General features: G+C 62.8%; 52 protein-coding genes, 3 tRNA genes and 2 pseudogenes (2 of these 57 running past the window's edge). 36 read left to right on the top strand and 21 right to left on the bottom strand.

The features are described from left to right. The 3 genes from BMY03_RS01830 to BMY03_RS01820 all read left to right on the top strand — a co-directional run. Window positions 1–432: the 3' portion of a tRNA-uridine aminocarboxypropyltransferase gene (locus BMY03_RS01830; RefSeq protein WP_094010099.1), read on the top strand. 279 nt of this gene lie to the left of the window's left edge; only the last 432 of its 711 coding nucleotides appear in the window; the start codon falls outside the window, past its left edge; its stop codon occupies window positions 430–432. 257 nt (window positions 433–689) lie between these two features. After that, window positions 690–1,340: a response regulator transcription factor ErdR gene (gene erdR / locus BMY03_RS01825; RefSeq protein ID WP_023631045.1), complete on the top strand. Its 651-nt coding sequence runs from the start codon at window positions 690–692 to the stop codon at window positions 1,338–1,340. Between the two features lie 77 nt (window positions 1,341–1,417). After that, on the top strand, window positions 1,418–1,783 hold the full coding sequence (locus BMY03_RS01820) for a diacylglycerol kinase (RefSeq protein ID WP_023631044.1): 366 nt from the start codon (window positions 1,418–1,420) through the stop codon (window positions 1,781–1,783). 3 nt (window positions 1,784–1,786) lie between these two features. On the opposite strand, the gene finR is transcribed toward BMY03_RS01820, so the two are convergent. Further along, a complete protein-coding gene (finR, locus tag BMY03_RS01815; RefSeq protein WP_023631043.1) occupies window positions 1,787–2,713 on the bottom strand; it encodes a LysR family transcriptional regulator FinR in 927 nt (308 codons plus the stop codon). A 120-nt stretch (window positions 2,714–2,833) separates the two neighbouring features. Here finR and fpr point away from each other — a divergent pair, with 120 nt between their 5' ends. Next, window positions 2,834–3,613 (top strand): ferredoxin-NADP reductase, encoded by a 780-nt coding sequence (fpr, locus tag BMY03_RS01810; RefSeq protein WP_011535180.1) that lies wholly within the window; start codon window positions 2,834–2,836, stop codon window positions 3,611–3,613. A 78-nt stretch (window positions 3,614–3,691) separates the two neighbouring features. Here the strand turns inward: fpr and tsaA are convergent, their stop codons facing one another. From tsaA to rimO, 5 genes are all read right to left on the bottom strand, one after another. Continuing rightward, window positions 3,692–4,384 carry a tRNA (N6-threonylcarbamoyladenosine(37)-N6)-methyltransferase TrmO gene (gene tsaA / locus BMY03_RS01805; protein WP_094010098.1) on the bottom strand — a complete coding sequence of 231 codons (693 nt, stop codon included), beginning with the start codon at window positions 4,382–4,384 and terminating at the stop codon, window positions 3,692–3,694. Between the two features lie 6 nt (window positions 4,385–4,390). Further along, entirely contained in the window at window positions 4,391–4,852 is a 462-nt protein-coding gene (locus BMY03_RS01800) for a YehS family protein (protein WP_094010097.1), read from the bottom strand. Window positions 4,853–4,902: 50 nt separating this feature from the next. Further along, the gene (locus BMY03_RS01795; protein WP_023631040.1) at window positions 4,903–5,613 is read right to left on the bottom strand and encodes an rRNA pseudouridine synthase; all 711 of its coding nucleotides are present in this window, start codon (window positions 5,611–5,613) and stop codon (window positions 4,903–4,905) included. Between the two features lie 121 nt (window positions 5,614–5,734). Beyond that, on the bottom strand, window positions 5,735–6,193 hold the full coding sequence (locus BMY03_RS01790; RefSeq protein ID WP_094010096.1) for a GNAT family N-acetyltransferase: 459 nt from the start codon (window positions 6,191–6,193) through the stop codon (window positions 5,735–5,737). A gap of 85 nt (window positions 6,194–6,278) precedes the next feature. Further along, window positions 6,279–7,610, bottom strand: a complete 1,332-nt coding sequence (gene rimO, locus BMY03_RS01785; RefSeq protein ID WP_031315328.1) for a 30S ribosomal protein S12 methylthiotransferase RimO — start codon at window positions 7,608–7,610, stop codon at window positions 6,279–6,281. Window positions 7,611–7,845: 235 nt separating this feature from the next. Here rimO and BMY03_RS01780 point away from each other — a divergent pair, with 235 nt between their 5' ends. Further along, window positions 7,846–9,756, top strand: coding sequence for a potassium transporter Kup (locus tag BMY03_RS01780; RefSeq protein ID WP_023631037.1), 1,911 nt, complete (start codon window positions 7,846–7,848; stop codon window positions 9,754–9,756). A 102-nt stretch (window positions 9,757–9,858) separates the two neighbouring features. Here the strand turns inward: BMY03_RS01780 and BMY03_RS01775 are convergent, their stop codons facing one another. The 4 genes from BMY03_RS01775 to BMY03_RS01760 form a co-directional block, all read right to left on the bottom strand. Continuing rightward, window positions 9,859–11,151 (bottom strand): virulence factor family protein, encoded by a 1,293-nt coding sequence (locus BMY03_RS01775; RefSeq protein WP_094010095.1) that lies wholly within the window; start codon window positions 11,149–11,151, stop codon window positions 9,859–9,861. After that, window positions 11,151–13,793 carry a bifunctional lysylphosphatidylglycerol flippase/synthetase MprF gene (gene mprF / locus BMY03_RS01770; protein ID WP_094010094.1) on the bottom strand — a complete coding sequence of 881 codons (2,643 nt, stop codon included), beginning with the start codon at window positions 13,791–13,793 and terminating at the stop codon, window positions 11,151–11,153. The genes BMY03_RS01775 and mprF overlap by 1 nt, the downstream gene beginning before the upstream one ends. Before the next feature lie 248 nt (window positions 13,794–14,041). After that, window positions 14,042–14,118, bottom strand: a tRNA-Met gene (locus BMY03_RS01765). Between the two features lie 136 nt (window positions 14,119–14,254). Beyond that, a tRNA-Met gene (locus BMY03_RS01760) sits at window positions 14,255–14,331 on the bottom strand. 210 nt (window positions 14,332–14,541) lie between these two features. Between BMY03_RS01760 and dinB the strand changes: the two genes are divergently transcribed. Further along, a complete protein-coding gene (gene dinB, locus BMY03_RS01755; RefSeq protein ID WP_177182877.1) occupies window positions 14,542–15,600 on the top strand; it encodes a DNA polymerase IV in 1,059 nt (352 codons plus the stop codon). Between the two features lie 35 nt (window positions 15,601–15,635). On the opposite strand, the gene BMY03_RS01750 is transcribed toward dinB, so the two are convergent. From BMY03_RS01750 to BMY03_RS01740, 3 genes are all read right to left on the bottom strand, one after another. Further along, window positions 15,636–16,589: a hypothetical protein gene (locus tag BMY03_RS01750; RefSeq protein ID WP_031314425.1), complete on the bottom strand. Its 954-nt coding sequence runs from the start codon at window positions 16,587–16,589 to the stop codon at window positions 15,636–15,638. Window positions 16,590–16,610: 21 nt separating this feature from the next. After that, the gene (locus tag BMY03_RS01745) at window positions 16,611–18,326 is read right to left on the bottom strand and encodes a proline--tRNA ligase (protein ID WP_038705582.1); all 1,716 of its coding nucleotides are present in this window, start codon (window positions 18,324–18,326) and stop codon (window positions 16,611–16,613) included. A gap of 156 nt (window positions 18,327–18,482) precedes the next feature. Continuing rightward, entirely contained in the window at window positions 18,483–19,787 is a 1,305-nt protein-coding gene (locus tag BMY03_RS01740; RefSeq protein WP_094010092.1) for an OprD family porin, read from the bottom strand. Between the two features lie 762 nt (window positions 19,788–20,549). On the opposite strand from BMY03_RS01740, the gene BMY03_RS01735 reads away from it, so the two are divergent. After that, window positions 20,550–20,969, top strand: a complete 420-nt coding sequence (locus BMY03_RS01735) for an HIT family protein (protein ID WP_094010091.1) — start codon at window positions 20,550–20,552, stop codon at window positions 20,967–20,969. Between the two features lie 2 nt (window positions 20,970–20,971). Beyond that, entirely contained in the window at window positions 20,972–21,184 is a 213-nt protein-coding gene (locus tag BMY03_RS01730) for a SlyX family protein (protein WP_232888061.1), read from the top strand. 19 nt (window positions 21,185–21,203) lie between these two features. Here BMY03_RS01730 and BMY03_RS26735 read toward each other — a convergent pair whose 3' ends face one another. Then, entirely contained in the window at window positions 21,204–21,797 is a 594-nt protein-coding gene (locus BMY03_RS26735; protein WP_023628702.1) for a cold-shock protein, read from the bottom strand. Window positions 21,798–22,077: 280 nt separating this feature from the next. Between BMY03_RS26735 and BMY03_RS01720 the strand changes: the two genes are divergently transcribed. From BMY03_RS01720 to BMY03_RS01605, 24 genes are all read left to right on the top strand, one after another. Then, a complete protein-coding gene (locus BMY03_RS01720; protein ID WP_028690591.1) occupies window positions 22,078–22,551 on the top strand; it encodes a Dps family protein in 474 nt (157 codons plus the stop codon). Between the two features lie 196 nt (window positions 22,552–22,747). Further along, window positions 22,748–23,074, top strand: coding sequence for a ribbon-helix-helix domain-containing protein (locus BMY03_RS01715; RefSeq protein ID WP_052062246.1), 327 nt, complete (start codon window positions 22,748–22,750; stop codon window positions 23,072–23,074). Between the two features lie 88 nt (window positions 23,075–23,162). Continuing rightward, window positions 23,163–23,384 carry an FmdB family zinc ribbon protein gene (locus BMY03_RS01710; RefSeq protein WP_046856766.1) on the top strand — a complete coding sequence of 74 codons (222 nt, stop codon included), beginning with the start codon at window positions 23,163–23,165 and terminating at the stop codon, window positions 23,382–23,384. A gap of 94 nt (window positions 23,385–23,478) precedes the next feature. Further along, a complete protein-coding gene (gene aspS / locus BMY03_RS01705; protein WP_094010090.1) occupies window positions 23,479–25,254 on the top strand; it encodes an aspartate--tRNA ligase in 1,776 nt (591 codons plus the stop codon). 110 nt (window positions 25,255–25,364) lie between these two features. After that, window positions 25,365–26,117 carry a YebC/PmpR family DNA-binding transcriptional regulator gene (locus tag BMY03_RS01700; protein WP_023628700.1) on the top strand — a complete coding sequence of 251 codons (753 nt, stop codon included), beginning with the start codon at window positions 25,365–25,367 and terminating at the stop codon, window positions 26,115–26,117. Between the two features lie 133 nt (window positions 26,118–26,250). Continuing rightward, complete coding sequence (gene ruvC / locus BMY03_RS01695) at window positions 26,251–26,775, top strand: crossover junction endodeoxyribonuclease RuvC (RefSeq protein ID WP_023628699.1); 525 nt, start codon at window positions 26,251–26,253, stop codon at window positions 26,773–26,775. A 108-nt stretch (window positions 26,776–26,883) separates the two neighbouring features. Then, window positions 26,884–27,501: a Holliday junction branch migration protein RuvA gene (ruvA, locus tag BMY03_RS01690; RefSeq protein ID WP_023628698.1), complete on the top strand. Its 618-nt coding sequence runs from the start codon at window positions 26,884–26,886 to the stop codon at window positions 27,499–27,501. Continuing rightward, entirely contained in the window at window positions 27,498–28,544 is a 1,047-nt protein-coding gene (gene ruvB, locus BMY03_RS01685) for a Holliday junction branch migration DNA helicase RuvB (protein ID WP_023628697.1), read from the top strand. The genes ruvA and ruvB overlap by 4 nt, the downstream gene beginning before the upstream one ends. 125 nt (window positions 28,545–28,669) lie before the next feature. After that, on the top strand, window positions 28,670–29,122 hold the full coding sequence (ybgC, locus tag BMY03_RS01680; RefSeq protein WP_023628696.1) for a tol-pal system-associated acyl-CoA thioesterase: 453 nt from the start codon (window positions 28,670–28,672) through the stop codon (window positions 29,120–29,122). Window positions 29,123–29,124: 2 nt separating this feature from the next. Continuing rightward, window positions 29,125–29,820, top strand: a complete 696-nt coding sequence (gene tolQ / locus BMY03_RS01675) for a protein TolQ (protein ID WP_023628695.1) — start codon at window positions 29,125–29,127, stop codon at window positions 29,818–29,820. A gap of 14 nt (window positions 29,821–29,834) precedes the next feature. Then, window positions 29,835–30,287: a protein TolR gene (gene tolR / locus BMY03_RS01670; RefSeq protein ID WP_023628694.1), complete on the top strand. Its 453-nt coding sequence runs from the start codon at window positions 29,835–29,837 to the stop codon at window positions 30,285–30,287. Beyond that, window positions 30,287–31,363: a cell envelope integrity protein TolA gene (gene tolA, locus BMY03_RS01665; protein ID WP_094010089.1), complete on the top strand. Its 1,077-nt coding sequence runs from the start codon at window positions 30,287–30,289 to the stop codon at window positions 31,361–31,363. The genes tolR and tolA overlap by 1 nt, the downstream gene beginning before the upstream one ends. A 47-nt stretch (window positions 31,364–31,410) precedes the next feature. Then, entirely contained in the window at window positions 31,411–32,661 is a 1,251-nt protein-coding gene (gene tolB / locus BMY03_RS01660) for a Tol-Pal system beta propeller repeat protein TolB (RefSeq protein WP_201754910.1), read from the top strand. Window positions 32,662–32,715: 54 nt separating this feature from the next. Further along, window positions 32,716–33,213 carry a peptidoglycan-associated lipoprotein Pal gene (gene pal / locus BMY03_RS01655; protein ID WP_008090230.1) on the top strand — a complete coding sequence of 166 codons (498 nt, stop codon included), beginning with the start codon at window positions 32,716–32,718 and terminating at the stop codon, window positions 33,211–33,213. Between the two features lie 6 nt (window positions 33,214–33,219). Then, window positions 33,220–34,029 (top strand): tol-pal system protein YbgF, encoded by an 810-nt coding sequence (gene ybgF, locus BMY03_RS01650; RefSeq protein ID WP_023628691.1) that lies wholly within the window; start codon window positions 33,220–33,222, stop codon window positions 34,027–34,029. A gap of 160 nt (window positions 34,030–34,189) precedes the next feature. Then, complete coding sequence (gene queE / locus BMY03_RS01645) at window positions 34,190–34,837, top strand: 7-carboxy-7-deazaguanine synthase QueE (protein WP_094010354.1); 648 nt, start codon at window positions 34,190–34,192, stop codon at window positions 34,835–34,837. Between the two features lie 10 nt (window positions 34,838–34,847). Beyond that, window positions 34,848–35,522 carry a 7-cyano-7-deazaguanine synthase QueC gene (gene queC / locus BMY03_RS01640; RefSeq protein WP_050704481.1) on the top strand — a complete coding sequence of 225 codons (675 nt, stop codon included), beginning with the start codon at window positions 34,848–34,850 and terminating at the stop codon, window positions 35,520–35,522. 61 nt (window positions 35,523–35,583) lie between these two features. Beyond that, a tRNA-Lys gene (locus BMY03_RS01635) sits at window positions 35,584–35,659 on the top strand. Between the two features lie 301 nt (window positions 35,660–35,960). Continuing rightward, entirely contained in the window at window positions 35,961–36,812 is an 852-nt protein-coding gene (locus BMY03_RS01630; RefSeq protein ID WP_094010087.1) for an STAS domain-containing protein, read from the top strand. Between the two features lie 4 nt (window positions 36,813–36,816). Beyond that, on the top strand, window positions 36,817–37,179 hold the full coding sequence (locus BMY03_RS01625; RefSeq protein WP_023628760.1) for an STAS domain-containing protein: 363 nt from the start codon (window positions 36,817–36,819) through the stop codon (window positions 37,177–37,179). Further along, a complete protein-coding gene (locus BMY03_RS01620) occupies window positions 37,176–37,580 on the top strand; it encodes an anti-sigma regulatory factor (protein ID WP_023628759.1) in 405 nt (134 codons plus the stop codon). Before BMY03_RS01625 ends, BMY03_RS01620 begins: the two co-directional genes overlap by 4 nt. Continuing rightward, window positions 37,577–38,587 carry an ATP-binding protein gene (locus BMY03_RS01615; protein ID WP_094010086.1) on the top strand — a complete coding sequence of 337 codons (1,011 nt, stop codon included), beginning with the start codon at window positions 37,577–37,579 and terminating at the stop codon, window positions 38,585–38,587. Before BMY03_RS01620 ends, BMY03_RS01615 begins: the two co-directional genes overlap by 4 nt. Further along, complete coding sequence (locus BMY03_RS01610) at window positions 38,580–39,443, top strand: sensor histidine kinase (RefSeq protein WP_094010085.1); 864 nt, start codon at window positions 38,580–38,582, stop codon at window positions 39,441–39,443. The genes BMY03_RS01615 and BMY03_RS01610 overlap by 8 nt, the downstream gene beginning before the upstream one ends. Further along, window positions 39,433–41,379, top strand: coding sequence for a response regulator (locus tag BMY03_RS01605; protein WP_094010084.1), 1,947 nt, complete (start codon window positions 39,433–39,435; stop codon window positions 41,377–41,379). Before BMY03_RS01610 ends, BMY03_RS01605 begins: the two co-directional genes overlap by 11 nt. Before the next feature lie 47 nt (window positions 41,380–41,426). Here the strand turns inward: BMY03_RS01605 and BMY03_RS01600 are convergent, their stop codons facing one another. The 6 genes and pseudogenes from BMY03_RS01600 to BMY03_RS01580 all read right to left on the bottom strand — a co-directional run bounded on the left by BMY03_RS01600 (window position 41,427) and on the right by BMY03_RS01580 (window position 50,398). Further along, window positions 41,427–42,713 carry an NAD(P)/FAD-dependent oxidoreductase gene (locus BMY03_RS01600; RefSeq protein ID WP_094010083.1) on the bottom strand — a complete coding sequence of 429 codons (1,287 nt, stop codon included), beginning with the start codon at window positions 42,711–42,713 and terminating at the stop codon, window positions 41,427–41,429. 53 nt (window positions 42,714–42,766) lie between these two features. Beyond that, entirely contained in the window at window positions 42,767–44,320 is a 1,554-nt protein-coding gene (locus BMY03_RS01595; protein WP_094010082.1) for an amino acid permease, read from the bottom strand. Between the two features lie 481 nt (window positions 44,321–44,801). Then, window positions 44,802–46,571 carry a phosphoethanolamine transferase CptA gene (locus BMY03_RS01590; RefSeq protein WP_094010081.1) on the bottom strand — a complete coding sequence of 590 codons (1,770 nt, stop codon included), beginning with the start codon at window positions 46,569–46,571 and terminating at the stop codon, window positions 44,802–44,804. 291 nt (window positions 46,572–46,862) lie between these two features. Further along, a pseudogene (locus BMY03_RS26850) lies at window positions 46,863–47,372 on the bottom strand (methyl-accepting chemotaxis protein); the annotation flags it as partial. A gap of 348 nt (window positions 47,373–47,720) precedes the next feature. Beyond that, window positions 47,721–48,770: pseudogene (locus BMY03_RS26845) on the bottom strand (methyl-accepting chemotaxis protein); the annotation flags it as partial. A gap of 275 nt (window positions 48,771–49,045) precedes the next feature. After that, window positions 49,046–50,398, bottom strand: coding sequence for an APC family permease (locus BMY03_RS01580; protein WP_094010079.1), 1,353 nt, complete (start codon window positions 50,396–50,398; stop codon window positions 49,046–49,048). 425 nt (window positions 50,399–50,823) lie between these two features. Here BMY03_RS01580 and BMY03_RS01575 point away from each other — a divergent pair, with 425 nt between their 5' ends. Beyond that, complete coding sequence (locus BMY03_RS01575; protein ID WP_094010078.1) at window positions 50,824–52,335, top strand: YdgA family protein; 1,512 nt, start codon at window positions 50,824–50,826, stop codon at window positions 52,333–52,335. Window positions 52,336–52,579: 244 nt separating this feature from the next. Further along, window positions 52,580–53,638, top strand: a complete 1,059-nt coding sequence (gene nadA / locus BMY03_RS01570) for a quinolinate synthase NadA (protein ID WP_046856750.1) — start codon at window positions 52,580–52,582, stop codon at window positions 53,636–53,638. Between the two features lie 129 nt (window positions 53,639–53,767). On the opposite strand, the gene BMY03_RS01565 is transcribed toward nadA, so the two are convergent. Beyond that, complete coding sequence (locus BMY03_RS01565) at window positions 53,768–55,204, bottom strand: M48 family metalloprotease (protein ID WP_038705591.1); 1,437 nt, start codon at window positions 55,202–55,204, stop codon at window positions 53,768–53,770. Between the two features lie 106 nt (window positions 55,205–55,310). On the opposite strand from BMY03_RS01565, the gene BMY03_RS01560 reads away from it, so the two are divergent. Together BMY03_RS01560 and BMY03_RS01555 are read left to right on the top strand one after the other, a co-directional pair. Then, the gene (locus BMY03_RS01560; RefSeq protein ID WP_023630920.1) at window positions 55,311–55,550 is read left to right on the top strand and encodes a sulfurtransferase TusA family protein; all 240 of its coding nucleotides are present in this window, start codon (window positions 55,311–55,313) and stop codon (window positions 55,548–55,550) included. 177 nt (window positions 55,551–55,727) lie between these two features. Next, window positions 55,728–56,574, top strand: the 5' portion of a protein-coding gene (locus tag BMY03_RS01555; RefSeq protein WP_023630921.1) for an AI-2E family transporter. 224 nt of this gene lie beyond the right edge of the window; 847 of the gene's 1,071 nt are visible here — the first part of the coding sequence; its start codon is at window positions 55,728–55,730; its stop codon lies beyond the right edge, outside the window.

Below are 56,574 nucleotides of genomic sequence, written 5' to 3'. Positions count from 1 at the left end.
CTGCTGGCGTTGCTGGACGATCCGCGCTGGCAGCCTTACATCGTCTTCCCCGGCGAGTTCGTCAAAGAGGACCGTGTGGTCAGCGAGGTGGTGCGTGAACCGGGCAAGCGCCCGCTGTTCATCCTGCTCGACGCCACCTGGACCGAGGCGCGCAAGATGTTCCGCAAGAGCCCCTACCTCGACCGTTTCCCGGTGTTGAGCCTGCAGGCCGAGCAGATGTCGCGCTACCGCCTGCGCCGCTCCAAGCGTGACGATCACTTCTGTACCGCCGAAGTCGCCGCCATGTGTCTTGAGCTGGCCGGCGACAGCCAGGCCTCACAGGCCCTGGATGCCTACCTGGATGTGTTCAGCCTGCACTACCTCAGCGGCAAGCGGCGCCTGGCGCTGGATGAGCAGGACGAGGTTCACCAGCGTTTGCATACCTTCCTATAGTCCAAGGGGCAGGCGCGGCGGATTGGTACATACTGTCGGGGCTGGCAGCCAGGGTAGGCGGGGACGACCGGGCAATTGGCTTGACCACCCGGGGCGTGCTCGGCATCCTTGGCGCCGCTTCGGGCACGACGAAGCTGCTGTTACCCCGGACTTCGCCGTGCCATCCCGGCCGGCGGCCCTGCCGTTCGCGCCATGAGTTGCCCGCCAGGCGTCTCCCGTACCCCCTGCGCCTGGTACAGAACAGGATCCCTAGATCGATGGCCACATACGAAATCCTGATTGCCGATGACCACCCGCTGTTTCGCAGCGCACTGCGCCAGGCCGTTACCCTCGGCCTGGGCCCGGATGTGCGCTTGGTCGAGGTGGCGAGCATCGCCGAACTGGAAACCAGCCTGACTGAAAAAGCCGACTGGGACTTGGTCCTGCTGGACTTGAACATGCCCGGTGCCTATGGTTTCTCCGGGCTGGTGCTGCTGCGTGGCCAATACCCGCAGATCCCGGTGGTGATGGTTTCGGCGCAGGAAGAGGCGGCGGTCGTGGTAAAGTCCCGCGAATTCGGCGCCAGCGGTTTCATCCCCAAGTCCAGCGAGCTGAGCAAGATCCAGGAAGCCGTGCGCAATGTGCTCGACGGCGATGTCTGGTGGCCGCCGCAGGCGTTCGAGAAGGTCGATGTGTCTGCCGAGGCCAAAGCCGCCAGCGAAGGTCTGGCCAGCCTCACCCCGCAGCAGTTCCGCGTGCTGACCATGGTCTGTGAAGGCTTGCTGAACAAGCAGATTGCCTATGAGCTGAGTGTGTCGGAGGCGACCATCAAGGCCCACGTCACGGCGATCTTCCGCAAGCTCGGCGTGCGCACCCGGACCCAGGCCGCGCTGTTGTTGCAACAACTTGAATCGGTTTCGGCCAGCTAAATCCCTGCGCCTTCACGCTTTTTTGACTGCGGTTGAACTAGCCTGCTGGCCTTTTTTCGGTGAAGTGACTGACACACATGTCGCCATTCAAGGGCCAGACCGGCCTCAAACGTATCTTCAATGCCGCCGGCTACTCGCTGGACGGCCTGCGCGCCGCGTTCAAGGGTGAAGCCGCGTTCCGCCAGCTGGTTCTGGTCAACGTGTTGTTGATCCCCACAGCCTTTTGGCTGCCGGTGAGCCGTGCCGAACGGGCGATCCTGATCGCTGTATGCTTGCTGGGGCTGATCGTCGAGTTGCTCAATTCGGCGGTTGAGGCGGCCATTGACCGCATCTCTCTTGACCGTCATCCGCTGTCCAAGAACGCCAAGGACATGGGCAGCGCCGCTCAACTGGTGGCCATGAGCATGGTCGCGCTGGTCTGGGGCGTGATCCTGCTCGGCTGACGCTCAGGCGATCGGCGGCAGCACGATCTCGTCGCTGCGCTGCACGCCAGCGGTGAAACTGCGGCATAGCTCGAGGAACTCGCGCATGGCCGAGGTCTGGTACTTCTGCTTGTGCCAGATGAAATAAAACTGCCGCGACAGGTCCAGCGCCGGCGTCTCCACCGGCACCAGACTGCCGCGGCGGAAGGCGTCGCGCAGCGCCAGGCGCGAGATACAGCCGATACCGAGGCCCGACTCCACCGCCCGCTTGATTGCTTCGGTGTGTTCCAGTTCCAGGCGGATGTTCAGGTTGGCTCGATGATGGCGCATGGCCTGGTCGAAGGTCAGGCGCGTGCCTGAGCCCTGTTCGCGCAGGATCCAGGCTTCATGGGAGAGCTGCTCGATATCTGCATGACCGGCCTTGGCCAGCGGATGCTGCGGCGCGCAGAACACCACCAGCTCATCCTCTACCCAGGGCTGCACCTCCAGATCGGGGTGGTTGCAGTCGCCTTCGATTAGACCCAGGTCAATTTCGTAATGGGCAACCTGTTGCACGATATGCGCAGTGTTCTGTACGTGCAGCTTGACCTGGCTTTCCGGGTGCACCTGCATGAAGCTGCCGATCAGCAAGGTGGCCAGGTAGTTGCCAATGGTCAGGGTGGCGCCGACCGCCAGCGAGCCGAACCCCGACTTGCCGTTGAGCAGGTCTTCGATTTCCTTGGCCTGGTCGAGCAGGGCCACGGCCTGGGGCAACAGTTGATGGCCCAGGGCATTGAGGCTCAGGCGTTTACCGGCACGGTCGAACAACTGGCAGCTGGACTGGCGCTCCAGTTCGGTGATCGAGGTGCTCGCTGCCGATTGCGACAAGGCCAGTACGCCCGCAGCCCTGGACACACTCTGGTGCTGGGCGACGGCGACAAAGACCTGGAGCTGACGAAGTGTGAATCGCATATCTATATAACCGATAACACATATCTTGATAATTCAGTTAACAGATATTGTCGCTGCCCCTAAACTATCGCGCAACTGCGCGTCTTGCGCGCGCCGCGTTTTCCTTCAGGAGCCCCATCGATGAGCAACATGAACCACGAACGTGTCCTCAGTGTGCACCACTGGAACGACACCCTGTTCAGCTTCAAGTGCACCCGTGATCCGGGCCTGCGCTTCGAGAACGGTCAGTTCGTGATGATCGGCCTTCAGCAGGACAGCGGCCGTCCGCTCATGCGCGCCTACTCCATCGCCTCGCCGAACTGGGAAGAACACCTGGAGTTCTTCAGCATCAAGGTGCCGGATGGTCCGTTGACCTCCCAGCTGCAGCACCTGAAGGAAGGCGACGAGATCATCATCAGCAAGAAGCCCACTGGCACCCTGGTGCTGGATGATCTGAACCCGGGCAAGCACCTGTACCTGTTGAGTACAGGCACTGGCCTGGCGCCCTTCATGAGCGTTATCCAGGACCCGGAAACCTACGAGCGTTTCGAGAAGGTGATCTTGGTACACGGCGTTCGCTACGTGAACGAAGTGGCCTACCGCGAGTTCATCACCGAACACCTGCCGCAGAATGAGTTTTTCGGTGAGTCCGTGCGCGACAAGCTTATCTACTACCCGACCGTGACCCGTGAGCCGTTCGAGAATCAGGGCCGCCTGACCGATCTGATGCGCAGCGGCAAGCTGTTCAGCGATATCGGCCTGCCACCGATCAACCCGCAGGACGACCGCGCGATGATTTGCGGTAGCCCGAGCATGCTCGATGAAACCAGTGAAGTGCTGGATAGCTTTGGCCTGAAGATCTCCCCACGCATGCGCGAGCCGGGTGATTACCTGATCGAGCGAGCGTTCGTCGAGAAGTAAAGCCAGCGGCTTGAAAGAAAAACGCAGGCTTGGCCTGCGTTTTTTTATGCCTGGCATGTGCGCCTTATCGACGCTACATCACTCCGGGGCCACCTCCAGCACCCGGATCACATCCGGTTGCGCATAATGCCATCGCACCTGCACATCCCAGAACTTCACCCCATATACCCGCTCGGGCGGCGGCACCTGGTAGGCAGGTCGTGGGTCCTGGGCCAGGCACTGTTCGATCAGCTCGACCAGCGGTTCGCCCAGGCGCAGTGCGTGGGTGTGGGCCTGAGGCAGTGCGCCCTCGCTCCATTGCACGCTGATCGGCTCCGGTGCCTCACTGGCCATCAGGTTCGATGCCTCGGTGACGCTGTCCGCATACGGCACATAAGGCTTGATATCCAGCACCGGGGTGCCGTCCAGCAGATCGATCCCCGACAGCAGCAGGCGCCCCGGTTCGACTCCCTCCAGACGTACCACCGACTGGCCGATGCCGTTGGGCCGATGGGTAGCACGGGTGGCGAACACCCCCATGCTCTTGTTGCCGCCCAGGCGCGGTGGGCGCACCTTCAGGCGTGGCCTGTCTTCCAATGCCTGGTGGAACAGGAACAGCAACCACACATGGCTGACCTGTTCCAGGCCTTCGACGGCATCGCCCTGGTCAAAGGGCGGCAGCAGCTCCAGCACGCCACGGGCGGCCGGCGCCAGCTGGGGCTGGCGCGGGATGGCGAACTTCTCCTTGAAACAGGAGCGAACGATGCCGACCGGCGAGACGGTATGCTGCATCCTGGCTCAGCCGCGCACGCGAAGGGTCAGGCCCTTGAGGAAGTTGCGCAGCAACTGGTCGCCGCAGGGGCGATAGTTGTCATGGCCGACCTTGCGGAACAGCGCACTCAGCTCCGGTTTGGACACCGGGAAGTCGACGGACTTGAGCACCGCGTGCAGGTCGTCCTCCTTCAGCTCGAAGGCCACCCGCAGCTTCTTGAGCACGGTGTTGTTGGTCACCGGCACTTCGATCGGCTGCGGCGGGCGGCTGTCGTCGCGGCCTCGACGGTGAATCACCAGGCCGTCGAGGAAGTGCGCCATGACCTTTTCCGGGCAACGCACGAAGCCGGGTTCCTCTTCCTTTTTTACATAGGTGGCGATGGCCTCGACGGAAACCTCGAGGCCCGAGAGCTTAATGATCTCGGCCATTTTCTGGTCGTTGGCCTTGAGCATGTAGCGCAGGCTGCGCAGTACATCGTTGTGGTTCATTGCAGCGAATCCTGTTCTGTTGCCGCGTCAGTCATTGCGCGGCGGTAATGCTAGAAGCGTTCTGTAGCGGCCACGTAGCGCCATTGGCCCAGCGGCAGCTTGCCCATCGACACCCCGCCAAGGCGGATGCGGCGCATCGCCAGCACCTTGAGGCCGGCGGTTTCGCAAAGCTGTTCAATCAAGCCCGGTTGTGGGTTCTTCAGCACGATGCGCAAGTGTTGCTCGTTCTGCCAGCTGGCCTTGGCCTTCGGCAGTTCGACACCCTTGCGCTCCACGCCACGGGCCAGGCGCTCGAGGGCGCCGGGTTTGGCTTCACCACTGACCTGGACGATGTATTCCTGCTCCATGCGGCGCAGGTCGGCCTCGAGCTTGCGGGTTACCCGCCAGTCCTGGGTGAACAGCTGCAGGCCACTGGCGCCGGGCAGCAGCGGGACGATGCAGGCCTGTCGGGCGAAATGTCCATGCAACGGACGCACGCCCTCGCGGTGCGCTTCGCTGAGGCTGGCCATGCTGATGCTGGCCAGGGCGCTTGCGCTGTTTTGGCCGGCCTGCTGGTTGAGCAGCAGGGTGACCGGTTCGAGTGAATCGGCACGAGCGCCCGGCAGCAGCTCGACCTGCTGTTCGGTGATTTTGAACTGGGGTTGTTCGACCACCACGCCGTCGACCGTGACCCAGCCACCCTCGATGTACAGTTCGGCCTCGCGGCGGGAGCAGCCAAGCTGTTCGATGAGGCGTTTGGAGAGACGAATGGGTTCGGACATGGACACGGGCATCACGCGGTAGGGAAAGCCTTCATTGTACCTGCCTGGGCGAGGTAGCGGCTGCAAATCGATGTCATTTGCGCCATTTCGGAGCGGGGTAGTGGTTTCCTGAGCTTGCGTACTAGGACGTTGTACGAACAAGCCTCATATGTAGTAGGGGATAGGGCTGCCCTAGGCCGTCGGTTTCCGAGCGGCCATAGATCTCGAAGCCTTCATGCAGGTAGAAACCCAGGGCTTGCGGGCTCTGTTCGTTGACGTCCAGGCGCTCGGCGTTCAATTCGTTCACCGCGTGGCGCAGCAGGCGCCGTCCGATGCCCTGGCCACGGTAGTCAGGCGCGATAAAGAGCATGTCGACCCGGCCGTTGGCCACCCCGGTAAAACCGAGGATGCGCCGTTTGCTGTCCTTGCAGCACACCAGCATCACGGCATCAAGGTATTTGCGCAACACGTGCTCGCGCAACAGCACGATGTAGCCCTCGGGGAGAAAATCGTGGGTGGCCCGCACCGACGCCTCCCACACCCGGACCAGCTCGGGGTAATCGCTCAGATGAGGTGTTTGCAGCGTGACGGTGGGCGACATCCTGTGATCCTCGGAGCCATTGAGGAAAACATAGATGCAAAAAAATACCCCGCCAGCTGGCGGGGTATTTTCAGGCGGGTTTCGCTCAGATGGGCTCGGCCCACATGTCGTACTCGTCGGCGTCGACGATACGGCAGCGGACCTTGTCGCCCGGCTTGAAGCCGTGGTCGCCGTCGATGAACACGCTGCCGTCGATCTCCGGCGCGTCGAAGAAGCTGCGGCCCACCGAGCCCTGCTCCTCGACCTCGTCGATCAACACCTCGATTTCCTTGCCGATACGCAGTTGCAGGCGAGCAGTGCTGATGGCCTGCTGGTGGGCCATGAAGCGGTCCCAGCGATCCTGCTTGACGTCGTCCGGCACCTCTTCCAGGCCCAGGTCGTTGGCCGGGGCGCCTTCGACCGGCGAGTACTGGAAGCAGCCGACGCGGTCGAGCTGGGCTTCGGTCAGCCAGTCGAGCAGGTACTGGAAGTCTTCCTCGGTTTCGCCGGGGAAACCGACGATGAAGGTCGAGCGGATTACCAGCTCAGGGCACTGTTCGCGCCAGTTCTTGATGCGCGCCAGGGTGCGGTCTTCGAAGGCCGGGCGCTTCATCGACTTGAGCACCTTGGGGCTGGCGTGCTGGAACGGGATGTCCAGGTACGGCAGGATCTTGCCGGCGGCCATCAGCGGAATCACGTCGTCGACGTTCGGGTACGGGTAGACATAGTGCAGACGCACCCAGGCACCCAGGCTGCTCAGCGCCTCGCACAGCTCGAGCATGCGGGTCTTGACCGGGCGGCCGTTCCAGAAGTCGGTCTTGTACTTGACGTCCACGCCGTAGGCGCTGGTGTCCTGGGAGATCACCAGGATCTCCTTGACGCCGGCCTTGACCAGGCGCTCGGCCTCGCTCAGGACTTCGCCGACCGGGCGGCTGACCAGCTTGCCGCGCATCGACGGGATGATGCAGAAGCTGCAGCTGTGGTTGCAGCCTTCGGAAATCTTCAGGTAGGCGTAGTGACGCGGGGTCAGCTTGACGCCCTGGGGCGGCACGAGGTCGATCAGCGGGTTGTGGTCCTGGCGCGGTGGCACTACTTCGTGCACGGCATTGACCACCTGCTCGTACTGCTGCGGGCCGGTGACCGACAGCACGCTGGGGTGCACGTCACGGATGCTGCCTTCCTCGACACCCATGCAGCCGGTGACGATGACCTTGCCGTTTTCCTTGATGGCTTCGCCGATCACTTCCAGCGACTCGGCCTTGGCGCTGTCGATGAAGCCGCAGGTGTTGACCACCACCACGTCGGCATCCTCGTAGGTAGGCACGACTTCATAGCCTTCCATGCGCAGCTGGGTCAGGATGCGCTCGGAATCGACCAGGGCCTTGGGGCAACCCAGGGAGACGAAGCCGACCTTTGGGGTGGCGGGAGTGGTGGACATGGCTAACCTCGGTATTGAATACAGGTCGCCCGGTCGGTAACGGGGGCGATCCTGGCGGGCGCTTTCGGCGCCTCTGATCAAAAAGTGCGCAATTCTAGCGAGCACAAGGTCGCTTTACCAGCAGAAATACGACGAACGCTGCGCTATGCTTCGCGCCGTTGCGCCGGGGTATCCGGGAGGGTCCGGCGCGGGTAGGCATTCAACCGGTCTAACAGGCCGTCTGCGGGAGTGGTCGATGGTTCAGGCAAGCAGTCATGCCGAAGGCGGGCACGCGGGGAAGCAGGGAGCGGCACGACCGCTGGGCCTGCTCGTGGCGGCCGTTGGGGTGGTTTATGGCGATATCGGCACCAGCCCGCTGTACACCCTCAAAGAGGTCTTCACCGGCGGTTATGGCGTACAGGTCAACCATGACGGGGTGCTGGGCATCCTGTCGTTGATCCTCTGGTCGCTGCTGTGGGTGGTTTCGTTCAAGTACGTGATGTTCATCCTGCGTGCCGACAACCAGGGCGAGGGCGGCACCATGGCCCTGACCGCGCTGGCGCGGCGGGCCACGGCGCAGTATCCGCGGCTGCGCATGCTGATGGTGGGCTGCGGCCTAATCGGCGCCTCGCTGTTCTACGGCGACAGCATGATCACCCCGGCGGTGTCGGTGCTGTCGGCGGTGGAGGGCATGGGCCTGGCGTTCGAGGGTATCGATCACTGGGTGGTGCCGATTGCGCTGGTGGTGCTGGTGGCGCTGTTTCTGGTGCAGAAGCACGGCACGGAAAAGATCGGCAAGGCCTTCGGCCCGATTATGGTCGCCTGGTTCCTGGTGCTGGCAGCGCTGGGCGTGCATGGGATCTCGCAGAGCCCGGAGGTGCTGAAGGCGTTCAATCCGGGCTGGGCCTTGAATTTCTTCATCGTCCACCCCGGCATGGGCGTGGCCATTCTTGGTGCGGTGGTGCTGGCGCTGACCGGTGCCGAGGCGCTGTACGCCGATATGGGCCACTTCGGCCGCAAACCTATTGCCCGCGCCTGGTTCGCCCTGGTGCTGCCGGCGCTGGTGCTCAACTACTTCGGCCAGGGCGCCATGCTGTTGCAGAACCCCGAGGCGGCACGCAACCCGTTCTACCTGCTGGCGCCATCCTGGGCGTTGCTGCCGCTGGTGGGCCTGGCGACGATGGCCACGGTGATCGCCTCCCAGGCGGTGATTTCGGGGGCCTTCTCGCTGACTCGCCAGGCCATCCAGCTGGGCTATGTGCCACGCATGCAGATCCAGCACACCTCCAGCGACGAGCAGGGGCAGATCTATATCGGCGCGGTGAACTGGGCGTTGATGGTCGGCGTGGTGCTGCTGGTGATCGGCTTCGAGTCCTCCGGCGCCCTGGCGGCGGCCTACGGCGTGGCAGTGACCGGCACCATGCTGATGACCACCATCCTGGTCTCGGCGGTCATGCTGCTGCTGTGGAAGTGGCCGCCGGTATTGGCGGTACCGCTGCTGCTGGGCTTCCTGTTCGTCGACGGGCTGTTCTTCGCCGCCAACGTGCCGAAGATCGTGCAGGGCGGCGCTTTCCCGGTACTGGCGGGTATCGTGCTGTTCGTGTTGATGAGTACCTGGAAGCGTGGCAAGCAGATCCTGGTCGAGCGCATCGATGAAGGCGCGTTGCCGTTGCCGCTGTTCATCAGCAGCATCCGCGTGCAGCCGCCGCATCGGGTCGAGGGCACTGCTGTGTTCCTGACCGCGCGCTCCGATGCTGTTCCCCACGCGCTGCTGCACAACATGCTGCATAACCAGGTGCTGCACAGCCAGGTGGTGCTGCTGACGGTGGTCAGCGAGGACCGGCCGCGGGTGCCGGAGCATGAGCGTTTCGAGGTGGAGGCCTATGGTGACGGGTTCTTCCGGGTGCTGCTGCACTTTGGCTTCATGGACGAACCGGACGTACCGGCGGCGCTGAAGTTGTGTCATCTGGATGAGCTGGACTTCAGCCCGATGCGCACCACCTATTTCCTCAGCCGGGAGACGGTGATCGCCTCGCGCCTGGAGGGGATGTCGCGCTGGCGCGGGAACCTGTTCGCGTTCCTGCTGAAGAATGCCAACGGCAACCTGCGGTTCTTCAACCTGCCACTCAATCGGGTGATCGAGTTGGGGACGCAGGTCGAGATCTGATGGCACAAACAACGCGGGGCAAGCCCGCTCCCACAAGGCTTGTGTGATCCTTGTGGGAGCGGGCTTGCCCCGCGATGGGCCGTAAAGCGGCCCCTTTCCCTATCATTTCTCAGCGACGTTGGCCTTTCCCTGGCGGGTCTCGATCTCACCGATCAGACGCTTGGCCAGCGCCGGGTAGTTTTCGTCGAAGTGGTGGCCGCCAGGCAGTTTCATGCGCTCACCCACGGCGGTCTTGTCGGTGCAGCCGCTCTCGTCAGTCTCTTCCACGCCATAGATGCACACCACCTTCGCCGCCGGCAACCTGGCCATCTCCGGCCCGGTTGGGGCTTCCTGGCCTTCCTTGCCGAGCCAGCCTTCCACCTCGATCTCGAAACTGCCACTGCGGGCGAATGCCAGCAGGATCACCGCATCGATGCGCTTCTGGTCGTCTGCGGACAGGCGGTTATAGATAGCCGGCAGCACGTCGGCGCCGAACGAGTAGCCGGTCAGCACGAAACGCTTGGTACCCCATTTCTGGCGGTAGTGCTGCATCAGCTCGGAGAGATCGGCGGCGCTTTGCTCCGGGGTCTTGTGCTGCCAGTAATAGCGCAGGGTGTCGATGCCGACCACCGGGTAGCCAAGCTTGGCCATCTCGCCCGCTACATCGCGGTCCAGGTCGCGCCAGCCGCCGTCGCCGGAAAGGAACAGGGTGACGGTGTCGGTGGTCTGCCCGGCCGGGACTTCCACCACCGGGATGGCCAGGGCGTTGCCATCGTGACCGACCAGGGCCTGGGTCAACTGCGCCTTGAGTACCTGGGGCAGGTGGATGTCGTAGTCGGCGATGCTGGTCTCGGCGTTGGCCTGGTCGCGCACGAAGGCGGCGCTGGCGTCATCCGGGTTGTCGTTCCAGGCCACATTCCAGTGGCCATGGGCGGCGGACTTGGGCAAGGCGGCCTGGCAGCCGGGCTGCTCGACGGTGAAATCCACCGAGATGGCTCGTGCCTTGTCGTCGCCTTGCGCGGCCAGCCAGCGCCAGGCCTGGGCGGCGCCTGGGCCGATACCGGCAACCAGGGTCGGTTTGTCGGCCAGTCGAGCGAGGGCCTGGTCCATCGCGGCCTGCTGCTTGGCGCAGTCGGCCGGCGGCAGGACCACCTGCACCAGCTGGGCCTCGCCGGCCTGGCTGAGGTCGAGCAGTTGCTTGTCGGTCAGGGCCTGGTCCTGGGGCACGCCGATGGCCACCCAGGCCTTGGCATGCACGCCGGGAGTGGCGCGGGTCAGGGCGCTGCCGTCGTCGAGCGTGAGGTGCTCCAGACGTGCCTCGGGGGCCGGGCGGGTCCACAGCCAGAAGGCCGCGCCACCGGCCAGCACGGCCAGCAACAGAGGAATCAGTACGTACAGCCAATAGCGTCGGATCATCAACGTTTCACCAATCCAGTCAGGCCGCCAGCGATCAGGGCGGCGGTGTCAGCCAGTGCCACCAACGGGTCGAGCCCGGCTGGCACGGCCATGTAGCGGGGTTCCCAGTCCGGCTGGAACTTGTCCTTGAAGCGCCGCAGGCCCTGGAAGTTGTAGAGCTGTTCGCCGCGCTGGAACACCATCGAGCCCAGGCGCTGGGTCAAGGGGGCGCCACGCCGCGGCTGCAAGCCTGAAAGGGGGACCATGCCCAGGCTGAAGCGGCCGTAGTCGTGGCTTTTGTAGTGCAGGATCAGACCGACCATCATGAACTCCATGGTCAGCTTCGGAGCTTCCGGATGCGCGCGCATCAGGTCGAGGCTGGCCAGCTCGTTGCTGTGGGTCTCCAGCAGGTTGGCGAAGGCCACCGGGCGGCCCTGGAAGCGGATCAGCGCGATACGGAAATGCTGCAGGTACTCGGGGCTGAAGCGGCCGAGGGAGAAACCTTTTTCGCGCACGTTCTTGCCGCTCAGCCAAGCGTCGGAGATCTCCTTGAGTGCCTCCAGCGGGGCGTGACCAGGCTCATGGATCTCCAGGGCCAGGCCGTCGCGGCCGCCGCGGTTCCAGGTGTAGCGCAGGTCCTTCATCTCCTTGCCCTTGGCATCGATATCGAAGCGGCGCAGGTCGACCCGCGCTTCCTCGCCGAGCTTGATCGCGGTCAGGCCGATGTCCATGTAGAAAGGCAGGTTCTCCGCACGCACCTGGTAGAACACCGGGCGGGCATGGTGCAGGTCGCACAGGTCGCGGAACTGCCAGATCATTTCGGCGCGTTCCTGGGCCGGGCCGATCGGGTCGTACAGGGCTACCAGGCTGCGGCCGCGACGGGCATACATCAGGAAGGCGTTGTCGTTGGGGTGGAACAGCAGCGCCTTGTCACCGGTCAGGGCCAGCCCGCCATCGGGCTGGTCGGAGGCGAGCAGGATGCGATTGGCGCGCTGCAGCTCGTCTTCGCTGGGCAGATGGATCACGGGCCGGGCGGTGCGCAGCAGCCAGGTCAGGGCGACGATCACCAGCAGCACGGCGCTGCCCAGCGCGGCGCGCAAGCCCCGCGGCGCATCGGCATCAAGGGTGAACTGCCACCACAGCTTGTGGGTGTAGGGCACGTCCTGGTAGGCGAACAGCAGCAGCCATACCGAGGCGCCGACCACGCAGGCGCTGGCCACCAGGTACACCGGCGAGAACGGCAGCTCCAGCAGGCGGCTGGGACGGTAGAACGAGCGGCGGAACAGGGCGAGCAGAGCAGCGGTGAAGCACATCAGGCTGGCTTCTTCCCAGTCGAAGCCCTTGAGCAGCGACAGCACCGCGCCCACCAGCAGCAGCACGGTGGTCAGCAGCCAGGCAGCCGACAGGCGCCGGCGCAGGCCCTGGGCGAGCAGCAGGCAGAGCACGCCGATCAGGCTGGCGCCGAAGTGCGAGGCATCGATCAGGCGGTGTGGGATCAGGAAGCCCATGTGCTCCAGACGGCTGTCGATCTCCGGGGTAGCGCCGGAGAACAGCAGCACCACGCCGGAAAGGAACACCAGGATCGCCAGCACCGGCGCGGCCAGGCCCGAGGCTGCGCGGATCGCCTGCTGGGCGACCATCAGCCGGCGGGCTTCGTTGGCCAGCAGCAGTACGCAGGCCACGAGCAACGGCAGCACCACGTAGATCAGCCGGTACAACAGCAGGGCGGCCGCCAGTGGCGCCGCGCCCAGCTGGTTGGCGAACGCGGCCAGCAGGATCGCCTCGAACACCCCGACGCCACCCGGCACGTGGCTCAGCACCCCGGCGGCGAGGGCAAGCAGGTAGACCAACACGAACGCGCCAAAGGGTGGGGCTTCGGGCAGCAGCAAATAAAGCACGGTGGCCGCGGCGGCGACATCCAGGGCGGTGATCAGCAGTTGCAACGCAGTCAGGCGCGCGCCTGGCAGGCGCAGGGTGCGGCGCCCGAACTGCACCAGCAGGTTGTCGGCCAGCGGCTGCTCAGGCAGGCGACGGCGGTACAGGCCCATGACCAGGGCGACCGCCGCGACCAGCACGGCGATGGCAATCCCGCCCAGCAGCGGCGCAGGCAAGCGCAGCGCCGTTGCCGCTGCCGGCAGGTCGCTCAGGGTGGCCAGTGCCGCCAGCGGCGGCAGCGCGCAGCCCAGCGAAAGGCTGGCGAACACCGTCATGCGCGCGACCTCTGCGGCGCCCAAGCCTTGACGGGCATAGAGGCGATAACGCACCGAGCCACCCGACAGCATCGACAGGCCTATCGCGTTGCCAATGGCGAAGGCGCTGAAGCCACCGAGCACCAGAGTGCGGGGTGGTAGTTGCACGGCGGCATAGCGGCTGGCCGACCATTCGTAACCGAGCAGGATCACGAAGCCGACCAGCGTGGCCAGCAGCGCGCCGAGCAGCGACTGGGTCGGTACGCTGAGCATCGCATCATGCAGGGCGTAGATATCCAGTTCGCTCAACAGATGGCGGCAGGCAATCAGGCCCATGGCGAACAACAGCAATGTCAGCGCCAAACCCAGCGGCTGACGGTACTTGCTCAGGCGTTCCAGCCAGGGCAGGCGCTGCGCCGCCGCCGGCAAGGCCGTGGTCAACGGTGCCTGGGGCTCGGGAGTGGGGGGGGTCATGGAGTGCCTCGTGCGCAGCGCGCGAGGTGAAGGCAAGGTGCGGCCAAGTGAAAGTCCCTTTGGAAAAACGTATCCGAATATTACTCCGCGCCGGCGGCTTAATCTGTTTCAGGATAGTTAAAGATAGTTCATTCAGCCGTCTACAAGGGCTGGAACCAGGGCTTGGCGAGGAGGAATCGAAAGGGTAGGGGCTGAATGCAACAAACCCCGCACTGTCTTGCGACAGGCGGGGTTTGTTCTGACGAATATGGTTGCGGGAGCCGGATTTGAACCGACGACCTTCGGGTTATGAGCCCGACGAGCTACCAGGCTGCTCCATCCCGCGCCTGTGGAATCGAATTCTACGGATTTCCCAACCGCTGTCAAGCGTTACTACTTGATTTTTCGTGGGTTTTTCTTTCGGTGTGAATATAGAGGCAATAAAAAAGGCCACTGTATGAACAGTGGCCTTTTCTTGAATCTGGTTGCGGGAGCCGGATTTGAACCGACGACCTTCGGGTTATGAGCCCGACGAGCTACCAGGCTGCTCCATCCCGCGCCTGTGAGATCGAATTCTACGGATTTTCCCTTGCCTGTCAAGCATTTCCTCAAGAAAAACCTTTTTCGTTCAAACCCTTAGCGTGCCAGATCGCGCCGCAGCGCAGTGGCGACGGGGCTTGCAGGCCGATTGTCCGGTCCAGGCTGTCTCGTCCGTTGGCGGTACGGTAATATCTGTATGAATTTACAGTAGTGGCTGTCATCCATGTCCTTGCGCAAGATCATCCACATTGATTGTGACTGCTTCTACGCCGCCATCGAGATGCGCGATGACCCGCGCCTGGTCGGTCGCCCCATGGCGGTGGGTGGGCAGCCAGGTCAGCGTGGCGTGATCGCCACCTGCAACTACGAGGCGCGCGCCTATGGCGTGCGTTCGGCGATGGCATCGGGGCATGCCATGAAACTGTGCCCCGACCTGGAAATCGTCAAGCCGCGTTTCGAGGCTTACCGTGAGGCGTCCCGCGAGATTCACGCGATCTTCCGGGACTACACCGAGCTGATCGAACCGCTGTCGCTGGACGAGGCTTACCTGGATGTCAGTGACAGCCAATGGTTTGCCGGCAGCGCCACGCGGATTGCCGAGGACATTCGTCGTCGGGTCGCCCAACAACTGCATATCACGGTGTCCGCAGGCGTGGCGCCGAACAAGTTCCTGGCCAAGATCGCCAGCGATTGGCGCAAGCCCAATGGATTGTTCGTCATTACCCCTGACCAAGTGGAGGAATTTGTCGCGGCTTTGCCGGTTGCCCGCTTGCATGGCGTTGGCAAGGTGACGGCGGATAAGCTTTCGCGATTGGGGATCGATACTTGCCTGTCATTGCGCGACTGGTCGAGGCTGGCGCTGGTGTGCGAATTTGGCAGCTTCGGCGAGCGCTTGTGGGGGCTGGCGCGAGGGATCGACGAGCGTGCGGTGCACAACGACAGTCGGCGGCAGTCGGTCAGTGTCGAGAACACCTACGACCATGACTTGCCTGACCTGAGCAGTTGCCTGGAGAAGCTGCCTGACCTGCTCGCCAGTCTGAATGAGCGGATTGCGCGCATGGATAGCAGCTATCGGCCCGACAAGCCTTTCGTCAAGGTCAAGTTCCATGACTTCAGCCAGACCACGCTGGAGCAGGCGGGGGCGGGGCGAGACCTGGAGAGCTACCGGCAGTTGCTCAGCCAGGCGTTTGCCCGAGGTGGCAAGCCGGTGCGGTTGCTGGGAGTAGGGGTGAGGCTGCGGGACCTGCGTGGGGCGCTTGAGCAGTTGGAGTTGTTTCGGGACATATAAAGAAGAAGGGGCCGCACAAGCGGCCCCTTCTCGTTTTACTGCACGCCCGGATCGGCAACCAGTCGCCCGGTGGCCTTTGTCAGTGCCTGCAGAAACTCCTGCTGCAGCTCAGGATCGTTGCGCGTCAGTTCGATCAGGCTCTGTTCGAGTTCGCTGGCCTCTTCTTCCAGGCCCAGTTCCGACAGGCGCTTGACCCGATGTACCCACTGGCCGACATCGTCGTCCTCGAGGTCATCGAAAATCAGCTCGTGGGCCTCGAGCAACTTGCCACGCAAATTGCCGCTGACCAGCAAGCTGGCATCGCCTCGTACCTGGTTTTCCTCATCCACCACCTGCAGGTGCAGGGTGCCGATATGGTTGAGGTTCTGCTCGGAGAACGGGCTGTCGAGCAGGTTCAGGCGCAGTACGCCATGCTTGTCGGTGGTCAGCTCGTGGGTCATCTTGCCAGCCTTGACCTCGACCAGGCGCTCGTTCCACGGCAGGCTGATGGACTCTTCGCGCTTACCTTTCTCGACTTCGTCGATGCCCGCCAGGTTCTGCTGGGCACGGCCGTTGGACGGTACGTTCATGAACGGGTTGACGCCCGCCACGCCATAGCTGAGCCAGTCGTGGGTGATGCTGTCCGGCAGGTTGCCCAAAGCGAACACATTGGCCACGTTGGCGCTGATGCCCGCCACCACAGCCACCGCGCCCAGCGGGATCTCGTAGATCTCCCGCCAGGGTTGGTAAGGGGTGTAGCGGTCGTAGCGGCGGGTGACTTCGAACTCGGTGACTTCGAAACGCTTGAGCTCATGAATGCGCACGCGCCGCTGCGGAAGCTCCATCACCTTCGGCTCGCCGACATCGATCTGCAGACTGTGCTCGAGCAGTTTGCGCTCGACGCGCTCCTCATGATCGCTGCGCTGGGACATCTGGTTGGCGCAGCCGCCGAGGAGCAGGGCGCCGCACAGTGCGGCGCCCCCCAGGGTGTAGGTACTTCGCTTGGACATGATCACTCGCGTAACGGGTTATCAGCGGCGGATGCGGGCCTGCAGGAAGGTCAGCACTTCATTGAGCGGCAGTGCCTGGGCCTCCGACTCGGTGCGGTGCTTGTACTCCAGGTTGCCATCGGCCAGGCCGCGGTCGCTGACGACGATGCGGTGTGGGATGCCGATCAGTTCCATGTCGGCGAACTTGATGCCGGGGCTGGTCTTCTTGTCGCGGTCGTCCAGCAGGACTTCGAAACCTGCGGCGGTCAGTTCGGCGTAAAGCTTGTCGGTAGCCTCACGGACCACATCGGTTTCGTAGCGCAGCGGCACCAGGGCGATCTGGAACGGGGCCAGGGCGTCATTCCAGATGATGCCCTTGTCGTCGTGGTTTTGCTCGATGGCGGCGGCGACCACGCGGGACACGCCGATGCCGTAGCAACCCATCGACAGGACTACAGGCTTGCCGTTCTCACCCAGCACCTGGCACTTGAGTGCTTCGCTGTACTTGGTGCCGAGCTGGAAGATGTGGCCGACTTCGATGCCGCGCTTGATCACCAGGGTACCCTGGCCGTCCGGGCTCGGGTCGCCCTCGACCACGTTGCGCAGGTCAGCGACCTGTGGAACCGGCAGGTCGCGTTCCCAGTTCACGCCGAAGTAGTGCTTGTCGTCGATGTTGGCGCCGATGCCGAAGTCGCTCATCAGGGCGACCGAGCGGTCGATGATGCACTCCAGCGGCAGATTCAGCGGGCCGAGGGAGCCTGCGCCGGCACCGATGGCGGCACGCAGCTCGGCGTCGGTGGCCATCACCAGCGGGTCGGCGACCTGCTCCAGCTTGGTGGCCTTGATTTCGTTGAGCTCGTGGTCGCCACGGACGATCAGCGCGACCAGCTTGCCTTCCTCGGCACCGTGCACGATCAGGGTTTTTACGGTTTTCTCGATCGCCAGGCCGAAGTTTTCCACCAGTTGCGCGATGGTCTTGGCGTTCGGGGTGTCGACCAGGCGCAACTCTTCAGTCGGCGCCGGGCGCACGGTTTCGCGGGGAATGGCTTCGGCTTTCTCGATGTTGGCGGCGTAATCGGAGCTGTCGCTGAAGATCACGTCGTCTTCACCGGAGGAGGCGAGCACGTGGAATTCGTGGGAGTAGCTGCCACCGATCGAACCGGTGTCGGCCTGCACCGGACGGAAGTCCAGGCCCAGGCGGGTGAAGATGTTGGAGTACGCCAGGTGCATGCGGTCGTAGGTTTCCTGCAGGGAAGCCTGGTCGGCATGGAAGGAGTAGGCGTCCTTCATGATGAACTCGCGGCCGCGCATCAGGCCGAAGCGCGGACGGATCTCGTCGCGGAACTTGGTCTGGATCTGGAACATGTTCAGCGGCAGCTGCTTGTAGCTGGACAGCTCGTTGCGCGCAAGGTCGGTAATGACCTCTTCGTGGGTCGGGCCGACGCAGAATTCGCGCTGGTGGCGGTCTTTCAGGCGCAGCAGCTCGGGGCCGTACTGCTCCCAGCGGCCGGATTCCTGCCACAGTTCAGCCGGCTGGATGCTCGGCATCAGCACCTCGAGGGCGCCGGCGGCGGTCATTTCCTCGCGTACCACGGCTTCGACCTTGCGCATTACCCGCAGGCCCATTGGCAACCAGGTGTACAGGCCGGAGGCCAGCTTGCGGATCATGCCGGCACGCAGCATGAGCTGGTGGCTGATGACCACTGCATCGGCCGGGGTTTCTTTCTGGGTGGCGAGCAAATATTGACTGGTGCGCATGGTGAGCCGTGTCGATTGCCTGAATGTGAAATGACCCCGCATTGTACGGGGGCGAAACGAAAGCGTACAGAATGCAGCACTGGCGCGGTTCTGTCAGCCAAGAAAAAGCCCGGCGATCGCCGGGCTTCTTCATCTTGGGGCGTCGCAAACCTGGGTTTACAGGATGCTCAGTGGGTACTCGACGATCAGGCGCAGTTCGTCCAGCGAGTTGGAGTAGACCGCGTCGGAGGAACGATAGGTAGCCTGGCGGACACGGAAGCTCAGATCCTTGGCCGGGCCTTCCTGCAGGACGTACTTGATGTCCACGTCGCGTTCCCATTCCTTGCCGTCGTTGGTGTCGGCAGTGTGGGCGCCGGTGCCGCGGACGTAGCGGGTCATGAAGGTCAGGCCTGGTACGCCGAACTCGGCGAAGTTCAGGTCGTAGCGGACCTGCCAGGATTTTTCGCCTTCGGCGTTGAAGTCCGAACGGGCTACCGAGTTGGCCAGGAAGATACTGCCGCCACCGTCGATGCCATAGGCATATTCGCCATCACCGGTGACTTTCTGGTAAGCCAGGGTAAAGGTGTGGGCACCGATATTGTACGCACCGGAGAAGCTGTAGGCGCGGTTGTCGAGTTTGTCGCCGTCGGCGGTGGCGCGGTACAGGTTGTCGCCTTCGCCTTTGGTGTCATAGATGTTGAAGTCGAACACCAGGCCTTGCTTGTCCGAGATCGGCAATGCCCAGTTGACATTGGCGTAGTACTTGCGCCAGTAGTCTTCGACCTTGGAGTAATAGAGGCTGGTCGACAGGCTGTCGGTGAAGGCGTAGGAGCCACCGAAGACGTCTGCTTCCTTCAGGCCGCGGCGACCCAGACCGTCACTGATACTGTCGCGGTCGGTTTCCGCTTGGGCTCTCATGCTCTTGAAGCGGCCGGCATGCAGGGTCAGGCCTTTGATTTCATTGCTGGTGAGCAATGCGCCTTGCGCGGTTTCGGGCAGCAGGCGGCTGTCATCGGTGGCGAACACCGGCAGGGCGGTAAATTGGTCGCCGACCTTCAGGACGGTGTCGGAAATACGGAATTTAACGGCGGCGCCACCCTTGGAGTAGTCATCCTGGGAGCGCTGGTCGGATCCGGTAGGGAATAGGCCGGTGCCCGAGTAGCCGCGGCCGCTGTCAAGCTTGATGCCCAGCAGGCCGATGGCGTCGACGCCTACACCCACGGTGCCTTGGGTGAAGCCCGACTCGAAGGTGCCGATGAAGCCTTGACCCCATTCGCGCTGGTCGTGGCGCAGGCCGGCGAGTTTGTTGCCGGCCGACTCGGTGTTGCGATAGTCACGGCTGAAGTACAGGTTACGCATCTTGACGTTCAGCTTGCTGTCTTCGACGAAACCTTTCGACTCATCCTGCGAAGAGGCGACAGCCATCTGCGAAGTCCCTGCCGCTACGGCCAGGGCGATCATGCTCCACTTCATCACGCGCATCGTGATTTGCTCCTTTGGTTTTTAGGAAGAGTACCGCCGCACCCAAGTGTTTTAGTTATAGGGCCGGCTCTTTCTTGTTATGTCGGCGAAAATGTATATCACGCGGACTATTCTTGGCGATATGGGCAGAAACAACCTTTCGGTAACTTTATGGCCATGTCGCTGTCAGTTGTCTCCATGTCGCAAATCACGCCCGTTTTATAGAGGCGTACAACGCCAGCGCTGTCTCGAAACCGTCATGTTTGTATAAATACAAAGTACGGCTTGTGAAACTCCCTGGTTTATCCGATGCCGCTGTTGTTATTTGTCGCATTCACCCTGCAGTGCAGGTAGCGTGCCGACTTGGCGTGTAACGAATGCAACAAGCATGCTCAAAATCACGAACCTTTGATGAAATTTTCACAAAGACCCTGCCTGTAGCCGGAAAACCTCCGAAAACACGGGCTGCGACCGCTTCGGTGGCAGTTCACGGCGGTCTCTGGCGTATGTGTGTGAAGCTGCCTTCCAAGTCAAGGTGTTACCGACGATTGTTTATCCTGGCTGTTTTATGTGACGGATGTGTGGTGGAGGTCTGACGAGCGGCATCATTTTGGTGCGAAAAGTAGCGCTGTGTTACCGAAGCGGGGCGTTGATGTTGTCATTCGCGTGCTACAAATGGTTCGAATCGGCGTCGGCGGGTGTGGCAGATGCCGAAGCAGAGTATCCTTGCGCCCCTGTGCCCGGCCGGTTGGAAGGGCTGTATCGCTAGTAAGGAGGTTTGCCGTGTTCACTCTCGATTCGCGTCTGCAGGAGGATTCCCTGGTATTGGGCGACCTGCCGCTGTGCCGCCTGCTGCTGAGCAAGGATGCCAACTACCCGTGGTTCATCCTGGTGCCGCGTCGCGCCGATATCACTGAAGTGTTCGAGCTCGAGGAAGCGGATCAGCAGCAGTTGTGGGTCGAGACGAGCGCCCTGGCCGAGGCGTTGAAGGATGTCTTTGCCGCCGACAAGATGAACGTCGCAGCCCTGGGCAATGTGGTCAGCCAGCTGCATATGCATGTGATCGTGCGCCACCGTGGTGATGCCGCCTGGCCCGCCCCGGTCTGGGGCAAGGTGGCGGCCATCGGCTACACCCAGGAGCAGCTCGATGATATTCGCCAGCAAGTGCGTGCGCTGCTGGGTGAGAGCTTCAAGGAGGCTTGAGGATGTCGCAGGAACTGGAAATGCGCATGATCGAGCTGGAGACCCGCCAGGCGTTTCAGGATGACAGCTTGCAAGCGCTAAATGATGTGATTGTCGAGCAGAGTCGAGTGATCGAGCGCCTGCAATTGCAGGTGGCGGAGCTGATCAAACGCTACGAGGAGATGGCTGGCCAGCAGGGCGGCGGGGAAGAAGAAGCGCCGCCGCCTCACTATTGAGCACGGCGGCGGCACGGGTTCAGCGGCGCGCGACGGCGACCACGTCTTCGGCCTGCAGGCCTTTGTCGCGGTGCATCACCGAGAACTCCACGCGCTGGCCTTCGACCAGCACCCGGTGGCCCTCGCCGCGGATGGCGCGAAAGTGCACGAAGATATCGTCACCGGAGTCGCGGGAGATGAACCCGAAGCCCTTGGAGGTGTTGAACCACTTCACTGTGCCGGTATCGCGCTGGCCGGCCTCCGTGGGATTACCCTGGCTGGCGCGGGCCTTTCGCGTGCCGCGAACGAAGCCAGCCACCAGGTGCAGCACGCTGGCGAGGAAGGCACAGGCCAGTGCTGGCAGGTTGCCAAGCTCCGGCCGGGCCAGCAGGGTGAGGGTCTGCAGGACCACGGCCACGACCAGCAGGATGCTGGTGGCGTGTTGCAGCTGCTGGCGCATGCCTTTGTAGTACTGTGGCAGTACCGGGGCAATCACCAGGTTGAGCAGGCCGAGCAGCGCCAGGTAGACGGCCTCGGGTTGCTGCAGGAAGGGTGTCGCGTCAGTTTTCAAGGTGGGTATGAGCGATAGCAGCAAAGCCGCCACGCCCGTCACCAGATGGACGATCTTGAACATTGGGTTTGGCTCACGTTGATAAGGCCGATCACAGGATGAGCTGGTCGCACGGTGCGCGTGAACTGTAGGCGCGAAAACGTGACGGGCCAGCCTATGCACCCGGCACTGACAATCCGCACGGGTGGCACACTGCCTATTTAACAGCAAAGGCGGGGGCTTCTCAAACCGATTGGCGCCGACGGCTGTCAGTGCAGCCTTGTGCCGCATGCGCCGGTAACCAACTCTTGTTAGAGTGTTTGCTGCCCGCTTGATGATCAAGCCTTATGGAAAGGGGAGCTTCATGGCAATCGATATCGGTATCAGTGAAGAAGATCGCAAGTCCATCGTCGATGGCTTGTCCCGCCTGTTGTCGGATACCTATGTGCTGTATCTGAAAACCCACAACTTCCATTGGAACGTCACCGGTCCGTCGTTCCGCACCCTGCACCTGATGTTCGAGGAGCAATACAACGAGCTTGCCCTGGCGGTCGATTCGATCGCCGAGCGTATCCGTGCCCTGGGCTTCCCGGCGCCGGGTTCCTATGCCTTTTATGCTCGCCACTCTTCGATCAAGGAAGAGGAGGGCGTGCCGCCTGCCGAAGAGATGATCCGCCAGTTGGTGCAGGGGCAGGAGGCCGTGGTGCGTACCGCTCGCAGCATCTTCCCGGTGGTGGACAAGGTCAGCGACGAGCCGACCGCCGACCTGCTGACCCAGCGCATGCAGGTGCACGAAAAAACGGCATGGATGCTGCGCGTCCTGCTCGACGGGAACTGATTACCGCTTGACCGTCGTTTGGTCCAACTAAGCCAGGCCCGATGCCTTCATAGGTATCGGGCCTGCGCGTTTGCGGGGAAGGCTTTGCCGCTGCTATCGGCATGATCGGGTGGCGCTTCATGAAACACATGGATCCGTTCGCAAGGCGGGCGGGGGTGTGGTTTCGAGATGATGGAGCGGTGCGGTGGACAATCCGATGCGTGGTATCGACGGCAATGCGAGGCACAGGCAGGGTGCGGGCAGCCCCCGGGTCGATCCGTTCAGGCGGGACTTCGACATGGCGCAGGCGGGGCCTGTGTCACGCTCGGTGCGGCTCAACGGTTTCGCCACCTGCCTGCGTCTGGAGGTGGTGTACTGGCGCATCCTGGAGCGCATCGCCCAGGCCAACCGCTGTTCGGTGAGCGCGGTGCTGTCCTATGTGGACCGCGAGGTGCACCTGCGCCATGGCGGGGTAAGGAATTTCAGTGGGTTGGTCCGGGTGATCTGCGTCACCTGGTTGCAGGAGGGGCGGGACGTACACTGATCGCCGGGCTGCACAGCACTCCTTAACCATATATAATCCCGCTCTTTGCTGCCTTGGGCAGCGTGCGATGTGGTTGACGAGAGACGCCATGCCCCTTTACGACTATCAATGTGCATCCTGCGAACACCGCATGGAGGTGTTGCAGAAGATCAGTGCCGCGCCGCTGACCGATTGCCCGGCATGCCAGGCGCCGGCATTGAAGAAGCAGCTGTCGGTCCCCGGCTTCCGCCTGAGCGGCAACGGCTGGTACGAGACCGACTTCAAGACCGGGGCAAAAAAGAATCTGGCAGGCGGCGACAAGGCCGACTGAGTTGAATTGCACCGACCAGGTCTTGCAGTATTAGCCCCTTGGGCGGCCAAGACCTCCACCGAACATACGAATCACGAGAAGCGAAACCACGACCATGATGCGCAGCCATTATTGCGGCCAACTGAACGAGTCCCTGGACGGCCAGGAAGTCACCCTCTGCGGCTGGGTCCATCGTCGCCGCGACCACGGCGGGGTGATTTTCCTCGATATCCGTGACCGCGAAGGCATGGCCCAGGTCGTGTTCGACCCGGATCGCGCCGAAACCTTCGCCGCCGCCGACCGTGTGCGCAGCGAATACGTCGTGCAGATCACCGGCAAGGTACGCAAGCGCCCGGATGGCGCGGTGAACGCCAACATGGCCTCCGGCGCCATCGAGATCCTCGGTTACCAGCTGACCGTGCTCAACGAGGCGGAAACGCCGCCGTTCCCGCTGAACGAATACTCCGACGTGGGCGAAGAAACCCGCCTGCGCTACCGCTTCATCGACCTGCGTCGCCCGGAAATGGCCGACAAGCTGCGCCTGCGTTCGCGCATCACCAGCAGCATCCGTCGCTTCCTCGACGAGAACGGCTTCCTCGACGTCGAGACGCCGATCCTCACCCGCGCCACGCCGGAAGGCGCCCGTGACTACCTGGTGCCAAGCCGTACCCACGCCGGCAGCTTCTTTGCACTGCCGCAGTCGCCACAGCTGTTCAAGCAGCTGCTGATGGTCGCCGGCTTCGACCGCTACTACCAGATCGCCAAGTGCTTCCGCGACGAAGACCTGCGTGCCGACCGCCAGCCGGAATTCACCCAGATCGACATCGAGACCAGCTTCCTCGACGAGTCCGAGATCATGGGCCTCACCGAGAGCATGATCCGCAAGCTGTTCAAGGAAGTCCTGGACCTGGAGTTCGGTGACTTCCCGCACATGACCTACGAAGAGGCCATGCGCCGCTACGGCTCCGACAAGCCGGACCTGCGTATCCCGCTGGAACTGATCGATGTTGCCGACCAGCTCAAGGATGTCGACTTCAAGGTCTTCGCCGGCCCTGCCAACGATCCGAAGTGCCGCGTCACCGCGCTGCGCCTGCCGGGCGGCGCCAGCATGCCGCGCAGCAAGATCGACGAGTACACCAAGTTCGTCGGCATCTACGGTGCCAAGGGCCTGGCCTACATCAAGGTCAACGAGCGCGCCAAGGGTGTCGAGGGTCTGCAGTCGCCGATCGTCAAGAACATCCCCGAGGCCAACCTCAACACCATCCTCGACCGCGTTGGCGCCGTCGATGGCGACATCGTGTTCTTCGGCGCCGACAAGGCCAAGATCGTCAGCGAAGCCCTGGGCGCGCTGCGTATCCGCCTGGGTCATGACTTCGAGCTGCTGACCTGCCAGTGGGCACCGATGTGGGTCGTCGACTTCCCGATGTTCGAAGAGAACGAAGACGGCAGCTTCACCGCGCTGCACCACCCGTTCACCGCGCCGAAGTGCACCCCCGAGGAGCTGGAGGCCAATCCGGCCGCCGCGCTGTCGCGTGCCTACGACATGGTGCTCAACGGCACCGAGTTGGGCGGCGGTTCGATCCGTATCCACCGCAAGGAAATGCAACAGGCGGTGTTCCGCCTGCTGGGTATCGAGGCGGCGGAACAGGAAGAGAAGTTCGGCTTCCTCCTCGACGCCCTGAAGTTCGGCGCACCGCCTCACGGTGGCCTGGCCTTCGGCCTGGACCGCCTGGTCATGCTGATGACCGGCGCGCAGTCGATCCGTGAAGTGATCGCCTTCCCGAAAACCCAGAGCGCCGCGTGCGTCATGACCCAGGCCCCGGGCCTGGTCGACGCCAAGGCCCTGCGTGAGCTGCACATCCGTCTGCGCGAGCAGACCAAGGTCGAGTGATCGATCGGGGTGCCCCGGTAACGGGGTGCCCCCGCGCTTGAGGCGCAGGATTCTTCACGTTCCGCCCTTCGGGGCGGAACCTGTTTCTGTTTCAAGGATTTGGAGTCGTTATGGCCGGTCATTCCAAGTGGGCGAACATCAAGCACCGCAAAGAACGCCAGGATGCCAAGAGAGGCAAGATCTTCACCAAGTGGATCCGCGAACTGACCGTCGCTGCCAAGCAAGGTGGTGGTGATCCGGCGTCCAACCCGCGCCTGCGCCTGGCGCTGGACAAGGCCCTGGGTGCCAACATGAGCCGCGACATCATCGATCGCGCCGTGGCCCGCGGTGCCGGCACCAACGAAAGCGACAACGTCGAAGAGCTCAGCTACGAGGGTTACGGCCCGGGCGGCGTGGCGATCATGGTCGAAGCCATGACCGACAACCGCAACCGTACTGCCGCGGCCGTGCGGCATGCCTTCACCAAGTGCGGCGGCAACCTCGGTACCGACGGTTCGGTGGCCTACCTGTTCGAGCGCAAGGGGCAGATCAGCTTCGCTGCCGAGTTGAACGTGGACGAGGATGCGCTGATGGAAGCCGCGATGGAGGCCGATGCCGACGATGTGGTGGTCAACGACGACGGCTCCTTTGACGTGTTCACCTCGTTCAACAGCTTCTATGCCGTGCGCAACGCCCTGGAAGAGGCCGGCTTCAAGGCGTCCGACGCCGAGATCGTGATGCAGCCGACCACCAGCGCCGAGCTGGACCAGGACGGTGCGGAGAAGGTGCTCAAGCTGATCGACATGCTCGAGGACCTGGATGACGTGCAGAACGTCTACTCCAACGCACAGATCTCCGATGAGATCATGGAAACGCTGGGCTGATCGTTTCGGCTATCGGCTGTAGCGCGGGGCAAGCCCGCTCCCACAAGGCCTGCGCCAGATTGCGGTGTAGTCTTTGTGGGGGCGGGCTTTTCCCGCGATAAGGCCGGCAAATTCGCACACCTTTGTAGGCGCTATGACTCTCATTCTTGGTATCGATCCCGGCTCGCGCATCACCGGTTTTGGCGTGGTCCGCCAGACTGCCCGTGGCTGCGAGTACGTGGCGTCGGGCTGTATACGCACTGGCGGCGGTGAGCTGCACGAGCGTCTGCAGATCGTCTTTCGCGGTGTCAGCGAGATAATCCGCCAACATGAGCCGGTGACCATGGGCATCGAGCGGGTGTTCATGGCGCGCAACGCCGATTCGGCGCTCAAGCTTGGCCAGGCCCGGGGGGCGGCCATCGTCGCCGCCGCCGAGGCGGGCCTTGAGATCGCCGAATACACCGCCAGCCAGGTCAAGCAGGCCGTGGCCGGCACCGGCGGCGCCAACAAGGAGCAGGTGATGATGATGGTCATGCACCTGCTCAAGCTGACCCAGAAACCGCAGATCGACGCCTCCGACGCCCTGGCCATCGCCTTGTGCCATGCCCATACCCGCTCCAGCCTTATCCCCCACGGGTTGGCGACAGCCCGGCGCCGTGGCGGACGCTTGCGTCTGTAACCGCTTCATGCGGTGATACACATTTTGTCCGGGTGAAGCACTCTCCCGGCGCATTTGCTGATAGGGTGGACCGGTTTTCGACCGGCGCCCGAGAGGAAGGATCGGAACGTGATTGGACGTTTGCGTGGCACCCTGGCGGAAAAACAGCCGCCGCACCTGATTATCGACGTCAACGGCCTGGGCTATGAGCTCGAAGTGCCGATGACCACGCTGTACCGCCTGCCCAAGCTGGGCGAGACCGTCACCCTGCACACCCATCTGGTGGTGCGTGAAGACGCTCATCTGTTGTACGGCTTCTTCGAAAAGCGCGAGCGCGAGCTGTTCCGTGAGCTGATCCGCCTGAATGGCGTTGGCCCGAAACTGGCGCTGGCGCTGATGTCGGGGCTCGAGGCCGACGAACTGGTGCGCTGCGTCCAGGCCCAGGATGCCTCGGCTCTGGTGCGAGTGCCCGGTGTGGGCAAGAAAACTGCCGAGCGCCTGTTGGTCGAGCTCAAGGACCGCTTCAAGGCCTGGGAAACCTCGCCGGCCATGTTCGCCCTGGTGTCCGACGGCCCGGTGCCGGTGGCCAGTGTTTCCAACGCCGAGGCCGATGCGGTCAGCGCCCTGGTGTCACTCGGTTACAAGCCGCAGGAAGCCAGCAAGGCGATTGCCGCCATCGAGGGCAAGGCCAGCCTCAGCAGTGAGGAACTGATCCGTCGCAGCCTCAAAGGGATGATTACCAAGTGATCGAGACCGACCGCCTGATCGCCGCCTCCGGACGCGACCGCGAAGAGGTCCAGGATCGTGCGATCCGCCCGCTGAGCCTGGACGAGTACATCGGCCAGCCGGTGGTGCGCGAGCAGATGTCGCTGTTCATCCAGGCCGCGCGCGGGCGCAGCGAATCACTTGATCACACTCTGATCTTCGGTCCTCCGGGTCTGGGCAAGACCACGTTGGCCAACATTATCGCCCACGAGATGGGCGTGTCGGTCAAGAGCACCTCCGGCCCGATTCTCGAGCGGCCCGGTGACCTGGCAGCGATGCTGACCAATCTCGAGCCGCATGACGTGCTGTTCATCGACGAGATCCATCGCTTGTCGCCGGTGGTCGAGGAGGTGCTCTATCCGGCGATGGAAGACTTCCAGCTGGATATCATGATCGGCGAGGGCCCGGCTGCGCGCTCCATCAAGCTCGACCTACCTCCGTTTACCTTGGTCGGCGCCACCACGCGTGCCGGGATGCTGACCAACCCGCTGCGTGACCGCTTCGGTATCGTCCAGCGCCTGGAGTTCTACAGCGACAGGGACCTGGCGACCATCGTCAGCCGTTCGGCCGGCATCCTCGGCTTGCCCATGGACGACAAAGGCGCATTCGAGATCGCCCGCCGGGCGCGTGGCACCCCGCGGATCGCCAATCGCCTGCTACGGCGGGTGCGCGACTTTGCCGAAGTGCGTGGCAAGGGTGAGATCACCAAGGCGGTCGCGGACATGGCGTTGAACCTGCTGGATGTCGACGAGCGTGGCTTCGATCACTCTGACCGGCGTCTACTGCTTACCATGATCGAGAAGTTCGACGGTGGTCCGGTGGGGCTCGACAATATTGCCGCGGCGATCGGCGAGGAGCGCCACACCATCGAAGACGTGCTCGAACCTTACCTTATTCAGCAAGGCTATATCATGCGCACCCCTCGTGGGCGCGTGGTCACCCGGCATGCCTACCTGCACTTCGGCCTCAACATTCCCGGGCGTTTCTGCGAGGGTGGCGAATATGCCGCGCAAGACGACGAATGACAGATCGAATCGGCATTTTTGCGGTCCTACCGCTGGCATGCCCAGGGCTCGCTGGCAATACGACATTATCGATGCAAAAACAGTTGCCGCAGCGGATTGGCAAGCACAGGAGTAAGCACTAGAGTATGCGCGCGCAAAATGGGCTGGAACCGTTCGCACACCGCTGTCGCGTCTATTACGAGGATACCGACGCCGGTGGCGTGGTGTATTACGTCAACTACCTCAAATTCATGGAGCGCGCACGCACCGAGCGGCTGCGTCACCTGGGGTTCTCCCAGGCCCAGCTGGCGCAGGACAACTTGCTGTTCGTGGTCCATTCCAGCGAGGCGCGCTATCACGCGCCGGCCCGCCTGGACGACGAGCTGCGGGTAACCGCGCAAGTACTTGAATTGAATCGTGCCAGCCTGCGCTTCGTGCAGCAGGTGTGGCGAGCAAAGGATGAAGTGCTGCTCTGCGAGGGGCAGTTCCTGGTGGCCGCCGTGCGCGCCGACACTTTCAAACCCCGGGCCATTCCCCCAGAACTGCGCGACGCCTTCCTGGCGGACGGCACGGGTACTCAATCGAACGCAGGAGAATAAGCGTGGAAGCAAACGTCGTCGACCATACCTCCATGTGGAGCCTGGTCGCCAATGCCAGTGTCGTGGTTCAGCTGGTAATGCTGACCCTCGTGGCAGCCTCGGTGACCTCTTGGATCATGATCTTCCAGCGCAGCACCATGCTGCGCGCCGGTCGTCGTGCACTGGACGCTTTCGAAGAGCGCTTCTGGTCGGGCATCGACCTGTCCAAGCTGTACCGCCAGGCGGGCAGCAACCCTGACCCGGACTCGGGTGTCGAGCAGGTCTTCCGTGCCGGCTTCAAGGAATTCTCGCGCCTGCGCCAGCAACCAGGTGTCGACCCGGACGCGGTCATGGAAGGGGTAGGGCGTGCCATGCGCGTGGCCATCTCCCGCGAGGAAGAAAAGCTCGAGCAGAGCCTGCCGTTCCTGGCCACTGTCGGTTCCACCAGCCCGTACATCGGTCTGTTCGGTACCGTATGGGGCATCATGAACTCCTTCCGTGGCCTGGCCAGCGCCCAGCAAGCCACCCTGGCCACCGTGGCCCCGGGCATTGCCGAGGCGCTGATCGCCACTGCGATCGGCCTGTTCGCCGCGATCCCGGCTGTTATCGCCTACAACCGTTTTGCCGCGCGCAGTGAAGTGCTGATCGGGCGCTACTACACGTTCGCCGACGAGTTCCAGGCGATCCTGCACCGCAAAGTACACACCAGCGAAGAGTGATCAGGTAGAAACCCATGGCCCGAGTTCGCCACAAACGCAAGCCGGTCGCCGAGATGAACGTGGTGCCCTACATCGACGTGATGCTGGTGCTACTGGTTATCTTCATGGTGACCGCCCCGATGCTCAACCAGGGCGTGAAGGTGGACCTGCCCAAGGTTTCCAGCGAAGCCCTGCCGCAGGACAACAACGTCCAGGTCCTGACCATCTCGATCAAGGCCGACAAGACCTACTATTGGAACCTCGGCAGCGAAGTCGACACCGACAAGCAGATGGACAAGGCCATGACCTTGCCGGAAATGACCAGCGCGGTGACCAAGATCATCGCCGCCGGTCGTGACCAGGGCAAGCAGACCCAGGTCTTCATCCGTGGCGACAAGGCTGTCGACTACGGTGCGGTGATGGGCGCCATGGGCGGGTTGCAGAAGGCCGGTGTCGGTAACGTTGGCCTGATTACCGAGGCGCCCTGATGCAACAGCGAGAGCCATCCGCCTCGGAAAGCTACTTCTGGCCCAGTGTCTGGGCCATTGCGCTGCACGTGCTGGTGTTCGGCATGCTGTTCGTCAGCTTTGCCATGACGCCCGAGCTGCCGCCCTCCAAGCCTATCGTCCAGGCCACGCTGTACCAGCTCAAGTCCAAGAGTCAGGCGACCACCCAGACCAATCAGAAGATTGCCGGGGAGGCGAAGAAAACCGCCTCGCGCCAGACCGAGGTCGAACAGCTGGAGCAGAAGAAGGTCGAGCAGGAGGCCGTGAAGGCCGCGGAACAAAAGAAAGCCGACGCCGCTCAAAAGGCCGAGGAGGCTCGCGAAGCCGCCGAGGCGAAGAAAGCCGAAGACGCCGCGAAGGCCGCCGAGCAGAAGAAAGCCGCCGAGGCCAAGAAAGCCGAGGAAGCGAAAAAGGCCGCCGAGAAACAGCAGGCCGACATCGCCAAGAAGAAGGCTGAGGACGAAGCCAAGAAGAAGGCCGAGGAAGAAGCCAAGAAACAGGCCGCGGAAGAGGCGAAGAAGAAAGCCGCCGAAGACGCGAAGAAAAAAGCAGCCGAGGACGCCAAGAAGAAAGCGGCGGCCGAGGACGCGAAGAAGAAGGCAGCTGAAGAGGCCAAGAAAAAGGCCGCTGCAGACGCCCAGAAGAAAAAGGCACAGGAAGCGGCCCGCAAGGCGGCGGAAGACAAGAAGGCCCAGGCACTCGCCGAGCTGTTGTCCGACACCACCGAACGGCAGCAGGCGCTGGCCGACGAGCAGGGTGACCAGGTGGCCGGCGACTTCGACGATTTGATTCGCATGCGCGCGGCCGAAGGTTGGGCGCGTCCGCCATCCGCGCGCAAGGGCATGACGGTAGTTCTGCAGATCAACATGCTGCCGGACGGCACCATCACCAACGTGAGTGTGGCCAAGTCCAGTGGTGACGGTCCGTTCGATAGCTCGGCCGTGGCCGCAGTTAAGAACATTGGTCGGTTGACCGAGATGCAGGGCTTGAAGCCGAGCGATTTCAATCCGTATCGTTCATTCAAGATGACATTTACACCTGAGGATCTAGCGTTGTGATTAAACGTCTGAGAGGACTCCTGGTCTTGCTCTGCTGTGTGGCAGGCATGGCGATGGCAGAGGAAAAGAACATCCTGGTCACAAGCGGTAGCGACCGGGCAACGCCAATTGCGGTAGTGCCGTTCGGTGTCCAGGGCGGCAGCGTGCTGCCGGAAGACATGGCCGATATCATCGGCAACGACCTGCGCAACTCCGGCTACTACGCGCCGATCCCGCGGCAGAACATGATCAGCCAGCCAAGCCAGGCCAGCGAAGTGATCTTCCGTGATTGGAAAGCGCTGGGCGCCCAGTACGTCATGGTCGGCAGCATCGTGCCGGCTGGTGGTCGCCTGCAGGTGCAGTACGCCCTGTTCAATGTCGCCACCGAGCAGCAGGTCCTGACCGGCAGCGTGGCCGGTGGCGTCGACCAGCTACGCGACATGTCGCACTACATCGCCGACCAGTCGTTCGAGAAGCTCACCGGCATCAAGGGTGCGTTCTCCACCCGCATGCTGTACGTGACCGCCGAGCGCTTCTCGACCAATAACACCCGCTACACCCTGCAGCGTTCGGACTACGACGGTGCCCGTGCAGTAACCCTGCTGCAGTCGCGTGAACCGATCCTGTCGCCACGTTTCGCGCCGGATGGCAAGCGTATCGCCTATGTCTCGTTCGAGCAGAAGCGCCCGCGCATCTTCATCCAGCACATCGACACCGGTCGCCGCGAGCAGATCACCAACTTCGAAGGCCTGAACGGCGCTCCCGCCTGGTCGCCTGACGGCACCCGCCTGGCGTTCGTGCTGTCGAAAGACGGCAACCCGGACATCTATGTGATGAACGTGGCTTCGCGCCAGATCAGCCGTGTCACCGCCGGCCCAGGTATCAATACCGAGCCGTTCTGGGGCAAGGATGGCAACACCCTGTACTTCACCTCCGACCGTGGCGGCAAGCCGCAGATCTACAAACAGTCGGTCGGTGGTGGTGGTGCCGAGCGCGTGACATTCGTGGGTAACTACAACGCCAACCCGAAACTTTCGGCGGACGAAAAGACCCTGGTGATGATCCATCGCCAGCAGGGTTTCACCAACTTCAAGGTGGCCGCGCAGGACCTGCAACGTGGAAGTGTAAAGATTCTCTCCGAGACCAGTCTTGATGAGTCTCCCACTGTTGCGCCAAACGGCACCATGCTAATCTACGCCACCCGCCAGCAGGGCCGGGGAGTCTTGATGCTCGTGTCGCTTAACGGCCGCGTGAGGCTCCCGCTTCCTACCGCTCAAGGCGAAGTCAGAGAACCGTCCTGGTCCCCTTACCTGAACTGATTGCGGCGTAACACGTTTTGCTTAACACACTGGGGTTTCATTAGGAGTTTCACGATGGAAATGCTGAAGTTTGGTAAATTCGCTGCGCTGGCTCTGGCCATGGCTGTAGCTGTAGGTTGCTCCTCGAAAGGCGGCGACAACGCTGGTGAAGGCGCTGTTGATCCGAACGCTGGCTACGGTGCCAACACTGGCGCTGTCGACGGTTCCCTGAGCGAAGAAGCCGCCCTGCGCGCAATCACCACCTTCTACTTCGAATACGACAGCTCGGACCTGAAGCCAGAAGCCATGCGCGCTCTGGACGTTCACGCCAAGGACCTGAAGTCCAACGGCAACCGCGTTGTCCTGGAAGGCAACACCGACGAGCGCGGCACCCGCGAGTACAACATGGCTCTGGGTGAGCGTCGTGCCAAGGCCGTTCAGCGCTACCTGGTTCTGCAGGGCGTTTCCCCTGCTCAACTGGAACTGGTTTCCTACGGCGAAGAGCGTCCAGTTGCCACCGGCAACGACGAGCAGTCCTGGGCTCAGAACCGTCGCGTAGAACTGCGTAAGTAAGTTCCTATGCGTATGTGCCGTCGTGCTGTAACCGTCCTCGCACTCAGCCTGCCCCTTTCGGCGTGGGCTGCGGTTCCCGTAGTAGATGACAACGCGGGTGGTTATCCACCCGCGGGTTATGGCACGAGCGGCGCCTATGCCGGAGCAGGGGCTTCGGCCCCTGCTTCTGCTAATGGCCAGCTGTTCATGCAGCTGCAGCAGATGCAGGACCAGATTTCCCGCCAGCAGGGCATCATCGAAGAGCTGCAGAACGATGTGTCGCGCATGAAGCAGGAAAACCTCGAGCGCTACCAGGATCTCGACCGCCGCATCAGCAGCGGTGCCGCGCCTGCCGCGACTCCAGACAATTCTTCCACCGGTGGCGCGAACAGCGCAGCCACGGGTGCGGCCGCCGGCGCCAATGCCGCGCAGCCACCGGCCGCGAGCAGCGAGCCGGGCGATCCGGCGAAAGAGAAGCTGTATTACGACGCCGCTTTCGACCTGATCAAGCAGAAGGACTTCGACAAGGCCAGCCAGGCCTTCAACGCCTTCCTGCGCAAATACCCCAACAGTCAGTACGCCGGCAATGCCCAGTACTGGCTTGGCGAGGTCAACCTGGCCAAGGGCGACCTGCAAGGCGCCAGCCAGGCGTTCGCCGAGGTCGGCCAGAAGTACCCGAAACACAGCAAGGTGCCGGATTCGCTGTACAAGCTGGCCGACGTCGAGCGCCGCATGGGCCACACCGACAAGGTCAAGGGTATCCTGCAGCAGGTCATCACCCAGTACCCCGGCACTTCCGCCGCGCAACTGGCGCAACGCGACCTGCAAAAGCTTTGAACGATCCGTTGAAGAAGAAACCCGCGCTTGTCGCGGGTTTTTTCGTTAGAATCACGGCCCTTTTTTCGTAAACACGCTGCCGCGGATAACGCTTTGTCGAGTCCGCGACAGTGCCTGACGGAGGCGGACAGCCTGTTCAGCTGTCACGCCCGTGGCGATCATGCAAGACACATTACGCATCACCGAAGTGTTTTACTCGTTGCAGGGTGAAACGCGAACGGCCGGGCTGCCCACGGTTTTCGTGCGCCTGACCGGTTGCCCCCTGCGCTGCCAGTACTGTGACAGTGCCTATGCATTCAATGGCGGCACTATCCGCACCCTCGAGTCCATCCTAGAGCAGGTGGCCGGCTTCAAACCGCGCTATGTTTGCGTGACCGGCGGCGAGCCATTGGCACAGCCCAACGCGCTGCCTCTGCTGCAACAGCTGTGCGACGCCGGTTATGAAGTGTCGCTGGAGACCAGTGGCGCCCTCGATATAAGTGGTGTCGACACAAGGGTCAGCCGTGTGGTCGATCTCAAGACTCCAGGCTCCGAGGAGTCTCACCGCAATCGCTACGAGAATATCGAGCTGCTGACCGGCAACGATCAGGTCAAGTTCGTCATCTGTTCTCGCGAGGACTACGATTGGGCGGTTTCCAAGCTGATCCAGTACAACCTGGCCGAGCGCGCCGGTGAAGTGCTGTTTTCGCCCAGCCACCATCAGGTGAGCGCCACCGACCTGGCCGACTGGATCGTCGCCGACAACCTGCCCGTGCGCTTCCAGCTGCAGCTGCACAAGCTGCTGTGGAACGACGAACCTGGACGCTGAGGAGAAAGACATGACTGACAAACGCGCGGTAATCCTGCTGTCCGGTGGCCTGGATTCGGCCACTGTGGTAGCCATGGCCAAGGCCGACGGCTACCAGTGCTACACCATGAGCTTCGACTACGGCCAGCGCCATCGCGCCGAGCTCAACGCCGCGGCACGGGTTGCCCGTGACCTGGGCGTGGTCGAGCACAAGGTGATCGGCCTGAACCTCGATGGCATCGGTGGCTCGGCCCTGACCGACAGCAGCATCGATGTGCCTGAGGCGCCGAGCGAAGGGATCCCGGTCACCTACGTGCCGGCTCGCAACACCGTGTTCCTGTCTCTGGCGCTGGGCTGGGCGGAAGTGCTTGAAGCTCGTGACATCTTCATCGGCGTCAACGCCGTGGACTATTCCGGCTACCCGGACTGCCGCCCGGAGTTCGTCGAGGCCTTCGAGCGCATGGCCAACCTGGCTACCAAGGCCGGGGTGGAAGGGCAGGGCTTCCGTATTCAGGCGCCACTGCAGAACCTGAGCAAGGCGCAGATCGTCCAGGCGGGTATCGCCCGTGGCGTGGACTACAGTCTGACCGTTTCTTGCTACCAGGCCGATGATGACGGGCGTGCTTGCGGCAAGTGCGACAGCTGCCGCTTGCGCGCTGATGGATTCAAGGCCGCCGGCGTAGAGGACCCCACTCGGTATTTTTGAAAAAAGTTGCGATTGGGTGTTGAATTCTTCTGAGAAATCAGTAATATACGCGCCATCCAACGGGTCGTTAGCTCAGTTGGTAGAGCAGTTGGCTTTTAACCAATTGGTCGTAGGTTCGAATCCTACACGACCCACCATATTCTCAGCCTTTCCGGTCTGGAATGGTTGATACGAAAAACCCGCCCTATTGGCGGGTTTTTTCGTTTCTGGGCCAAAATACACAAAGACTTGGTGCTTTTTGAGCTGACACGCTCTATCGCACGTTGTCGCTGATCCAGCCACTCTCATTATTCCCTTCGCAAATGCCCGCTTCTCCGGCGCGGTGGCTTTTTGCATTTATCTTTTCATTCTCTACAACTATTTGCAGCGCTAAATGTCATTCTTGGCAGGTCGGCTGTTCATGGGGATGCCGGCCTAACCGCATAGGAGCGAACGCACATGGCATCACTGCACGGCAGCACATTGGAAGCAATCAAGCACAATCATGCGCAACTGTTGGTGCAATGGGTAGCGGCGCTTGAGGCCAATGGCGCTACCCGTAATATCAAGGAGCAAACCCTGTCGCAGGAAACCCGCGATTTCCTGCAACTGCTGATCGATGTCTTGCAGGCAGACAGTGGCAATGACATTGTCAGCAGCGACTGGGACGAAGCCCGCCGGTTCCTGGAAAGGCTCTCGGCCAGCCGTGCCCAACTGGGGCACGACTCGCACCAGGCGGCGTATTTCATCTTCGCCCTCAAGCGGCCCCTGTTCAGCCTGCTGCAAACGCATTTCAGCGACGACCCGGCGCGCTTGGCCGAGCAACTGTGGTTGATCTCCGAATTGCTCGACACTTTAGGGATGCACACCATCCGCACCTTCCAAAAGACCCGCGAAGCGGTTATCAAGCGCCAGCAGGAAGAGTTGCTGGAGCTGTCCACTCCGGTGGTCAAGCTGTGGGATGGCGTGCTGGCCCTGCCGCTGATCGGCACGCTCGATTCGCAACGAAGCCAGACCGTGATGGAGTCGTTGCTGCAACGTATCGTCGACACCGGTTCGGAAATCGCCATCATCGACATCACTGGTGTGCCGACTGTCGATACCCTGGTCGCCCAGCATCTGCTCAAGACCGTCACCGCCATCCGTCTGATGGGCGCCGACTGCATCATCAGCGGCGTGCGCCCGCAGATCGCGCAGACCATCGTGCATCTGGGGCTGGACCTGGGCACCCTGACCACCAAGGCCAACCTCGCCGATGCCCTGAAGCTCGCGCTCAAGCGCTTGGGCGTGAACCTGGGCGAGCAGGTATAAGCCCATGGAGCGTATCCCGATTTTGCGGATGGGCGAGTTCCTGCTCGTTACCATTCAGGTCGACATGCATGACAAGCTGGCCATGCGCTTGCAGGACGACCTTACCGACCGCATCAGCGCCACTTCCGCCCGAGGGGTGTTGCTCGACATCTCGGCGCTGGACATGGTCGATTCGTTCATTGGCCGGATGATCGCTGACATCGCCAGCCTGTCGCGGCTGATGGATGCCCGAGTGATGGTGGTGGGCATGCAGCCGGCCGTGGCCATTACCTTGGTGGAGCTGGGCTTGACCCTACCTGGGGTGAGCACGGCGTTGGATGTGGAGCGTGGCATGCAGCGGCTCAGCCAGCATGTGAGGCGGCCATGAGCGGCGAGCACAGTGGCAGCCTGCCGGTACGCATCGAGCAGGATGTGGTACTGGCCCGGCAGTTGGCACGCAAACTGGCCAGCGACTGCGGCATGCGCCTGGTGGATCTGACCAAGCTGGTTACCGCCGTCAGCGAGCTGGCACGCAACACCGTGGTCTATGGCGGCGGGGGCGATATGGATTGGCAGGTGCTCGAGGAAGCGGGCCGCACCGGTGTGCGCTTGTTATTTCGCGACGAAGGGCCAGGCATCGCCGACCTGAAGCTGGCCCTGACCGATGGCTGGACCTCCGGCAATGGCCTTGGCCTGGGCTTGACCGGTGCGCGCCGTCTGGTGGACGAGTTCGAGCTCGACACCGTGCCAGGAGAGGGCACGCGAGTGACGATCACGCGATGGATATGAACATTCCCGCCAGCAGGACGCTGGTCCTGCCCCTGGATGAGGCCAGCCAGGTCGGGCACGCCCGGCGCACCGCACAGCGCCTGGCAGAGCAACAAGGCTTCGACAGCGAGGAGGCTGGCCGAGTGGCATTGCTGGCTACCGAGCTGGCCAGCAACGTGCTCAAGCACGCCGGACAGGGCGCCTTGCACCTGCGCACCGTGCCTGGTGCCAGTGGCCTGGGCATCGAGTTGGTGGCAGTGGACCGGGCCCAGGGGTTCGATGCTCAGACATGCCTGGCCGATGGTTATTCCACCGGCGGCACCCAGGGTATTGGCCTGGGAGCGGTGACACGCCTGGCCGAGGTGTTCGATATGCACACCGACGCTCGCGGCTCGGTGATCATGGCTCGCGTGTACCGACGCGATGCCAAGAACCGCGATCTGCGCATCGGTGTAAGCCATCATGCGTTACATGACGATCCGGCTTGCGGCGACACCTGGCACGTCAAGCTCACCCATGGGCGCCTCAGCGCCTTGCTGGTCGACGGCCTGGGGCATGGCACGCAAGCCGAGGAGGCGGCCCAGAGCGCTGCAGCGGCATTCGCCGAGCACGCCTTTATGGATCCACTTCTGCTGATCGAGCGGCTGCACCTGGCGATGAGCAGTACCCGCGGCGGCGCGGTGGCCATCGCCCAACACGATCTGCGCAGCGGCCATATGGCCTTCACCGGCATCGGTAACATCGGCGCCAGCCTGGTGGCGCCGACGCGGATGCGCGGTATGCCTTCGCTGCCAGGGATCGTCGGCGGGCAATATCGCAAGGCCCAGGTCTTCGACTACGCTGACGTGACTGGCAACCTGCTGATCCTCTACAGCGACGGCCTGCAGTCGCGCTGGAACCTGCAAGAGTACCCCGGGTTGGTGCATCGCCATCCGGCGGTGATTGCTACCGTGCTGCACCGCGATTTTTGCCGGGGGCGGGACGACGTGACGGTGCTGGTCATCGACCTGGAGCCAGACCATGGCTGAGCTTCCCATGCAAGACGCCGAGCAGTTTGCGCGCCTGCAGGCTGAAAATGAGGCCCTGCGCGCCGAGCTTGAAGAAACCAATCAAGGAGTGCTGGCCCTGTATGCCGAGCTCGACATCCAGGCCGAGCACTTGCGCCAGGCGTCAGACCTGAAAAGTCGCTTCCTGTCGTACATGAGCCACGAGTTCCGCACCCCGCTGGGCTCGATACTGAGCATCACCAGTCTGCTGGCCGACGAGCTCGACGGGCCGCTGTCGGAAGAGCAGCACCGCCAAGTGGCCTTTGTCAGCAATGCGACCCGCGAGTTGTCGGACATGGTCGATGACCTGCTCGACCTCGCCAAGATCGAAGCCGGGCGCATCACCATCTCGCCGGCCTGGTTCGACATGTTCGACCTGTTCGCGGCGCTGCGCGGGATGTTTCGGCCGATCGTCGACGCCACGGCGGTCGACCTGATTTTCGAAGAGCCGGTGGGGCTGCCGCGTCTCTACACCGACGACAAGAAACTAGCGCAGATCTTGCGCAACTTCATCTCCAATGCCTTGAAGTTCACCACCCGCGGTGAAGTGCGGGTATCGGCGCAACTCGTCGATGCTCAACACATCCGCTTCGCCGTCAGCGACACCGGCATCGGCATCGCCTCGGACCTGTTGGGTACGCTATTCGAGGATTTCGCCCAGGTCGATTCACCGTTGCAAAAACGCCTGCGTGGCACCGGGCTGGGGCTGTCATTATGCAAGCGTTTCGTCGCGCTGCTAGGCGGGGAGGTGGGCGTGCACAGCGAGCCGGGTGTCGGTTCAACGTTCTTCGTGATCATTCCACTGGCTTTGGCCCAGGATAACGTTGATGAAACCTGACCTGCGCTTGCTGATCGTCGACGACAACGTCGCCACCCGTTACGCCCTGCGTCGTCGTCTCGGTGCGCACGGTTACGAAGTGCTTGAGGCGGGCACCGGCGGGGAGGGGCTGGCGCTGATTCGCGACGAGCAAGTGGATGCACTGATCCTCGACGTCAACCTGCCGGACATGAGCGGTTTCGACATTGTCCGGCTGCTGCGTGAGGACAGCCGCACGGCGCTGTTGCCGGTGATCCACGTGTCGGCGGCATCGATCCAGAGCGGCGATATCATTACCGGCTTGAATGCCGGTGCTGATGCCTATCTGGTCCACCCGGTAGACCCGGATGTGCTGCTGGCCACCCTGCGCACCCTGTTGAGGGTGCGCGATACCGAGCGGGCCTTGCGCCAGAGCGAGGCGCGCTTCCAGGAAATCTTCCGGGGTGTGTCCGCCCCCATTGCCGTACTCGACGGCAACCTGAAGGTGCACGAATGCAATCATGCCTTCGCCCACCTGGTGCAGGACAACCGCGATCCGCAACGCCTGTACGAGTGCTTCGCCGATGGCCAGCTGAACGCGCTTGAGGAGTTGCGCCAGCACCTGGTACGGGGGGCGCGCTGGAAAGGCACGCTGGGCATGCGTCTGCATGGTCAACCGCGCGACACTGAGTGGCAACTTTCCCCGTACCAGGCGCCTGGCCTATGCCTGGTGTTCGTCGAGGACATTACCGAACACCGTCACCGCGAGCGCTCGCACCTGGCACGCCTGGACGATGCCAACAGCCAATTGGCCAAGGAAGTAGCCGAGCGCGTGCGCACCGAGGCGCAACTGTTGCAGTTGCAGAAAATGGACGCCCTGGGCAGTCTCACCGGGGGCATCGCCCACGATTTCAACAACCTGCTTACCGGCATCATCACCAGCCTTGAGCTGATCCGCAAGCGGGTGGCGGAAAACCGTGTGGATAAGGTGCCGAAGTACGCCGAGGTGGCGCTGAGCTCGGCCAACAGCGCCGCTGTGCTCACCCAGCGGCTGCTGGCCTTTGCCCGTCAGCAACCGCTCGATACCCGTCCAGTTGACGTCAACCAGCACGTGCGCTCGCTTGAGGAACTGGTGACCCGCACGATCGGTGAACGAGTCACCCTGACCCTGGAGCTGTCCACCCTGCCGGCCATCGCCCTGGTCGACCCGGTGCAACTGGAAAGCGCGGTGCTCAACCTGGTCATCAACGCCCGCGATGCCCTGCCCAAAGGCGGGCACATCTGGGTCAATACCTCGGCGGTCTGGTGCCAAGGCGACGCCAACCTCGCCGATGGCGCCTACGTTGCCGTGACCGTGCGCGACAACGGCAGCGGCATCGAGGCCGGCTTGATCGACAAGGTCTTCGATCCGTTCTTCACCACCAAGCCCCTCGGCCAGGGCACTGGTCTGGGCTTGTCGACCATCTACGGTTTCGCTCGCCAGTCGGGTGGGCATGTGGAGCTGCGCAGCGTTGTTGGCGAGGGTACCGAGGTGACGCTGTTGCTGCCGGCCAGCGATGAGGCGGCGGTCAGCGTGGACCGCGAGGTAGGGAATGACCAGCAGGGCAATGGCGAGCACGTGCTGATCGTGGAGGACACGGCCTCGGTCCGACTGTCGGTGGCCGAGGCGCTGGGCGAGGCAGGGTACCGCTGCACACTGGCGTCGACCACCGATGAGGCGTTGCAGCATCTGCAGCAACTGCAGAGCATCGACCTGTTGCTGACTGATGTTGGATTACCCACCATGAGTGGGCGAGAGCTGGCTGATATCGCACGGTTGCATCGACCGGGGCTGCCGGTGCTGTTCATGACCGGGTATGCCGATGCGGCGCTGGACCGCCAAGCGTTCCTGGGGGCTGGGATGGACATGCTGGTCAAGCCATTCAAAATGTCGGAGTTGCTCGACAAGGTCAAGCGCGCGGTAGTGCGTTTGGGCTGATGGCGTACCGTCTTCTTCTAGGCATTTCCAGCAATGGCGTGCCGACGTCAGCGGTTTAGGCGCCGTGCATCGAAGGCGTCTCGTGCTTGATAAGCGGTGTAGGTGGCCTGCGCCGCCAGCAGGCCGGCCACGCCAAAGGTCCGGTCTAGGCCGAACTGGCTGAAACCGCTCGGGATCGGCTGGCGGTGAGCGATGGCCTGCGCCAGGACTTCGCCGGCAACGGTGGTCGGTGCCATGCCATGGCCGCCGAATCCGACCGCATGCCATATGCCGTTACCATCCTGGCCAATCTGCGCCATCTGGTGGCGTCCGTAGCTCATCAAGCCGCCCCAGGCGTATTCCAGTTCCACGTCTTCGAGTTGCGGGTAGACGCTGACCAAGTCAGCCTTGAGCAACCTGGCGATGGCCTGGGGCCCGCGGTCGAGGATGGAGATGCGTCCACCCCAGAGGATCCGGGTGTCTTTCAACGGGCGGTAGTAGTCGAAGGCGAAGCGTGTGTCGTAGATGGCCGACTGGCAGTTGATGGCATCCGGCAGGTGCGCGCCCAGTGGTGGAGTGGTCACTATATAGGTGGCGATCGGTAGCACGGCGCGCTCGATCGGGGGGTAGACGCCTCGGGCGTAGCCCCCTGCGCTGAACACGACCTCCTCGGCATGAACCTCGCCCTGGCGGGTGCGCACGATGTAACCGCCAGCCTTCTTTTCGATGCCGGTCACCGGCGACTGCTCGTAGATTGTCACCCCGGCTAGGGTGGCAGCCTCGGCGATGCCGCAGACGTATTTGAGCGGGTGGAAGTGGAATGCGTTGCGCTCCAGCAACCCGCCGTAATAGCGTCCGGTCCTGAGCTGTTCCTTCAGTTCGCCTGGGGTGATGTATTGCCAGTCGACGCCATAGGCCTCCTTCATCAACTGGCGCGGCTTGTCCAGGCGCGATGGGTCGTTGAACCAGTTGGCGAGGATCACGCCCTGGTCGACCAGATCGCAATCGATGGCGTAGCGATGGGTGCGCTCGCGAATGAGGTCGACGGCCTCGAGGGTCAGTCGATACAGCTTGCGGGCCTCGTCGGCGCCCAGTGCCGACAGCAAGTCCGCGCTGCCGAGACTGTAGCCGCCGAAGACGAAGCCGCCATTACGCCCCGAGGCACCGTGGCCGATACGTTGTGATTCAAGAATCGTCACGTCGCTCACTCCGCGCTCGGCAAGCCCTATCGCGGTCGAAAGCCCGGCCAGACCGCCGCCCAGGATGCACACACGGGCATCGGTGCGTCCCGTTTGGGCAGGGTAGAGGGTTCTGCTGGCACTGGCTTCGTAGTAGGAGTCGAGGGTGCTGTTCATAAGGGTTCCATGACGCAGGTGGGCGGACCGAGGCGGGTCCGCCAATGGAGTTTTCAGGCGGGCTGCTGGCTGGCCGCGACCGCCTCGACGCAGGGCTCTGCGTTGCTGTGTTGGGTCTTGCGTGTCTCGATATAGGAGAAATCCATTTCCCTGTAGCGCACCACCCTGGAGCCGGTAAGCAGCTTGCGTCCGAGCCACACCACCACGAACAGCACCAGCCCGACATAGGTGGCGAAGGCGCCGATCCAGTCGATCTGGCCGCCGATGAAGGCCTGGTAGTTCTGCCCGAGCATCACCACCATGCACAGGCCGAAGGCGAACAGGGGGCCGAATGGGAAGTACTTCGAGACATACGGCAGTTTCGCCAGGTCGTTGCCATGGAACAGGTATCCGCGACGGAAGCGGTAGTGGCTGATGGCGATGCCAAGCCAGGCAATGAAGCCGAGCATGCCGGAAGTGTTCAGCAGCCACAGGTACAGCTTGCCGGGGCTGAACAGGAAGCTCAGCAAGCACAGGCCGGCGACCGCTGCAGTTGCCAGCAGCGCCCACACCGGGGTGCCGCTGCGCGTCACCCGGGCGAATATCGCCGGCGCCTTGCGCTCCAGGGCGAGGCTGTAGAGCATGCGCGAGGAGGCGTACATGCCCGAGTTGCCGGCGGACAACACTGAGGTCAGGATTACCGCGTTCATCACTGCGGCGGCGGCGAGCATGTCAGCCTTTGAGAAAATCAGGGTAAATGGGCTGATGGTGATGTCCGAAAGGCCGTCCTTGAGCAGGCGGGGGTCGGTGTAGGGGATCAACAGGCCGATCACGATGATGGTGAACACATAGAACAGCAGGATGCGCCAGAAGATCTGGCGAACTGCCTTGGGAATGTTGCGCCCAGGGTTTTCCGTTTCGCCTGCGGCGATGCCGACGAACTCGGTACCCTGGAATGAGAAGCCGACGATCATCGCCACGCCGATCAGGGCAGGCAGGCCGCCGGCGATCGGCGCATCGCCGAGCTGCCAGAGGTGGGTGCCGCCCTCCTGCCCACCGTCAAGGATGCCCAGCAGCATCAGGATGCCCACGCCAATGAACAGGATGATGGTGACGACCTTGATCAGCGCGAACCAGAATTCGGCTTCGCCGAAGAAGCGCACCGAGGCGACGTTGAGGGCGAACAGCAGGACCAGGAAGGCTGCGCTCCAGATTACGCCCGGGGTGTCCGGGAACCAGTAGACCATGATGATCTGCACGGCCACCAGGTCCACGGCGATGGTCACTGCCCATGAATACCAGTAGTTCCAGCCCAGGGCGAAGCCGAAGCTTTCGTCCACGTAGTGTGAGGCGTAGGTAGAGAACGAACCGCTGACCGGCATGCATGCGGCCAGCTCGCCGAGGCTGGTCATCAGGAAATACACCATCAGGCCGATCACCGCGAAGGCCAGCAGCGCGCCACCGGGGCCGGACTGGGCAATAGTGGCGCCAGAGGATACGAACAGGCCGGTCCCGATAGAGCCGCCAATGGCGATCATGTTCAGGTGACGGCTGGTGAGGGTGCGTTTCAGGTGTCCGGAAGGTGGGGCTGCTGCAGTCAAACTTCCGTTGTTGTACGAATGGGTCATGGGCAACCTATTGGATCTGCATGCGAGTGAGTTGTTGTTTTTGTTGTGAACTGACCACTTCAAGTTTGCAGTTGTCGGGCGGATAGGCCCTCGATCTGCCTACAGCTTCTCCAGAGCTGCGGCGCGGAACGATTGCTTTGATTGAAATCAGTATTGGCGTTGAAAGGTGTTCGCAACAAACGACAATTAGTTGCTACATCATTACTTTTTGGAATACATGGTTTCGTCATATTTTCCTGAGTAAAACCGTTTAGTTGCACGCATCCAACTGAATTGCCCATATTTACTGAGGGCAATAGACGTCATTTTGCTTTGTTATATTGTCGTTTTGTCATCGGTATGAAATGTACGAAACAATATGCCGGAAATTTATTCATCATTTAGCGGCAAAAAACACCGATACCTGGAGGCCAGATATCGGTTTTTGGGGGGAGCCCTTCAAGCGAAGGGCGTGCTATGGGGGCTTCCTGGTCGCGGGCAGTCAACCTTCGTCAGGGTGAAGCGTACTGCTGCTAGCGGTCCGTTGTTCTGGCTTGGCTTGGGTGCCGGGCAGGTTGTCGAACTTGTGCAGCCCATTTTTCGCGTACGGGTCGCCGATCCAGCGCGGGCTGGCGGTGAAACTGTCGTTGACCAGGCTCTTGGCCGGCTCGTAGCGGTCGTAGCTCAGGCCTGCCAGGTCGGACAGGGTATGGATCAGGTGTGCGCTGCTGTACGGACGGTTGACCATCGCCTGCAGGTCGCGCGGGTGCGTCGCCTGCCAGCTGGGCGAGGTCCAGAGCAGGAAAGGGATGGTGTACATCGGCCGGGTTGGATTGGCCTCGTTGCGGCCCAGGCGATCATGGTTGCCGGAGCTATAGACATCCTCGCCGTGGTCGGACAGGTACAGCAGGAAGCCGTTCGGCGTGCTTGCCGAATAACGCTTGATCAGGTCTGAGACCACGAAGTCGTTGTAGCGCACGGCGTTGTCGTAAAAGTTGTAGGTGCGTACCTGTTCGGGTGCCAGCGCCGCCGGCGCGCCGGTCGCGTCCTTGAAATGATCGAACTGGGCGGGATAGCGATAGCGGTAGTCCATGTGCGTGCCGAGCAGGTGGACAATGATCAGCTTCTTGTCGGCGGGGTCGCGCAGGGCCTTGTCGAAAGGTTCCAGCACCACGCTGTCATACTGGCTGGCGTTTTGGTTGCGCTGGTTGTTCAGGTAGACCGGCACGTCCGTCTGCTGGGAGAAGGTCGTGAGCATGGTGTTGCGCTTGGTCATGGTTTGTTGGTTGGTGATCCAGAACGTCTTGTAGCCAGCCTGTTTCATCAGGTTGATCAGCGATGGGTCGGTGAGGAAACGGTCAGGGTGCTGCTGGTCGCCAAAGGTCAGGATTTGCTGCATCACCTCAATGGTGTAGGGGCGTGGCGAGACGACATTACGGAATACGGTGAGCCCTTTGTCGTGAGCGGCCAGGGCGTCGAGGTTCGGCGTGGTGTCGCGGTCGTAGCCGTACAAATGCATGTGTTCGCGTGTGGTGGATTCGCCTAGCACCAGCACCAGGGTGCGCGGCGCGTCGCCGCTACTGTCCTTGAGGTTTTGCAGGGGCGGCAGGGCGGCGTTCTGTTGAAGCAGTGCCTGCATGTTGTCCAACTGCTGTCGATATTGCCGGTAGCCGACCACCAGTTGCCAGGGCACTGCAGCCGCCATGCGTTGTTCAACCTTTTCGCGAGCGTCTGCGAAATTGCGTTGCTGGGAGACCATCTGTTTGTAGAACGGGTAGCCCAGGGTCGCAGTCAGCAGCACCGCAACCACCGGCAGACGGCTGTACAGCGGCAGGGTGACCGGGCGGATGCGCCGCCACAGCAGCACGGCGATCGCGCTGTAGAGCAGCAGCCCCAGGCACAGCCAAGTGCTGAAGTACTGGCTGAAATATTCGCCGGCTTCAGCGGTGTTGGATTCGAACATCACGAAGATGACGCTTTGTGAGAACTCCTGCCGGTAGATGCCGAAATAGCTGAGGCCCACCAGCGATCCAGCCCACAGCACTAGCCCAATCACTGCGGCGAGCGGGCGGGTCAGGCGTGGCAGCAGCAGTACCGGGGCCAGCCACAGGCTGCTGAGGAACAGGGCATCGCGAAAGCCGGCGAAGCCGGTGGTGCCACTGAACAGCAGCAAGGCCTGGGTCACGCCGGAGAAGTACCAGAAGAACAGCAGGAGCCAGCCGAGGCCAGGCCAGTCGATGGATGTGCGAGCGGGAAGAGTTGTGCGGGACACGTGTGCCTCAGAGAGCGGTTGCCTGCCGGATCGGTTGGCAGGCGAAGCTAAAGGGGGCGGCGTGAAAAGATCGTCAACAATTCATGAAAGGCCCGCAGAGACCGACGAGTGCTCTATATGGCAGGTGAGCTTGTTGTTGCCAGGCGCGTGATCGTTCAGGCGATACAGCTTGCGGCTTCAGGAGGCCAAAAGGTGGCTCCTGAAGTCGCGGCTTTAGGGCTGCTGGGTTGGCGTAGCGGTGGCGAGTGGGGAGAAGTTGATCTGTGGATAACGATCAGGCGTAACACAGCGCTATACCCGGAACTGCTCCATCAAGACTTGCTGCTGGTTGGCCAAGCGGTTCAGCGCTTGGCTGATTCGTGCTGATTCGTCGGCCTGTCCAGACAACGCCTCGGTCACATCGCGAATCCCCGCCACGTTGCGATTGACTTCTTCAGCCACGGCACTCTGTTCCTCGGCCGCCGAGGCGATCTGCAGGTTCATGTCGGTGATCACCGTCACCGCCTCGCCGATGCGTTGCAGCGCCGGCAAGGTCTGCTCCATCTGCGCCGCGCTGTCCTGAGCCTGGCGCTGGCCGGCATGCATGGCACCGACCACGTCCTGTGTGCCTTGCTGCAGTCCCTCGATCACCTGGCGGATCTCCTCTACCGATACCTGCGTACGCTGAGCCAGGTTGCGCACCTCGTCGGCGACCACTGCGAAACCACGCCCAGCCTCACCGGCGCGGGCAGCCTCGATGGCGGCATTGAGTGCCAGCAGGTTGGTCTGCTCGGCAATGGCACGGATTACCTCAAGCACCGAACCGATCTGCTCACCGCGGCTTGCCAAGGCACGCGCCTCGTCCATGGCCGCGTCCATGCCGCCCGCCAGCTGGCCGATCGCCTCGCGGGTGGCGGTCACTCGCGCCAGGCCGTCGCGGGTCGCCTGGTCGGCGCCGCGCGCGGCTTGTGCCGCCTGGGCGGCATTGTGGGCGACGTCGTGGGCGGTAGCGCTCATCTCGTTGGCGGCGGTAGCTACCTGCTCGATCTCGCGGTGCTGTTGCTGCATGCCATCGCTGGTCTGACTGGCGATCAGCGCCGATTGGTCTGCCGTGCCGCGGGCCTCATGCAGGGAGGCCTTGAGCTGGGCGATCACCGGCTGGAGCTTGTCGAGGAAACGGTTGAACCAACCGGTGAGCTGGCCCAGTTCGTCATCGCGGGCGTACTCCAGGCGTCGGGTCAGGTCGCCTTCGCCGCTGGCGATGTCCTGCAGGCGGGCAGCCACGGCCAGGATCGGCCGAGTTACGCCGCGGGCGGTAAGCCACACCAGCAACAGGCCCAGCACGGCCGCAACCATTCCTATCAGCAGGCTGACGAAGTTGGCCTGCTGGTTCTGGCTATCCAGGCGCTGGTTGAGAGTGACCGCAGGCGCTTGCAGCACCTGTTCGGGCAATTCGAGCAGTACTTGCCAAGGTGCCGCGCCGGGAATTGGCGTGAAGGGCCGGGAAATGCGCATGGTGCCTTGGTCCAGCCGCTCGACAGCCTGGCCGGCGCGCAGCGGCGCTGCCAGGGCGATGGCGCTGGCGCCGAACGCTTGCTGTACCGTCTTGCTCAACTGGCCGGCATCCTGGCTGTGGCCGGCCAGCAGCCCTGCGGGGCTGATGATACTGACCTGGCCCTGGCCGTCGAACAGCTCCTGGCGACCCGCCAGGCTTAGTTGCTGCAGGTTGTCCAGGCCGATATCCAGGCCGACCACACCCACCACCTTGCCGTTGTCCAGCAACGGCAGGGCGATGCTCGTCATCAGTACCTGATGACCGTTGACTTCATCGAAATACGGGTCCAGTACGCAGGCCTTTGCCGTCTCCAGAGGGCAGGTCAGCCACCGGTTGTAAGGCGAGCCATTGGCGCCGATGCTGGTGTCGGCGAGCATCGATTCGGGCATGGTCTCCACCTCCAGGGCGCCACTGCCCGGCTGCGACCAGTACAGCGAAAAGCGGCCGCTGTCATTGCTGCCATTCTCGGCCTGGTCAACGAAGCGCGCATCTTGCTGGTCCAGGGCGTTGGGTTGGAACACCAGATACAGGCCGATCAGGTCGGTGTTGCCGGCCAGGGTGGCGCGAGCCTCGCGGCTGAGTTCGGCACGCAGGTCGTCACCGCCGCGAGCTTTGAGTGCCTGCACCAGCCTTGCGAAGCCGTTGCCGTACTGGTAGGCATCCATGAAGTAGCGCTGGATACGCAGGGCCTGGGCTTCGCCGTGGGCCTGCAAGCGCAGGCGGGCACTGTGGTCGAGCAGTTCGGTATTGGCCTGGAACACCTGCGCTGCGCTGCGCCGCGCCTGGGTAAGCGAGGTAGTCACCAGCAGGGCGACGATGGCCAGCAGGCACAGGCCGGCGAGCAGGGTGATCTTCCACTGGATGGACAGACTTCGCTGCGACATGGGCTTTTCCTTCTCGGGCAAACACAACGCCCGCGGTCAGGCGGGCGTCGATGGGGTCATTCGGCGATGCAGTTCGGTGGCGCAACCCTGAAGGCCTTCGTCAGCCAGGCCAGGTAGAGCACGCCAAGCAGGGCCCAGACACCGCCGAACAGCAAGGAGTGTTCGTTCAGGTCCAGCCACAGCGAGACGATGATGCAGAAGCCTATCGTCGGCGCCACCAGATACTTGAGGTTGTTCGTCAGGCCCTTGTTCTGCCTCTCACGGATATAGCAGTGGTTGATCACCGAGAGGTTGACGAAGCTGAACGCCACCAGCGCGCCGAAGTTGATCACCGAGGTGGCGGTGACCAGGTCGAAGAAGATCGCCGACAGCGAAATCAGGCCGACCACCGCAATGTTCAGCACTGGGGTCTTGTAGCGCGGGTGCAGGCGGGCGAACACCCCGGCCGGGATCACGTTGTCGCGGCCCATCACGTACAGCAGGCGCGACACGCTGGTCTGCGAGGCCAGGCCCGAGGCGATGGTGTTGATCACGGTGCAGGCGATGAATACCGATTGGAACAGCTTGCCGCCGACGTACAGGGCGATTTCCGGCAGGGCCGCTTCCTGGTCGTGGAAGCGCTGCATGGTCGGGAAGTAGGCCTGGATGAAGTAGGACACGCCGATGAACACCACGCCGCCGATCAGCGCCGTGAGGAAGATCGCCCGGGGGATGGTCTTGCCCGGGTCGCGGGTTTCCTCCGACAGGCAGGTCACTGCATCGAAGCCCAGGAACGAGAAGCACAGGATGGTCGCACCGGCGGCGAGGGCGGCGAACTGGGTCTGGTCATCGGCGAACGGTACCAGGCTCCAGGCCGTGCCCAGGCCTTCGCCATGGCCCAGGCCGCGCCAGCAGAGGTAGATGAATACCGAAATGATCGCCACCTGCACGGCGACGAACAGCAGGTTGAAGTGCGCCACCAGGTTGATGCTGCGCATGTTGATCAGGCTGATCAGGGTGACGAAGCCGGCCACCCACGCCCAGGCCGGCACTTCGGGGAACATTGCCGACAGGTAGAGCTTGGCCAGCAGTGCATTGACCATGGGCAGCAGCAGGTAGTCCAGCAGCGACGACCAGCCGACCAGGAAGCCCACGTGTGGATTGATGGCGCGCTGGGTGTAGGTGTACGCCGAGCCCGACTGCGGGAAGCGTCGCACCAGGGTGCCATAGCTCACGGCGGTGAACAGGATGCCGGCCAGGGCCAGGATGTAGGCGCTGGGCACATGCCCGGCAGTGATGCCAGAGACGATGCCGAAGGTGTCGAACACGGTCATCGGGGTGAGGTAGGCCAGGCCGATGATCACCACGTGCCAAAGGCGCAGGGACTTGCGGAACTGGGCATCGCCGGGAGCGCTGTGATCAGGCTGCATGCGGGCGCTGCTCCTGTGTCGAAACAACGGGCACGGCGAGTGACGGGCACGACAAGGTCGAGCGGATGGGCTCCATGTTGTTCACCTTTTATGTTGGAGCTGCAGGGTGCGCGAAATAAACAACGATGGTCGTTTGGGTGTCAAGTTAAACATGACAGGTAGTCAGTTGGATGGAAGGGGAATCGGTTTTTTTGGCCGTTATGCACTGTTATTGGCCGATTGAGCGGATCGTAAGTCGATTTTGATGTTCGTAAAAATTTACATTTCTTTTGGCCAAGGCAGGCTGTCCTTGGGGTGCCGACAAACGAAATCCAGCAAGCATTACCGCGCCGGCCGGGTGCCGATGGTATTCTTGCCACCCCGCGTGCCCTCGTTTCCGTGGTCCGCCCAATCGCCCTCCCTATGGACAGCAATCGGTTCTATTCATGAAGAAATCAGTAGGCATCCTTTCCGGCCTGGCGCTCGCCATCGCCGTCGCAACCACCGCTGGCGCCTGGTACACCGGCAAGCAACTGCCCGCGGAGCTGGAACGCTCCGTGGCGCGCGGCAACGAAGAGCTGAAGAAGGCCCTAGCAGGCAACGGCGGCAGCATGACCATCGAGTTGGTCTCGCTGGACCAGCACTTCTTCACCAGCACCGCGCACTACCGTCTGAAGGCCGAGAACGTGCAGCTCGGGGAGGCCGAGGCGCTGAACTTCCAGGTTGGCGTGACCGACCAGATCGAGCACGGCCCGTTCCCCTGGTCGCGGGTCAAGGCGTTCAAGCTGATGCCGGTCATGGCCACCAGCAACAGCGCTTTGGACAAGGATGACTTCACCGAGGGCTGGTTCACTGCCGCTGGCGACAAGGCACCGGTCACCGCCCAGGTCAGCCTCGGCTACAACGGCAGCGTCGACAGCGATATCCGCCTGGCGCCGGTGACGCTCAAGGAAGACGACGGCAACGTCCTGGACTTCTCCGGCCTGCAACTGCAACTGCGCGGAGACCGCGACGGCAAGGCGGTGGAGATCCACGGCAATGCCGAGCACCTGGAGTTGAATTTCGTCGATGAGCAACAGGCGCCGGTGAAGATCCTGCTCAACGGCTTCAAGGCCGGTGGCAAGCTCCACGAAACCGCCCACGACATGGTCTATGTCGGCAACTTCGACCTGGCCCTGGCCGACACCCAGGTGACCTTCGGGCCGAAGCAGGAAGTGCTGGTGCTCAAGGGCCTGCAGCAGAACAACCTGTACAACGCCGAGGGCGAGGCCAAGGACAAGCTGGCCGGGCGCCTGGAATACAAGGTTGCCGACATCAGCTACGCCGGGCGCAAGGTCGGCAGCGCAGAAATGGTCCTGACCATGAAGTCCATCGACATCGCGGCCATGCAGGCGCTGATGGAGTGGTACCAGACCCAGCTGCCGCAGATGCAGCAGGCGGCGGCCGAGGGCGAGGCCCCGTCGCTGGAAATGACCCCCGAGGAACAGGCCAAGGTCCAGGCCGACCTGCAGCGGTTGCTGGTGGCCAAACCCCAGGTGGCCGTGGAGAAGCTGGCATTCAAGACCGCCAATGGCGAAAGCCACTTCAACCTGGCAATGGACTTCGCCAGCCCCAGCTCCTTCGACCTGCCCCCTGACCAGCTCGGCAAGCAGCTGTTGACCCAGCTGAAGGCCAAGCTCAGCGTTTCAAAGCCGATGGTCGCCGACCTGACCACATTGCAAGCCCTGCTTGAGGGCGAGACCGACGCCCAGGCCATCGCCCAGCAGTCCAGTCAGGCCGGTGAAATGGTCGGCATGATGGCATTGCAGAGCGGCATGGCCACGGTAGAAGGCACTGATGTGGTATCGAGCCTGCAATACGCTGATGGCATGGTCGACTTCAATGGCAAGAAGATGACCGTCGAAGAGTTCGCCATGCTGATCAGCGGCCACCTGGCGGCGTTGCAGCCGCAGGGCTGACCTCTCGGGCAGACCCGCTCCCATCATCGTGGGAGCGGCGATGCGGCGACCCGACTTACCCCGCGACGGAGGGCTGCAAAAACCCCTTTTGCATCCTTCCGATTGCCTGTAGCCTTCGCGTCCGACAATAATCCGCGCCCGCAGAGGGGCCGAGACGCTGGCCGTCCGGCACCGCTAGCCGATCTGCCAGGGCCGGGTGATACACTCGACTGACGCGCTCAAGCGCCCTGCAGGTCCAGCGATCATGACCCAGATTTCCGAACGCCTGTTGGTCCAGGCGCACCTTGATGCCAAGCAGCCCAACCCGCTGACGCCCGCGCAGGAGGCCGATTACCGTGCGGCCATCGCTGCCGAGCTGAAGAAGCAGAACGCCGTGCTGGTGGCCCACTACTATTGCGATCCGGTGATCCAGGCCCTGGCCGAGGAAACCGGCGGCTGCGTGTCTGACTCGCTGGAGATGGCGCGCTTCGGCAAGAATCACCCCGCCGAGACTGTGGTGGTGGCGGGGGTGCGCTTCATGGGCGAGACGGCGAAGATCCTCACCCCGGAAAAGCGCGTGCTGATGCCGACCCTGGAAGCGACCTGCTCCCTCGACCTGGGTTGCCCGGTCAAGGAGTTCTCGGACTTCTGCGACCAGCATCCCGAGCGCACCGTGGTGGTCTACGCCAACACTTCCGCGGCAGTTAAAGCCCGGGCCGACTGGGTGGTGACCTCCAGCTGCGCGCTGGAAATCGTCGAAAGCCTGATGGACAACGGCGAGACCATCATCTGGGGGCCGGACCAACACCTCGGCCGCTACATCCAGAAGCAGACCGGTGCCGACATGCTGCTGTGGGATGGCGCCTGCATCGTTCATGAAGAGTTCAAGTCGCGCCAGTTGGCCGACATGAAGGCGCTGTACCCGGACGCCGCGATCCTGGTGCATCCGGAGTCGCCGGAAGCGGTGATCGAGCTGGCCGACGCGGTAGGCTCCACCAGCCAGCTGATCAAGGCGGCGCAGACCTTGCCGAACAAGACCTTCATCGTCGCCACCGACCGCGGCATCTTCTACAAGATGCAGCAGCTGTGCCCGGACAAGGAATTCGTCGAGGCGCCGACCGCTGGCAACGGCGCGGCCTGCCGCAGCTGCGCGCACTGCCCGTGGATGGCCATGAACACCCTGGAGCGGGTGCTGGACTGCCTGCGCAATGGCAGCAACGAGATCTTCGTCGAGCCGGCGCTGATCCCCAAGGCGATCAAGCCGTTGAACCGCATGCTCGACTTCACCCAGGCGGCGCGTTTGAAGTTGTCCGGTAACGCCTGACTGGTTGCACAAACCATCGCGGGGCAAGTCGCGGGTCGCCGCATCGCCGCTCCCACGCCACGGTGATACCTGGCGTGGGAGCGGCGATGCGGCGACCCGACTTGCCCCGCGATTTTTTCTGGCTGTGTATCAGCGCCCCATCATTTCCTTGACCATGCGCTGCTGCTCCATGATCTCGCGCTGGCGCTGGTCGATCTGCGAAGCCAGCGGGAAGTTGCTGCCCGAGCGGCGCTTGGCGTAGTCGAGCTGCTGGATCGCCTGGTCGAAGTCGCCGACCAGGGTGAAGTATTCGGCGCGGGCGCGGTGCAGACCGATGGTGTTGCCTGACAGTCCGCGCACTTCGGCCACGTCGTACCAGACGTCCGGATCGTCCGGGCGGTTCTTGACCAAGTCATCCAGCACCTTTTCCGCTTCGGCCGGCTTGTTCTGCTTGACCAGCAGATCGGCGCGCACCTGTTTCAACGGATAGTTGCCTGGGTACAGCGCCTGCATGCGCTGTGCGCGCTGCTGGGCGTCGGCCAGGCGGTTATTGGTGATGTCCAGATCGATCTGTGCCAGGTTGTAGGTGATGTCGTTGGGCGCCTTGGCCAGCAGTGGCTTGAGGTTTTCCCGCGCTTCGTTGAGCTGGCCACCCTTGATCTGCGCCAGGGCCAGGCCGTAGCGGGCGGCATCCATGTTCGGGGTTTCGTCGAGCTGGGCGCGGAAACGCTTGGCGGCCATGCCCGGCGTGCCTTCGTAGGTGAGCTGCACGCGGGCGCGGATCAACTGGTAGCGCAGGCTGTCTTCCACGCCGCCCTTTGGCGCCTGTTCGGCGCGGTTGCGGGTGTCGGCGATACGCGATTCGGTGACCGGGTGGGTCAGCAGGAATTCCGGCGGCTTGGCATCGTAGCGGTACTGGCGGGCCAGGCGTTCGAACATGCTGGGCATGTTGCGTGGATCGTAGCCGGCCTTTTCCAGGTTGAGGATGCCGAAACGGTCGGCTTCCTGTTCGTTCTGCCGGGAAAAGCGCCGCTGTTCCTGGATTGCCGCGGCCTGGGTGCCGGCGATCACGCCAATGCCGGCATCGCCGCCGCCGCCCGCCGCCAGCACGATGCCGGCCAGCAAGGCTGCCATCATCGGCAGCTGCATGCGTTGCTGGGCTTCGACGCCCCGGGCGAAGTGGCGTTGCGACAAGTGCGCCAGTTCGTGGGCCAGTACCGAGGCGTACTCGCCTTCGGTCTGGGCATTGAGGAACAGGCCGCCGTTGACCCCGACGATGCCACCGGGTGCGGCAAAGGCGTTGAGTTCCTTGCTGTCGATAAGGATGAACTCCAGGCGCCGGTCCTGCAGCTGGCTGGTCTCGGCCAGCTTGTACACGCTGGTCTCGACGAAGTCCTTGAGCTGCGGGTCGTTGAGCTGGTTCACCTGGCCGCGCAACAGGCTCAGCCAGGCGCGGCCGAGCTGGTGTTCCTGTTGTGGCGAGACGATCGCGGAGCTGGCGTCGCCCAGTGACGGCAGGTCGTCGGCGTGGCCGGGGAGGGCCATCAGGCAGGCCAGCGTCAACAGGGTGGGGCGCAGTAGATTCATGCAGAAGCTCGCGTCGGTCAAAAGCCTTACTGTAGCCGGGTCGCGCGATGCCGACCAGTGGCGGTATCCTAGCGGCCTTCCCCATGCGGTTCTGGAGCGCTGCCCGATGAGTGACACCCCGACTTGTGACGCCGAGCTCGATGCCAGCGGTCTCAACTGTCCATTGCCGCTGCTCAAGGCGAAGATGGAGCTCAATCGCCTGGCCAGCGGCGCGGTGCTCAAGGTGCTCGCCACCGATGCCGGTTCCCAGCGCGATTTCCGCACGTTCGCCCAGTTGGCCGGTCATACGCTGCTGCATGAAACGGCCGAGGCCGGGGTCTACACCTACTGGCTGCGCAAGGCCTGATTCCCTTCATTAGGCTCTATACGAAAAGCCTTGAGACTTGTTCATGCTGCGTTGAAAACAGCCTCGGAATGCTCATGTACTCTAGTACAGTCGGGCGCGACCCCGGCCGTTCCGCGGCTGTTTTCGCCTTGCCTGACCTGTGTCTCAAGGCTTTTCGTACAGAACCTAGGATCGTCAATGTTCAAAGTACTTCGCGACTGGATGCAGCGCTACTTCTCCGACGAGGAGGCGGTGGTGCTGGCGGTCCTGCTGTTCCTGGCCTTCACCGTGGTGCTGACCCTGGGCGGCATGCTCGCGCCGGTGCTGGCGGGCATGGTCCTGGCGTTTCTCATGCAGGGGCTGGTCAATGCCCTGGAGCGCTTGAAGGTGCCGACGCGGCTGGCCGTATGGCTGGTGTTCGCGCTGTTCATGGGTGCGCTGGCGGTGTTCATGCTGGTGCTGGTGCCGCTGCTCTGGCATCAGCTGATCACCTTGTTCAACGAGCTGCCCGGCATGCTCGGCAAGTGGCAGTCGCTATTGCTGCTGTTGCCCGAACGCTACCCGCACCTGGTGTCGGACGAGCAGGTGCTGCGCGCCATCGAGTCGGTGCGCGGTGAAATCGGCAAGTTCGGCCAGTGGGCGTTGACCTTCTCCTTGTCGAGCCTGCCGTTGCTGGTCAATGCCATGATCTACCTGGTACTGGTGCCGATCCTGGTGTTTTTCTTCCTCAAGGATCGCGAGCTGATCGGGCGCTGGGTCAGTGGCTACCTGCCGCGTGAGCGCACGTTGCTCAACCGGGTGGGCGACGAGATGAACCGGCAGATCGCCAACTATATCCGCGGCAAGGGCATCGAGATCCTGATCTGCGGGATTGCCACCTATATCGCCTTCATCAGCCTGGGGCTCAACTATGCCGCCTTGCTGGCGCTGCTGGTGGGGCTGTCGGTGGTGGTGCCGTATGTCGGCGCGGTGGTGGTGACGGTGCCGGTGACCCTGATCGCGCTGTTCCAGTGGGGCTGGGGCGACCAGTTCATCTACCTGATGG

The sequence above is a fragment of the Pseudomonas soli genome (assembly GCF_900110655.1).
GTDB lineage: Bacteria > Pseudomonadota > Gammaproteobacteria > Pseudomonadales > Pseudomonadaceae > Aquipseudomonas > Aquipseudomonas soli.
Note: the sequence above shows the minus strand (reverse complement) of the source record. Positions and strands in the feature narration are given on the sequence as shown.

Coding starts and splice junctions, on each gene's coding strand:
- erdR (WP_023631045.1), top strand. CDS start 690: ATGGCCACATACGAAATCCTGATTGCCGATGACCACCCGCTGTTTCGC.
- BMY03_RS01820 (WP_023631044.1), top strand. CDS start 1,418: ATGTCGCCATTCAAGGGCCAGACCGGCCTCAAACGTATCTTCAATGCC.
- finR (WP_023631043.1), bottom strand. CDS start 2,713: ATGCGATTCACACTTCGTCAGCTCCAGGTCTTTGTCGCCGTCGCCCAG.
- fpr (WP_011535180.1), top strand. CDS start 2,834: ATGAGCAACATGAACCACGAACGTGTCCTCAGTGTGCACCACTGGAAC.
- tsaA (WP_094010098.1), bottom strand. CDS start 4,384: ATGCAGCATACCGTCTCGCCGGTCGGCATCGTTCGCTCCTGTTTCAAG.
- BMY03_RS01800 (WP_094010097.1), bottom strand. CDS start 4,852: ATGAACCACAACGATGTACTGCGCAGCCTGCGCTACATGCTCAAGGCC.
- BMY03_RS01795 (WP_023631040.1), bottom strand. CDS start 5,613: ATGTCCGAACCCATTCGTCTCTCCAAACGCCTCATCGAACAGCTTGGC.
- BMY03_RS01790 (WP_094010096.1), bottom strand. CDS start 6,193: ATGTCGCCCACCGTCACGCTGCAAACACCTCATCTGAGCGATTACCCC.
- rimO (WP_031315328.1), bottom strand. CDS start 7,610: ATGTCCACCACTCCCGCCACCCCAAAGGTCGGCTTCGTCTCCCTGGGT.
- BMY03_RS01780 (WP_023631037.1), top strand. CDS start 7,846: ATGGTTCAGGCAAGCAGTCATGCCGAAGGCGGGCACGCGGGGAAGCAG.
- BMY03_RS01775 (WP_094010095.1), bottom strand. CDS start 11,151: ATGATCCGACGCTATTGGCTGTACGTACTGATTCCTCTGTTGCTGGCC.
- mprF (WP_094010094.1), bottom strand. CDS start 13,793: ATGACCCCCCCCACTCCCGAGCCCCAGGCACCGTTGACCACGGCCTTG.
- BMY03_RS01750 (WP_031314425.1), bottom strand. CDS start 16,589: ATGTCCAAGCGAAGTACCTACACCCTGGGGGGCGCCGCACTGTGCGGC.
- BMY03_RS01745 (WP_038705582.1), bottom strand. CDS start 18,326: ATGCGCACCAGTCAATATTTGCTCGCCACCCAGAAAGAAACCCCGGCC.
- BMY03_RS01740 (WP_094010092.1), bottom strand. CDS start 19,787: ATGCGCGTGATGAAGTGGAGCATGATCGCCCTGGCCGTAGCGGCAGGG.
- BMY03_RS01730 (WP_232888061.1), top strand. CDS start 20,972: ATGTCGCAGGAACTGGAAATGCGCATGATCGAGCTGGAGACCCGCCAG.
- BMY03_RS26735 (WP_023628702.1), bottom strand. CDS start 21,797: ATGTTCAAGATCGTCCATCTGGTGACGGGCGTGGCGGCTTTGCTGCTA.
- BMY03_RS01720 (WP_028690591.1), top strand. CDS start 22,078: ATGGCAATCGATATCGGTATCAGTGAAGAAGATCGCAAGTCCATCGTC.
- BMY03_RS01715 (WP_052062246.1), top strand. CDS start 22,748: ATGCGTGGTATCGACGGCAATGCGAGGCACAGGCAGGGTGCGGGCAGC.
- BMY03_RS01710 (WP_046856766.1), top strand. CDS start 23,163: ATGCCCCTTTACGACTATCAATGTGCATCCTGCGAACACCGCATGGAG.
- aspS (WP_094010090.1), top strand. CDS start 23,479: ATGATGCGCAGCCATTATTGCGGCCAACTGAACGAGTCCCTGGACGGC.
- BMY03_RS01700 (WP_023628700.1), top strand. CDS start 25,365: ATGGCCGGTCATTCCAAGTGGGCGAACATCAAGCACCGCAAAGAACGC.
- ruvC (WP_023628699.1), top strand. CDS start 26,251: ATGACTCTCATTCTTGGTATCGATCCCGGCTCGCGCATCACCGGTTTT.
- ybgC (WP_023628696.1), top strand. CDS start 28,670: ATGCGCGCGCAAAATGGGCTGGAACCGTTCGCACACCGCTGTCGCGTC.
- tolR (WP_023628694.1), top strand. CDS start 29,835: ATGGCCCGAGTTCGCCACAAACGCAAGCCGGTCGCCGAGATGAACGTG.
- tolA (WP_094010089.1), top strand. CDS start 30,287: ATGCAACAGCGAGAGCCATCCGCCTCGGAAAGCTACTTCTGGCCCAGT.
- tolB (WP_201754910.1), top strand. CDS start 31,411: ATGGCGATGGCAGAGGAAAAGAACATCCTGGTCACAAGCGGTAGCGAC.
- pal (WP_008090230.1), top strand. CDS start 32,716: ATGGAAATGCTGAAGTTTGGTAAATTCGCTGCGCTGGCTCTGGCCATG.
- ybgF (WP_023628691.1), top strand. CDS start 33,220: ATGCGTATGTGCCGTCGTGCTGTAACCGTCCTCGCACTCAGCCTGCCC.
- queE (WP_094010354.1), top strand. CDS start 34,190: ATGCAAGACACATTACGCATCACCGAAGTGTTTTACTCGTTGCAGGGT.
- queC (WP_050704481.1), top strand. CDS start 34,848: ATGACTGACAAACGCGCGGTAATCCTGCTGTCCGGTGGCCTGGATTCG.
- BMY03_RS01630 (WP_094010087.1), top strand. CDS start 35,961: ATGGCATCACTGCACGGCAGCACATTGGAAGCAATCAAGCACAATCAT.
- BMY03_RS01625 (WP_023628760.1), top strand. CDS start 36,817: ATGGAGCGTATCCCGATTTTGCGGATGGGCGAGTTCCTGCTCGTTACC.
- BMY03_RS01620 (WP_023628759.1), top strand. CDS start 37,176: ATGAGCGGCGAGCACAGTGGCAGCCTGCCGGTACGCATCGAGCAGGAT.
- BMY03_RS01615 (WP_094010086.1), top strand. CDS start 37,577: ATGAACATTCCCGCCAGCAGGACGCTGGTCCTGCCCCTGGATGAGGCC.
- BMY03_RS01610 (WP_094010085.1), top strand. CDS start 38,580: ATGGCTGAGCTTCCCATGCAAGACGCCGAGCAGTTTGCGCGCCTGCAG.
- BMY03_RS01605 (WP_094010084.1), top strand. CDS start 39,433: ATGAAACCTGACCTGCGCTTGCTGATCGTCGACGACAACGTCGCCACC.
- BMY03_RS01600 (WP_094010083.1), bottom strand. CDS start 42,713: ATGAACAGCACCCTCGACTCCTACTACGAAGCCAGTGCCAGCAGAACC.
- BMY03_RS01595 (WP_094010082.1), bottom strand. CDS start 44,320: ATGACCCATTCGTACAACAACGGAAGTTTGACTGCAGCAGCCCCACCT.
- BMY03_RS01580 (WP_094010079.1), bottom strand. CDS start 50,398: ATGCAGCCTGATCACAGCGCTCCCGGCGATGCCCAGTTCCGCAAGTCC.
- BMY03_RS01575 (WP_094010078.1), top strand. CDS start 50,824: ATGAAGAAATCAGTAGGCATCCTTTCCGGCCTGGCGCTCGCCATCGCC.
- nadA (WP_046856750.1), top strand. CDS start 52,580: ATGACCCAGATTTCCGAACGCCTGTTGGTCCAGGCGCACCTTGATGCC.
- BMY03_RS01565 (WP_038705591.1), bottom strand. CDS start 55,204: ATGAATCTACTGCGCCCCACCCTGTTGACGCTGGCCTGCCTGATGGCC.
- BMY03_RS01560 (WP_023630920.1), top strand. CDS start 55,311: ATGAGTGACACCCCGACTTGTGACGCCGAGCTCGATGCCAGCGGTCTC.